The sequence below is a fragment of the Ruegeria sp. N4 genome (assembly GCF_056531425.1).
This window is the reverse complement of the sequence record NZ_JBQFLT010000015.1, coordinates 57,672-109,785: the sequence shown is the minus strand read 5'-3', so window position 1 is coordinate 109,785 and position 52,114 is coordinate 57,672. Positions and strand designations below refer to the sequence as shown.

The window sequence follows — 52,114 nt, the reverse complement described above, 5'->3', positions numbered from 1 at the left end:
CTGCTGTGACCGGCAGGCCGGTCCCATCATCCCGATCCGCCCGCATCCTGTGTCGGGCCGGTCAAGGGGCAAGCGCCGCGCGGTGCGCGTCGTCTCCATGTCAAAAAACCCGGTTCCTCCCACGCGCAAGCGCGCGGTTCCCTCCCATTTTTTCGCCACTCCGACCCCGTGACAGTCCCGCCCCGGGCCACAGGCAGGGCTTCGCCCTCCTGTTCTGCCAGCCGATAGATGTGGTCCATCTATCAGCTAACAGATCAGAAGGCCGCGCCCATTGGCGGAAAGCTGGGAAACACCGGCAACCGCATCGCCACGAAAGAAAGGAAGTAAGTCTATGGGTTACAATCGTTATATGAGCGGAATGTCCTGCGGTGGTCTGGTCACAGGGGAAGCCTTGACCGACGATCAACTGCGCTCCGCCGTGCCCTCGATCTTCGCAACCGAAGCCCACGAAAGCCGGTCTGACCGCTTTGTTGTGGTGCCGACAATCGACGTTCTGACCGGACTGCGTAAGGAAGGGTTTGACCCATTCTTTGCTCAGCAGGCCAACACCCGCATTGAAGGCAAAGCCGAGTTCACCAAACACATGCTGCGCTTGCGCCACCGCTCAATCACAAATGCCGAAGGCGAAGCCTTTGAAATCATCTTGGTCAACGCCAATGATGGAACCAGCAGCTATCAGATGGTGCCGGGTTTCTTTCGGTTTGTCTGCGCTAATGGCCTGATGGTTGGCGACAGCTTTAACGAGGTGAAGGTGCGCCATTCTGGTGACGCCATTCATGAGGTGATCGAAGGCGCATACACTGTTTTGGAAGATGCGCCCCATGTGGCCGAGCAGGTTGAAACCTTCAAAGGTATCTCTCTGGACGACGCCGAGCGCAAGGTGTTCGCGGAAGTGGTGCATGAACTGCGCTTTCCCGAGGCTCACAAGGAAGATGGAAAGCCCGCGCCGGTTCAGGCTGACGCTCTGTTGAGAACCCGCCGCAATGCCGACCGCCTGACCGATCTTTGGACCGTTGGCAATGTTCTGCAGGAGAACGTCATCAAGGGCGGGCTGCATGGTCGCGTCAAGGATGGCAATGGCCGCACACGCCGACAGCGCACCCGTGGCGTCAAAGGCATCGACCAGAACAAAGCTCTGAACCGGGCAGTCTGGTCTCTCACTGAAAAGATGGCAGAGCTGAAGGGCGTAAGCCTCGCAGCCTGAAGAACAGCGCGCGGCTCGATCCGGGCCGCGCATACCCCCTGACTCGGAGCAGAGACCATGCAAAATGAAATCGTCAACACACCCGCACACGAGCGTTTCAACAACTTGCCGAAAGGCGACAAGCTGGACCAATTCGAATGGTTCGAAATCATGCCGTGCCGAAATGATGAAAGCGAAGGGTGCGCCGTCCAGTGCGAAGCCGGAGAGGTCGAGTTTTGGAGCATTTACGGCCGGAAGAACGAAGGCACCAAAGACGCGCCGGAGTTTCTGGCGATGGCAGTCCATGACGCATGGGATGCCAAGGCGATTGTAAAAATCGCACGCCAGATTGCCACGGAAACCGGCAAGGGCTTCTTGGCTGGTGACGTCGCCTATGGGCAGTTTCCCCGCCAGAGCGGTCAGCTCGTGCCAGTGACCGAATTCATTGAGATTGCCGAGGCTCTGACATTCGCCATCCACGAAGCCAACGAAAGCGAGATTCCTGACGAAGACCAGCGCGTAGATGATTTTGACAATCATCCGCTGGCCGCGTTGCGCGAGGCGTTTGTCGATTATTCCGACTATTCGGGATCTGATCAGCTCGACCCTTACCAGCCCGAAGCCACCACCCACTGAAACATTGCAAAGCCGGGAGGCCGCTAAAGCGGCCCCCGCCATTTGCCCGATGGAGAGCAGAAATGCAGCAGCTTGATTTGATACCGATGGCCCCAAACGAGAAAGGAACACCAGGCGCAAACTGGTGGGCCGGTGCCTGGGAATGCCGGAACTACGACGGGTTTTTTCAAACCCGTGAGCAGGGCCGGGGACCGTGGAAATTCGTGATCTACGGGTTTGGCGATGACGATGTTTCCGTCTACGGCGTCAACCCGTTTGGTGGGCTTGTCCACCAGAGCGTGCCCATCGACGGGCAGGATCGCATCACCATTCTTGGCCGCAAATACGGCCGGGACAACTGGCAGCACTAAGCCGGGCGAAGCCCGAAAACTGAAATCGAGAGGACAGGCAAATGTATGCCCATTGTTTCCGTTCTGGACACATCGAGCTTTCCGCACATCCCGACATCGAGGGCGGGATTTGTATCGGGGAAGGAACAGAGGACGAGCTGGCCCGCAAACTGGATGGACGCGCCCGCATGTCATGGAATGACACGTGGTTGATCCCCGGAGTTCCGGAGGCCGAAACCGGGGATGCGGCCTTAGACGCCACCATTCGGTTCAAGACCCGGATGGACGAACCTTTGCCCGAGGCCGGATAGGTGCGCCACCAGCTCACCTTGCCGGGGCTCGATCAGCCGCGCCGCGAGCAGCGCGTTTTGATGCACGCGGCTGATGTGGGTCAAGCCCCCGATATGATGCCCGGTTGGCGAACTGCCAAGGGTGGGCACTTCATATGCGGTCAGTGTGGTCATGACGCCGGATGGAGTTTTGACATGACCGATACTGAAATTCGGCGGGGCATTCCGTGCCCGGTCTGCAACCACGAAAAGGAGGATTCCGATGCTTGAGAAATGTGTTCATCACACCATCGACATTGCTGTTGCCGGTGCCCTTCTGGTGGCAGCAGTTGCAGCGTTTTGCTGGCACGTGGAACAGCGCGCCACTATCGAGGTTTGGAAGTCTGACCGTGCCGCCCGACTGACCGTCGCGCGAGACTGACCCCGCCCTTTCAGCGCGTCCAGTTCTTGCTATCATCGACCATCCGGGCGAGGTCCGGATAGCCCGCGCCGCATCGGTTGTGCAGGGCCAGCCCGTCCTTTTCACGGTCGCATGTTTTGGCGATGATCTTCAGTGCCGAGGGCAGCGGCGTGTCAGCACCGACCAGCTCAATGAACCGCTTTTTCGGGTACTGCCCGTACCGCCCGCAGGTCTTGCAGTTGATCCGGACCAGCTCAAACGGATAATCCCAAGCCTTCACAACGTACAACCCTCGGTAGTGCTGTTGTCACGCGGTCTGAAAAACTTCAACCTTTCCATTCTCAGCATCTATCCCACGGGACCGCTCAGAGCCAGCGTTAAGGCCGCGCGCTCGGTCCCCGCTCGCGCCACCCAGCGCGAAGCCGCGCGACTGCCACTGTGCTAAGATCCCGACCGAGAGACCCTAACCTGACATGCGACGGTCGGTCAGCTCGTCGGGTCGCGCGGCTGAAGTTCAGCCAACTCGTCGGCACCCGCCGCCAAAGCGTCGGGAAGTTGAGCGCGCCCAGGCGCGCGGAAAATGCAGATCGCATTTAACGTGCCGGAAAGTGACGGGCGCTGTTCGGGCAGCCCACGCGTTGCGTGATTGCCCTGCGCCAGTCCACCGGCACCCACGCCTGTTTAAGGAAAAGGGGCGGAACCCTTTTCCCGGCGTGGAAATTTACTCCTAGAGCAAAGTTACTCCGATCACGATTTGAGAAAATACGAATTTCTAAAATCCCATCGGTTTACTCTTGGAGATTATGACAGGATAAGGTAGTTGTGTTACAAATCACAAATACAACCTGAGGTATAGATTGAGCAAGCCAGCCGACACCACTGTCTTTTCTGTTCGATTGCCGTCAGATGCCTTGGAGCTTTTGGAGGGGGCCGTGACTGCGCTCGGAGCCAAGAGCCGCAACCAAATCATCCAACGACTGATCTATCGTCTGATCGGGTATCTCGATCCTGACCCCGCTGTTGTGGGTCTCTGGCAGAAGCACTTGCGGCAGGTTCAGGGTGGATACACCAACCTCAATCAACTGGCGAAATCGGCCAAGCGCGGCACGGTGATCTGGACGGATGACGACCGGCGCGATGTCGAAAATCTCCATCGTGCGATCATCCAGCACCGGCAAGACCTGAAAGCGCTGATCACAGCGGCCCGCCGAAATCGAGAACCGGAGGCCGCCATTCGCCGGATCTTGCGCGACGATGATTGGACATCTGAAGTATGAATGTCGCGGCTCGCAATCTGACAGCAGGGGATTTCCTGGAGCTTGCCTTCCGGGAAGCGCAGAAGGGTATCGATCGATCCAAGCAGATCAGCCTGCAGCTGCAGACCGCCAAGCGCATGAAGTTCATGATCTCGCGGGCCTCATCCATCAAGGCGCGGCTGGGTGCTGTGGTCGGAAAGCCCGAGGCGGTTGTGAAACACGTCCGCAAAGGTGGGGTGAACAACGCCCATGAGCTGCGCCGCCAGATCAGTTACCTGACCGTCCGGGCAGAGGGTGTTTTGGACATCCGGGACAATGGCGTGACCCCGCTTGATGCGGATCAGGTCAGGGATTTGATCGAGACCTGGGCGGAGGATTTCAACGGGAAAACCAACTACGGTTACACCCGTCACATGATCGTTTCTTTTCCCGAAGGCACCTATCCGGACGCCGCGCATGAGGCGGGCTTGGAGTTCGCGGACCGTCTGTTTGGAAGCAGAGATTTTGGCGATACCTGGGACTACCTGACAGTGTTCCACAACGACACCGATAACCCCCATGTCCACATCGTTGTGAACAACCGAGGCGTCGAGCATGGGCAGTGGCTCGCTATGGGCATGAGCAGCGAGATGAACATCGACGTTCAGCGCGCCATCCAGGTTGAGGTTGCCGAAGGATACGGCATTGAGCTGACCGCGACGACCCGCCTTGAGCGCGGTTTGCGGCAGGAAGTGGAGACAGACACGTGGAAAGTTCAGGCCGGACTGTCACTTGTTGAAAGCACCCCGGAAGTCGAAGTTACGGCCCGTGACAGGGCTGCGGATGTGATGACTTTATCCATCGCAAGAATGTCCGATCTGTTTGATGAGCGCGCCAACGCCATCAGCGAAAGGATCGAAGAGTTTGCCATCAAGCTCATTGAAGGAGAAGAACCTATGGTATCGAGAATGGAACATCTACTGGATCAGGCCCATCATTTTGATGATTACGGTGAGCCGGGAGGCCCCGAATACAAGTCGCCTGAGCTGATGCACGAGCTGCGTCAGCACATCGCATTAGGCGGCGATGAGGAAACAATCAGCCCCGATCTGAAGGCCCGTGTAATCCAGCATATTGACGATCACCAGCATATCGCGGAGAGCGGTGGAACCCTCTCGGCGATGGCTGATATTGTCGATCATAAAGTCTATCAATCCTCCGAAGACTACTCGCCGCCAGCAGTTCGCTATGACGCCTACATGCGCGATACGCTGGGCGAGGATGCCAGTGACAATTGGTCGAAGAAGTCCGCCGACATCCTGCAGTCCATCGAGAAAATGGAAGGACTGGCGCGTGAGGTTGAAGATCCCCATCTGCGCGTCTCAATGGATATTCAGATAGGTGAGCTGAAAGGCGACGTTGCGAATATGCGGCCCAACGATCCTGACCTGCAAGCCTTCATCATGGAGGACAGGCGTTATTCAACGCTGATGGACACCGCTGAGATGGATACCTTGGATTATCCGCAAGCCGAGCAATGGGTCGAGATCCGCAAGGAAGTCACTGACACGGCCAGCAGCTACGGCCTAGACGGCGAGGCGTTTGTTGCCCGTTTTGGCAACCATCACAACGTCACATTGGGAACGACTATGGAATGGCGTAGCGACGATATTTCGACCGCAGCGGCCCACTTCCAGGCTCAAGGTTTGCCGGACAGCCAGGACCGCGCCGAGGCCGTTGTTGATGAGCTGCACCAAATAGCCTCTACCAAGATCATCGCAATTTCTGAGGAACTTTCGGACGTTCACGCCCATGCAACGCACCCGCTCTTGCAAGGGCGCGGCGACGATACCGGTCATAGCTTGGAGGACGATGACGGACACAGCTTATAAGGATTACACCCGGTCTGCCTGATGAGCGCGCCAACGCCATCTGCAGGACCATCACAGAGTTATCCATCAACTCGAAAAGGAAAAACTATGGTTTCGCGTACAGACTATCTTTTGAACGAAGTCGAACACTTCGCACCCTATTCCAAATTTGATCAATCCGCCCCGCGTGAAGATCGTGTTTCTGAGCAGATTGACATCATCACGAAAGAGCAACGGAGTCTGGGGTATGACAATGCCGCCATCGGTGGGCGACTGGCTGACATCGAGGACCAGGCTAACCGCCGTGTTGACGAACACACCGCCCAAGCTGATCTGGTCGAAGAACTGAAGATCGAACTGGAAGCCGCCGAGAGGTCAGGGGAACCAGTTAATCAGGGCGACATGCAGGCTTTGGTTTCCCGTCATATGACCGACGCTCAGGAATATGACCTGTATCACCCCTACTATTCGTCGCTCGCGGATCTGAGTGGTGACAAGGATTTTCAGGGTTCGGATGACTACCAGTCGCCCGGTGATCGCTATGTTCAGTATATGCAATCCGCTCTGGGGCAGGCCGGTTTCGAGAATTATGAAGAACAAACCAAAGACATCGTGAAGTCTATCGAGAACATGGAGGCTCTTGCCCGAGAGGTCGAAGATCCGCACTTGCGCGCCAAAATGGACGTCCAGATCGGAGAGCTGAAGGGCGATGTTGCTGAACTGCGCCCATACGACACCGACCTACAGGCGTACACTGTTGCTGATGACAGTTACACCACATCCATGAATGCAGCCGAGTTGGACAACCTGGACCCGACAGAAGCCGAAAAATGGCTGGCTGTGCGTGATGACATTGTGGCAACCGCCAACAGCTTCGGACTCGATGGAAACAAGTTCCTGGCCCGCTACAACGATCATGACAGCGTTTCAGTCGGCACAACGGCGACTTGGAAAGACGCGGATGTTTCCACCGCTGCTGCCCACTTCAACAGCCAAGGCGTTCCGGACAGCTACGAGCGCGCCGAGGCCGTTGTCGGTGAGCTGCACCAGGTTTCGTCCAGCAAGATTGCCGCCGTGTTGCAAGAGATTGCCCATACCCGCGAACAGGCCACCCACATCCATGAAGATGAGGGGCACAGCTTGTAGGGGCTACGCAGAAGGTACTTTTGATGCAGCAGGACCAGTTTCAGGCTTGGTGCAAAACAGGGCGGTATGGAAGTTGCCGAACGGGATGTGTTGAAAACCGACCCTTCGCGGCACCTTGCCTGAACTGGTAAGACGCGGACAAAAGGTAAATTCGCTGCGTTCGCACCAATGGCCGCTTGTTTTCTCTTCGCTGACGTCAGAACATTCCGTGCGCGAGTGGAGCTTTAAAGCCAGGTGTGGCGTAATTTGCAGCGGTCGCGCCATCAATGTTCATCTGGATAGCGCGACCTTTGATATCTAACAATTGCCCCTCGATCTGCGGTGCGAGACTGGAACAGGCCATAGCTTCAACCGCATAATATTTTCCAGTGTCTTGGAATAGATGCCGCTGACCCGACTGCTACAGATAGACCCGGTCCTCAGAGGTTTCATCGTCTTAGCTTTCCGATTTGACACCAGTGTATTCGGGCAGATAGCGCGGGGGCATTGGTCCTTTGTTCCGGCCGCCCTGCTGCATCTGTTCCCAGCCATGAGACAAGATGCCGACCGAGCGGGAGAGACAGAAAAAACCGCGTGAAAGCGGCGGTGGAAAACCCAGCTCGCAAAAGATAACCGCCGTGGCCCCATCGATATTCATTGCGATCTCAGTACCGCGCTTGCGTCCGATTTCCGCCTGAACGGCCTCACCGATGTCGGCAAACCGCCCATCCACCGTGCCAGACTTTGCGGCCTCGCGTACGAGTGCCATCAACCTTGGTGCACGGGGATCGACGGGCTTGTGGAAACGGTGTCCAAAGCCCGAGACAATCTTGCCATGTTCCTCGCGCCAAGCGGCGATACCGTCGCGGACGGCAGTTTCCTGTTCAGCGCCGTCATCGATCCGTTTGGCGACGTCAAAATAAAGTTCGGCGCATTGTTCACCTGCGCCGCCATGCACATCACCCAGCATGTTGACCCCGGTGGCAATGACGTTGTTAAGCCCCAGCCCACAGGTCGCGGCCATACGAGCGGCGGCAATCGAAGGCGCTTGCGGACCATGATCCACGCCTGCCACCAGCGCACATTCAAAAAGCGCCGCCTGTTCTGGCGTTGGCATATCGCCCCGCACCATGAGCCAGATCATCTGAGCAAAGCTGACAGACCCAATAAGATTCTGGATCGGGTGGCCGCGAAAGGCGATCCGCCCAGGAGCCATGTCGATAATTGCAGTGCGCCACCAATGGCGCATGTCATCGGCATCTTTGGGTTCCGAGGGGGCCGTCATATCGCGCCTTCCTTTGCCAGTTTTTCTATGTCTTCTGGTGAAAGTCCCAACTCACCCCAGATTTCAGTGTTGTGCTGCCCCAATGTGGGCGGGGGCGCATCGACAGTGGGTGCGCTGCCGTCCAGTTTGATCCCGGTCGTGGCCACCTCTATGTCTCTTCCGACGCCGGGGACGTTTTCAAACTGACTGAGGAATCCACGGTCTGCAACTTGCGGCATTTCCAGTACTTCCGGTACTGTCAAAACCGCACCTGACGGTACGCCGATACTATTGAGCTCCTTGGCCCAGTCGCGCGGTGGGCGGGTCTTTAGCACCGCCTCAAGCTCTGCTTTCAAGGCCAGTCTGTTGCGTTTGCGATCCTCACGCGTGGCATATTCAGGGCGTTCGCGCAGCGCGCCCAATCCCAGATGGTCCGTCAGAAGCTCCCATTGCTGGTCCTTGTTTGCGGCGATGTTGATTAACCCGCCCTCGGCCTCAAACGCACCAGAAGGCGCCGAAGTGGGATTCTCATTGCCGTTGGCGGTCGGAATGACTCCCGCGATAAGATAGTTCGACACCACCCAACCCATTGTCGCCAGCACCGATTCCAGCATCGACACATCAATGAACGTTCCGCGCGGATTGGCGTTTAGGGCAGAAGAAATCGCGAAGGCTGCGGTGATACCGCCCACGGTGTCTGCCACCGGATATCCAACCCGCAATGGCGCGCTTTTGTCATTCCCGGTAATCGACATTACACCCGAAGTGCCCTGGATGATCTGATCATAGGCCGGGCGGCGAATCCATGGGCCCTCCTGGCCAAAGCCGGAGATGGCACAGTAAATCAGCGTCGGATTGACCTCCTTTAGCGTCTCGTAGCCCACGCCGAGGCGCGTCATAACGCCGGGCCGGAAGTTTTCCACCACCACATCTGCCGTTTCGACGAGTTTCAGAAAAATCTCTCGACCCCATGCGTTCTTCAGATTGACCGTGACCGATTTCTTACCCGCGTTCTGGGCCAGAAAGGACACACCCATGTTGGCCTTGTTCAGCTCTGGGTCAGCCCCCAGTTGGCGGGCGAGATCGCCCCGTCCGACGGCCTCGACCTTGATGACTTCGGCCCCCAAATGCGCCAGATGGTGACAGCAGAACGGACCGGCCAGCACATTGGTCAGATCAAGGACACGAATGCCTTTAAGCGGTGACTGTGCCATTTATCCTCGACCCTCATGTACAACCTTGGCTGCGGTGAAAAACTCGCGGCAATAGCTGCCTTTTTCCGGCGCGCCAAAGGATGATCCTTTTCGACCCGTAAACGGGGCGTGGAAATCCATGCCTGCAGTGGGCAGATTGACCTGGATCATACCTGCCTCAGCGTGCTGCGAGAAATGGTCGATCTTGGCCGTATCCCGAGTGACGATGCCCGCAGACAATCCGAATTCGCAGTCGTTGGCGGTGGCAAGGGCGGCATCATAATCTGGAACACGTAACACAGCGGCGATGGGCCCAAATATCTCGTCACGCGCGACGGCTGCCTGTGGTGACACATCGGTAAACAGGGCCGGAGCAAGGTAATGTCCGGGAGTATTCAATCTGACATCGCTGCCTCCTGCAGCAAGCGTTGCGCCGTTCGCCACGGCTCCCTCGATGTAGCTTTTGTCGATGGCCAGCTGCGCCTCACTTGCCACCGGGCCGATTTGCGTATCCGGCGCACGCGCATCACCGATCCTGAGATCATTCATCGCCGCGCAAAGACGATCCACAAATGCGTCGTGTATCCCTTCTGTGACGATCAGGCGGGATGAGGCCGTGCATCGTTGGCCGGTTGAGAAAAAGCTGCCCAGTAATGCGCAGTGAACCGCCAGATCCAGATCCGCATCATCCAGCACAATCAATGGGTTCTTGCCCCCCATTTCAAGCTGCATTTTGGCCCCGCGGGCGAACAGCGCAGCCCCCATATTGCGACCGACAGGTGTCGAGCCGGTGAACGTGACCCCAGAGACTTTGGGATGTGTAACGATCGCCTGCCCAACCTCACGGCCTTTGCCCATCACAAGGTTGAACACACCCTCGGGCAGGCCCGCACGGGAAATGATGTCGGACAGCATCCATGCCGATCCGGGCACCAGTTCGGCAGGTTTGAACACAACCGTGTTGCCATAGGCCAGGGCGGGCGCAATTTTCCATGCCGGGATCGCCAGCGGGAAATTCCAGGGCGTGATCACGCCTACGACGCCAATCGGTTCGCGCAGAACTTTAAGAGACACACCTTCGCGCAAAGATTGATAAGTATCGCCCGTTGCACGATATGCTTCGGCCGCGAAGTATTTGAACAGATGCCCGGCGCGATGCGCTTCGGCCTTGGCCTCGGGCAGGGTTTTGCCCTCTTCACGGGCCAACATGTCGCCCAACTCGTCTACACGGGCAAGGATTTCCGACCCGATCCGGTCCAATGCATCGAACCGGACCAGTGGCGATGTCGCGCGCCATTTCGGAAAGGCGGCAGCGGCGGCCTCGATCGCATCGGCAGTCTGCGCGGCACTGGCCTGCGCATAATCACCAATCGTGTCGTTCAGGTCAGACGGGTTGATGTTTGGAACAGCACCACTGCCAGCGGCCCATGATCCGGCGATATAGTTGGGAAATGGGTCTGAAGTCATAGCACTTCCTCAAGGACTGGACGCCACCCGATATCTTCATGCCGGTGGTCCACAGTGTTCACGTAAAAATAGGTCGGGCCATGATAGCCCCGGCAGACCCGCCCGTCTGCACGGCTGGCGACGGGTTCGGCCGTCCAGCTGACCGCCCCAAACCAGTTCCACACACGGTTATGTGGCGAGGTCAGATGATCCGGGCCAAGCGGGGCTGCACTGTCGGCCGGATTCGGTCGAGGCGCGTTTGACGCGCCGCCGCCACCCACCAACGCATCCCATTCATTGGGCCGGGTTGCCCCCTGATAGGGGTCATCACAGGGCGTATCACCGCCGGTCAGCAACCGGCAGCGAAACGGTCTGCCATCAATCGACACGGCCTTTCCAAAGACAAACCCTGCATCATCCAGATCCTGCCAGCTGATGCGGCTCATAAGCATCCGGTCGGCGACCATCAGCCGAGATCTCACGTCCTGAAACACATGCCAGTTCAGGCGTTTTGTCGGGTCCTTGGGGCTGTCCGTGAGCGCCCAGTTGTCCCAATCCGGGTCACGTTCAAATTCCGGGAGGTTACCGGGTTGAAGACCCTCGTAAGGGCAAAGCGCTGCAAGATCCGTGATCCAAGGCCGGGTTGCCGGGGCAAGGATTTCTCCTGCATGTGATAGCCCGCCCATTTGACGGGTTCCGATATACTCCATCATTGCTCCGCCACCGGCCCAGTCACAGGTCGCGTGCGGAAGCGGCGCAGAATCCGGAACAGCATTTCCGCCGACAGGAATTCGGTGCGCTGTGAGGGATCAAGCGGTGGTGAGACCTCGACAATGTCCAACCCGCCCAAGGGGGCCTCGGCCAGTCCATCCAGCAGATCGTAGTATTGTCGCGGTGTAATGCCGCTGTGCACGATGGAGCCTGTGCCGGGAAGGTAGCCGGCGTCCATAGCGTCGATGTCGATTGAAAGATAGAGCTCGTCGCAGCCCTGCATGGCATGTGCAAGCGCCTGACGCACCACCTCGGCCGCGCCGAGTTTTTGCACCTCGCCAGATGAAAACACCCGTCCGCCCTGCTCTTCGATAAGTGCAAGATCGCCGCCATCGACCCAGCCCGTGATGCCGATCCAGACCATATTGGAGACATCGATGTTGGGCAGTTCGGAAATCCGGCGCGCGTTGGTTGCATGGTTGTGGCTGCCCCACGCCCCCAGCCGGTCGGAGAAATCGAGATGACCATCGATCTGGATATATCCGAAGCGCGCGTTTGGCGAACGTTTGGTCAGCCCACGGGAATAGCCCAGACAGGCCGGGAAGCTGTTATAGTGATCACCGCCCAGTGCCAGTGGGATCGCCCCGGCAACGGTCAGCGTTTCGATCATTGCGGCGATGGCTTCGGTTGTTGCGTCAACGTCCTGCGCTGTGATCTCTGCGTCGCCGCAATCGATCAGCCAATCGGTTGCAGGCACGGTACGGCGGCTTGTATCGGGATCAAAGCTGGCTCCCTGCGGACGCAAAGATTGCAGAAGACTTGTCGCCCTGCGCAATGCTTCGGGGCCGAACCTTGTGCCAAGGCGGCTGGAATGTGTCCAGTCGCTCGGCATGCCGACCACGCCGATCTTATCGGGACCGACCTCGTCCACGTCGCGCAAATGCCCATCAAACAGCCGATATCCCGGTTGTGACAGAGGCGGGTGAAATGTGGTATTCGTTGCAGTCATGTCAGTACATTTTCCTTGGGAATTGGGCGCACCGGTCGGTCAATCCCAAAACCGAGGCGCGCATAGATGAATGCCAGAAGAGCCGTGACCATCAGTCGTTGGCCAACCTTCACCACACCCATTCCGGGCCTGCTCGGGTTCAGACCGGTCAACATGATGGCACTGACCTCGTGCTGTCCCAGGGCGCTGAGCCATTGCACCACTGTATCAAGGTCGCAGCCTCCCAAACGGGGCCGATCACAAAGCGCGCTGAGCGATGTTTCAAACACGGACAGATCAAACTGCACACACAGCGGCTTTGATACATCCCGCCACCTGGAAAACGCGGCAAGCTGCGCGGCAGTGTTTTGGCTGCAGGTCGTGCCACCCCCGTTTGGCAGGGGCGATACATGAAAGTCGCGCGCATCATCTGGCGTACCGCCAAGCTGCACAGTCTGACACTCAGGCAGCGCGCTCTGCACTGTCTTGGACAGGCGATCTGACCCACCCAATATTATGGCGCAGGCACCATTGCGGCTGACATGACGCGTTGCCGCCTTCAATGCCGCATGGATCGCGTCCTCGGACCCGCGCGCGATATCTCCGAGGTCACATAACCGCTCGTGTAGTCCGTCGGTGCTGATGTCTTGACGTGCATCGATATCTACGGGGTGACTGAATTGCGGGTTTGCGTGCCAACCGAAATAGACCGAGGTCTCGCGCAAGGCACGCGGCGCCAGGGATTGCCCAGCATGCGCTGCGCTTGTGTCTTCAAACGGGACACCCAGTACCGCCAGATCGCCGGACCTGACATCACCGATTGCTTTGGTCTGCGCACGCATGAATGACAGATGCCCTGCCATGCGTGGCAATGGAGCCGACCTTAAAGGCATCAGCCTACTCCTCTCTCAAGGCGCTCAGTCACCGCTTGCAAGATCGACAGTGCCGCGAGGGTTTCAGTTCTGCCACGATTGTCCAATTCCGGGGCAAGCCCGAAAACGGCTGCAGCGATGATTTTGCCGGCGGTGGCGTCGATTCGCGCGATCATCTGTTCCGGCGACAGCCCGGTCAGGCAACGTGGTTTCGATACCCAGTTGGCCGCAAGCTGTTGTAAATCCACAGATAGGATGACCGGTTGAGTATGGGGCAGATCGCCCGCATTTTCCCCTGCGACCGGAATGACAGGAACATCCGTACCCGTGGCATTTTTTGCAGCGCTGCCAAGTGCCTTCAAACCGCTGGAATCACCGCCAACCAGCACCATGCGCGCACCGGTTTCCAGAACCGCCTCGCATTGTGCAATGACTGCGGAAAAGTGCTTGTTCGGCTCAAGCGGAAATACGTTCACATCCCCCAGATCAATCGCGTTTTCCGGGGGCTTTCCGGGACGGGAGGCATATCGCAACTGCCGTGCGAGGTAGCGTTGCCCTGCCGCTGGTCGATCGAGATTGTCACAAAAGTACCCTGCCATCGCAACCTGCCCGGGCACGAGATCTTCCAGATCGCCAACAGATGCGCCCAGAAAACTTGGGATTGTGTCGAACCGTATGTGCGCCGCTTCACCCATCGTGCAACGCCGCGTTTAGGGTTTCGATGGCCGCCAGTTCCGAAATACCCCGGGTATCGAGCGCAGGCGCAAGGCCAGTGATCGCAATCGCCTGCCAGCTACAGGACATTGAGCCGATAACGGACACCAGCGTTTCGGGCTTCATACCGCCGGGGTTAAGGCCGACGCACCCTGCTGCATGCCCCAGATCAATGACCGATATGTCAATCCAGAGAACAGCGCGCTCGGGAATGTCATAAAAGTCGCCGCGCCCTTCATCCAGCTGCCGGGCGGTACACCAGGCCATCGAGCGCTGGTCGATCTGATCCCATACATCGGCAGGCTGCTCGCCGTTCAAACCCACCCAGATCGTGTTTGCAGGCCGCGCCGCAACATCACCCCGGGCGAGCGGCATGGCCGCGACAACCGGCAGGTCAGGCAGGGCCCCCAGCACTGCCGAGGCAACTTCTGATGCGCCACCCAGAACAACTGGCACAACGCCGTGATCCACCATCTGCGTCACAAGCTGCATCAAAGTGACGGACCAATCGCCCGACAGGTTCAGATTTCCAATATCCCGGCCATTTACAGGCAGACCGGTCCCAAGCTGTTGTGACATCCTGCGCAGCGCATCCGGTGCCAGTGAGGCCCCGATACGCGGCCCGCTATCGACTTCGCTTGGAACACCCAAAACCCCGACATTGCCCGCCTCACATTGCGAAAACTCGCCAAAGGGCAGACCGGCATATCCGGTCATTATCCATCGTTTTTGTGCATTATTCATCGTCAGATACCTTCACGAAATGCGATTTCAAATTGCGCCCGAACTCGCTACACATGGGCGCGGAACTGCGTCGAAAGGTCTGCCTATGCCCAACAAACCCCAAGCCCCGGACACAAATGGTGGTGTCGAAGCGGTTGAACGTGCATTGCGTGTTCTGGACAGCTTTGAGCCCGGCGATGCGGGTCTTTCTCTGAAAGAGGTCGCGGACCGCAGTGGTGTCAACAAAGCGACAATCCTGCGTTTGAGCGTCTCGCTGGAAAAGTTTGGCCATATTACGCGAGACGCCGAAGGCCTGTTTCACCTCGGGCCGTCTTTGTGGCGTCTTGGGTCCGTATTTCGTCAGAACCTGCGCATGGGGCCTATTGTGCGCCCGGTGCTGGCGGAACTGGTGAATGCCACGGGGGAAAGCGCGTCGTTTTACGTGCAACGCGGCAATTCCGGTGTCTGCCTCTACCGGGTCAACTCGCCTAGGCTGGCGCGCGATCACATTCAGGAAGGTGAAATCATTCCGCTGAACATGGGCTCGTCGGGCCGGGTGCTGGATGCCTATTCTATCGGGCAGGGCAAACAGGCCGCCAGAATCCGAGAGGCCGGATATTATCTCAGTCTCGGTGAACGTGATCCGGACGTCGCTGGTTTGTCGGTCCCGGTTCTTGGGTCCGAAGGCGAGCTGCTGGGTGCGGTCAGCCTGTCGGGTTTGCGGGTTCGCTTCGACGAAGCCGCCGTCGAGGGCTATCGCACTATGGTGCTTGATGCCGCCCGCCAGATCCGGACCGAGATCGGTGAAAGATAACGAGTCCATCATTTATCAACATTCTTGCTGCGGCCAATCAACTGCACGCCGATGAGCGCCGAGACTGACACGATAATTAGACAGGTAGAGATCGCTGCAATGGTCGGATCAAGCTGGTCACGCAGCGAATTGAACATGCGGCGGGTAATCGTGGCATTTTCCCCGCCCGAGACCAGCATCGAAATCACCACTTCATCCAGTGACGTGATGAAGGCGAGGAAGGCACCGGTCTGTATCGAAAATTTGACTTGCGGAACCGTCACCGTCCACAGGGCATATGCCCGCGATGCCCCGAGGCTACGCGCTGCCAGTTCCTGATCAAAATCATAGTTCTGCAAGCCTGACATCACGGTCACGATCACAAACGGCAATGCCAGCGCGGTATGGGCGATCACAATCCCGGCAAGCGTGTAGTTGAGCCCCAGCTTGGCATAAAGGCTGAACACGCCGACAGCGATCAAGATCACCGGTACGACAATGGGCATGATCACGAGGATCTGTGCCGAGTTTCTGATCCGCGGAGTGCAACAATGCAGGCCATAGGCACAAAGTGAACCCAAAGGTGTCGCAATCGCCGTAGTCAATGCCGCTGCTATCAACGAGGTCTTTGTGGCGCTCATCCATTCCGGCGAGGTGAAATAGGCCTCGTACCAGCGAAACGAAAACGACGTGGGTGGGAACTCCAGAAACGAGGCCCCCGAAAACGACATCGGGATCACGATAAGCGTGGGCAGGATCAGAAAGAACAGCACTGCAATGCCAACCACCGTCAGCCACAGCCCGTCAATTTTGCGTTGTCCGACTTGTTCCATTATTCCGATCCTTAGCGCATGAAGAGTTTGTCGAGGCCGAAGACCCGGTTCATCAACCAGATCATCGCCAGTGCAAGCAGCAGCAGGACAACGCCCAAGGCGGATGCGGCTCCCCAATTGGAATAGACCGTGATGGTGCTTTCGATCCGTTGCGCCAACATCTGAACACGGCCACCGCCCAGCAAAGCAGGTGTGACGAAGAACCCTAGCGACAGGATGAAAACCAGCACGATGCCGGCAAAAAGGCCCGGCAGCGACATCGGAAAAAACACTCGCCAGAATGCCCCGCGCGGGCTGGAACCAAGCCCCACAGCCGCCCGAACCAAGTCGGTATCAATGTTGCGCATGGTGGCGTAAAGCGGCAGAACCAGAAACGGCAGCATGATATGTACCATGCCAATGATTGACCCCGTGAGGTTGTGCGCCAGCTGCAGCGGTTCATCAATTATGCCCATCGACATCAGCGACGAATTGATGATGCCATTGCGCTGCAACAGCACCAGCCAGGCGTAGGTTCGCACCAGAACCGACGTCCAGAACGGGACCAGCACGAAAACCATCAGAATTGCAGCTGTTCTGTCCGGCAGCCGAGTCAGCCAGTAGCACAGCGGATACCCAAGCAGCACACAAATCACCGTCACGGCGATGCTTATCTGAAAGGTGACAACAAAGGTCCGTCGATACAGTGCGCTTTTGAAAATGCGTTCGTAGTTCTCCAAGCTCAACTCGCCGGCCGCATTGTAAAACGACAGCGAAGACAGCCAGAAAATTGGCAGAAACACGACGATCAGAATTGCTAGAACCGCGGGCAGCGAAAGGCCAAAAAATGTCAGGCGCTCACGGCGCTCTTCGGATTTGAGCGTGCTTGCGTTCTGAAGCGTCTGAGCTGTCCCATAAGACTCGGCGACGCTCATGATACATGCTCCGGTACGATGATTGTATCTTCGGGATGCAGGGCAAGGCCGATGCGCTCTCCCTTGGAGGGCAGACCCGTTTGGCCGGCGCGATTGGCAGGGACGCGTACATTGATCTGGCCCGCGCTGTCGTGCTGTACGATGACCAGAACGCTGTCGCCCTGATAAATGATGTCGCTCACCCGGCCAGACAAATCATTAGCAGTTTCAGGCACAGCGCCCGCGGTGACCTCCAACAACTCGGGGCGGATCACCAGGCGATGACCTCCACTGCCCTCGGCAATTGGTAAGCCGGACTTCAACACGCGCCCGCCAAGTTGTGCCGCGTTATTGGCCACGTTCACCGGCGCCGAAATGGATTCACCGATGAAATCCGCCACAAAGAAACTGTGAGGCTGGCGATACAGCCGCTCAGGTGTCTCAACCTGCTCGATCCGCCCATGGTTTACCACCGCGATCCTGTCTGACATCGTCAGTGCTTCGCGCTGATCATGGGTTACATAGACAACGGTCGCATCCAATTTTTCATGGAGCGCTTTCAGTTCAATCTGCATATGTTCGCGCAACTTCTTGTCGAGCGCGGACAGGGGTTCATCCATGAGGATGATCTGCGGCTCGAAAACCATGGCGCGGGCAAGAGCCACACGCTGCCGCTGGCCGCCCGACAATTGAGTGATACGTCGATCTCCATAGCCACCAAGCTGCACGGTATCCAGCGCACGCTCTGCGCGGGTCTTCTGTTCGCTTTTAGAAACCCCGCGGATCTTCAGCGGATAGGCCACGTTTTCAGCCACGGTCATGAATGGGAACAACGCATAGCTTTGGAAAACCATGCCGAGGCCGCGCTTATGGGGCGGCGTCGCAATCATTTCCTGACCGCCAAATCGGAGCGATCCGCCATCTGGACGTACAAAACCGGCCAGTGCCATCAAAAGCGTCGTTTTGCCCGAGCCTGATGGCCCAAGCAGTGTCAGGAATTCACCTGCAGCAATGTTCAGCGATACGTCATCGAGCGCTTTGACCGAACCGTAGGCCTTGCATAGGTTGGAAATGTCGATGGGAAGGGATTGGGCAGCAGGTGACATAGGGGCTCCTAACCTGACGAAAAAGGCGCAGCACGAGATGCACTGCGCCAAATTTGATTATTGCTGGATCAGCGTGTCGAACTCTTCGGTCAACTCACCCAGCTGGCCAATGTAGAAGTTCGGGTCGACCAGAAGCTGCTTGCCGTAGTTGTCGGGATGCGTGTTGACCTTGACCGCCATCTCTTCCGAGATAATGCTGGTATCGAATGCACCCGTATTGACCGGGCCCAGCGGCATTGTCACGGCCAGCCGCGCCTGCGCTTCGGCGCTCAGCAGCTCATTGATCAGGCGCATCGCATTTTCGACGTTCGGCGCGCCTTTGGGCACCAGCAAGCAATCAACATCCATCGTGCCACCATCGAATGCATAAGCAACGTCAATGCCCGATGCGATAACACTCTCCACGCGGTTATGGCCCATGTGGATCACGTCCACTTCTCCATCACGCAGCAATTGTGCGGATTGTGATCCGCCACGATACCAAACGGTGACCTCGGGTGCGATCTCTCCCAGTTTGGCCCAGGCGCGCGCGATGCCCTCGTCCGTAGCCAGAACGTCGTAAACTTCTGCCATAGGCACGCCATCGGCCATAAGGGCTGCCTCAAGGTTGTAGTTCACCTTGCCGTGCATGCCGCGCTTGCCGGGGAAGTTTTCCAGATCCCAGAACTCTGCCCAGTTGGACGGACCATTGTCGCCAAAGGCATCCTTGCGATAGGCAATCACCTTGGTGAAGTTGATGAAGCCGATGTAGTTTTCGTGGATCAGCTCCTCCGGGATACCCGTCGTGTCGACAATCGAATAATCAATCGGCTCAAGAGCACCTTCACGGCTGAGCGTCTCGCACGAGGGCAAGTCCTGCTCGGTCACATCCCAGGCGACGGCACCTGCTGTGATCTGTGCGCGCACGTCCTGGATGCCGTTTGTCGTATCTTCCTTGACCGTGACATTCAATGCGCTGGCTGCGGGATCCAGCATGGCGGAACGCAAGGCATCCTGAAAGGAGCCTCCCCATGATGCAAACACCACTTCGCCTTCGGCGAAGGCAGGTGCCGCCATTACCAAGCCGCCAGCCACAATACTGGCTGCAAGCGACAGTCTTCTCTGTTCTTTCTTCATGTCAGGCTCTCCCTAAAGTTTTGGTTGGTTACATGATCGGATTTTCTCTTCCTGGATATCGCGGCCTACTGGCATTAGGTCTCCAACCCAGTCCGCAATCAGGCGTGGCTGTTCGAGCATCAAGAAATGGCCGGTATCGGGCACCAGCTTGATCGTCGCTTTGGGAATCCGAGCGCGAAAGGCATCCAGCCAAAGCGACGAAGGGTAGGCCGCCACTGGTCGGCGCACTTCGTGCTCATCCAGCGAAGTCGACTGCAATATCGTAACCGGGCAGGTGAGGTGGTCGATGGCTGAACCAAAATGATCGCGATCCCATGCAGCCATCGCATGATAGTACGCGAGCAAAACCTCGGTTGGATATTGCGCAGCGCGGGTCACAAGATCGTGCTTTTGATCCTGGTCGAGATTATCTAGCATCATCGTCGCGAATGTAGCTTCCGCCCATTCTTGCTGCCCAAGCTGCCCAAGCTGTTCCTTCAGGCGCGCAACCGCTTCATCGGGATCTTCAGGCACGTTGCTGCCATCCAGCAAAAGAAGACTAGAGACGCGCGCTTGCCAATTCGCAGCCAGTTCGATTGCAATCCGCGCACCCATGCTATGCCCAACCAGAGCAAAGCGATCAAAACCCAGATCATTTGCATGGGCTATCACATGAGCCGCGCAATCCCTCAGGCTGACTGCCCCTTCCAAGGGCACGGCACCAGGGCTTCCAGGCAGCTTGGCAAGACCATTGTTTACACCATCTGGAAGGAGCGATGCGACGCCACTCCAGTCCTGCCATCCGCACGCCCAGCCATGAACGAAAAGGACGTTCATAGATGCTGCCGGATTGGGTACAGGACTGGAGCACATCGATTTCGCTCTATTGCTGAATCAGCGCGTCAAATCGCTCTTGCAGTTCCGCGAAGTTTTCGACGTAGAAGCTCGCGTCAATGACCACCTGGGTCTCCATGTTGTCAGGGGAGGCATTGTTTTTGGCTGCAAGTTCGGGCGGGATCAGCCCGGTTTCGAATGCCCCGGAATTCGCCGGGCCGTAGGAAATGGCCACTGCCATGCGGGCTTGGGATTCGGCCGACAGCATCTCGTTGAGAACAAGCATAGCGTTTTCGCGATTTGGCGCGCCTTTGGGCACCAACAAGCAATCAGCATCGGTCGTAGCCTGGTTCCAAGTATAGCCAACCGTTACTGCATCTGCATTGAGCGCTTCTGCGCGGCCGTTGCCAATATGAATGAAGTCGATTTCGCCATCAGCCATCAACTGCGCCGCTTGCGAGCCGCCCCTGTACCAGACCGTGATATCGGGAGCGATCTCCTCAAGCTTGGCAAAGGCCCGATCAACCCCGCCTTCACTACGCAGGACGGAATTTACCTCCGCCGGGTCGACACCATCCGCCATTAGAGCCGCTTCCAGTGCATGGGACACCGAGTTAAACATCGCACGCGTGCCGGGATAGGCTTCGGTGTTCCAGAAATCTGCCCAGGACTGTGGACCGTTTTCGCCAAATTTCTCAGCTTGCCAACCGATTACAAGCGAATAGGTCAACAGGCCTACCCATTCGCTGTCCACGAGACTGGTAGGTATGCCATCGGTCGAGACCACGCCATAGTCAATGGATTCCAGCGACCCTTCTTGCTTCAAACGAGCACAGTCGGACAATGCTTGTTCCGTGATGTCCCAGGCTACCGCGCCCGCTGTGATCTGCGCGCGCACATCCTGGATGCCGTTTGTCGTATCTTCCTTGATGGTTAGTCCCAGTTTTTTTGCGGCTGGGTCCAGCATGGAGTCCCGAAGTGCATCTTGAAATGATCCGCCCCAGGACGAAAACACCACTTCGCCTTCGGCAAAGGCAGACGTGGCCATGGCCAGACTACCGGCTACAAGGCCCGCAGTGAGCGTCAATTTCCGGTTATCTTTCATCATGTCGGGCTCCTCCCCTAATGCTGGTTGGCTTGCGGGTCCTCGACATGAGCGCGCCCGTCTTTCACCACCTCAACGTTTCATTCAGCAAAACCACATTTCATTTCTACTAGTTGTGATGCTGGAGCCAGTCAAGAATTCTTTTGACCCCGCCGGTTTCAACCTCCCGTTTTCGGAGCGTCAGAGTCGGGTGAAAAGTCGGGTTACGCCCTTATACTCTGTGTCCATCTCGCTTTGATCTTGCGCAATTTGGTATCGAGTGCGAACTTTTCCGTCCCCAGTTTCATAGCCACCGAGTGACGCATCTTTCGGGATCAGGCCGAACGCAATCTCTCACTCGCATACCGTTGGTCAGCAAATCTGAATGGCAGCTTCACACCATCTACGCCCCTTGATCCTGGCCGCAGCGTTGATCAATTTGGGCTCTCTCCTGCCGTTCTCTGCATATTGAAGTAAGGTCCGGTTCGGCCGCGTCCTGTTACCCCCGTCAAGTGAAGGCGCTACTTTCAGCCCGTTTGGCTTTCATTTTCTCCATCGCCATATCTTTCGCTGACCGACTTTTCCGCTTTGCGACCGTGCGCTGCGCATCAAATGCCGCCTGAAGTTCCTGGTCTTTTTCAGAAACCTCTTTCACCGGGGCAGGGGCCGGTTTCGCATCAGCCACTGCCTTTGCCGTATCCTTGGCCTGCTCTTCAGCAAGATCCAGGTGTGTCCCTTTGATCTTTGGCGTGTCGCCACCAAGGAACTGCATGAAATAAGGATCTTCGAAATATCGAATCTTGTTCGCAATCACGGGCATCTTGCCTTCGCGGATCAGCACAACCTCGTTTTCCGGCAGACGACCAACGTGCTCTGGCCGGAGCAGCCGAATGCCTTCTTCACGCTCTGATATGCTGCCCATTTCCATCTTGCCGAGTGCTCGAGACTTCGACTTGCTTATGACCGTTTTGTCCCCGATGGACCTGGACACATGTTCGCGTACTTCGGAATCCTCTGAGGCGGCAAACATCTGGGTTCCAGCGTTTGCCAGCATCGCCCGCACACCCTCGTGCCCATAAATGTCCTGTAGGCGCGACAGTGTTTGCGAAATCACCACGAGCCTGCCCCCGAACGATCGCATGGTGTCATAGGCTTCAACAACGCGCTCAAGATGGCCGAGGCGTTGGAACTCATCGAGCAGCATCAAAACCTTGAACGGCTCATCTTCGCCCGGCTCAACAGTTTCGATGGTGTTCACCAGATCGAGGAAGAACAGGCGAATGAGCGTCCGGAACTCTTTGACCTTTTTCCCTGGCACGGAAAAGTAGATCGAGCTGGGGCGCCGACGCAGATCTTCAAAGTTGATGTCATTGCCCTGCGTGGCTCTTGCTACCGACGGGTTGCGCCAGAGCTGCAGGCCGGAGTTCAACATAACCGAAATCGTTGACCGCAGGATTTTGGATTCTTCGGCTGCAAGATTCAGAAACTCATCTGCAGCTCGCGCATATCCAACTTCTTCAGCCATTTTCTCATAGTCCTTTTGCTTGGTCGTTTTGACCAGGCGCAGGACTTCGGAAATGTATGGCCGCTTTCTTTTGATCGCCAGCATCGCCATTGCGCAGAACATGCCTTCAACACCACCCATAAAGCCCTGCGCGGACGAGCTGGGCGTGTCGAACATCTGAGTTGCAACCTGAATCACTTCTTCCCATCGCCGGTCCAGATTGTCGGCACGTGCTGCGCGGCGCAGAGGGTTGTAGCTGTGGCTTTTGTCGGGGTTCTCGGGGTCGAACATAAAAACCTCATCGCCCATTGCTGCCCGACGCGCGCCGGTTGTCTGGAAAATCTCGCCCTTGATGTCCAGGACGACGCAAGACCCATTGAAACGCAGGACATTCGGGATCACAAAGCCGCTGGTTTTGCCCGAACCAGACGGGGCAATGAACATCGCGTGCGGCTTTTGGACACCGGGGCCGGGCTTATAGTAGATCGCGTTTTTGTCCTTTGGCTCACCAAATTTGGCAAACACGATTTCACTATCCAATTTGTCTTTGAGCTTCAGAACCGACGCATAGCCTTCCTGGACGAGCTGAGGGGCCTTTGCAAAGGTCGCATCACCGTATTTCGTTGAGGGACCACGCAGCGCAGCCGCCACAAATGCAAAGGTCAAAACACCCACTGCGACCACCGCCACCAGACCCATGATCTGCTGCGTCTCTGCAGGCTGTGCCATGAACTTCTCTGGGATCGCCCAGATGTCCAGCCCGCGAAAGCCTCTGGTGTTGATGTATTCGAGAGCCAGCCCGACCACCAACACCGCGCAAGCCGAGGTAGCGATAAAGCCCATAGTACCGGCTATCGCGACCTTCTTGCCTTTGGGTAGATCCTGAAACTCAGCCATCGGTCAGCTCGCGTTTGAAGAAGCACACGATGCCAAACTCGGCAGGTACGACGCCGACCATTTCCCAACCGTCTTGCCCGAGCTTCGCAAACTTCTCGCCTGCATTTTCCTCTACCCGCATCAAGACATTACGATACTCAAATTTTTTCATTCTATTTCTCCTTCAGATAAGTTGATCAGCGGTCATCAGGGGTGGGAAGATCACTCCGTTGACCTTCCGTTCGTCACCGATTTTCTTCATGTGAACGATCATGTGAATGGTGGCCCGGATGTCATCGACCACTTCTGACTTTTGAACGGTCGGAGATCCGCGACGCACCATCTTGCTCATACGTCCAATGGCATCTACTGGTGAGTTGGCGTGCATGGTACAAACAGAACCATCGTGGCCGGTGTTCACCAGTTCCAGGAACATATTTGCGTCGTCGCCCCGAATTTCACCGCAGACGAGGCGGTCAGGCCGTAACCTCAGCGCCGATTCCAGCAGCTTTGTTGGTGATCGAGGGCCATCTTCTTCGGAACGGTCAGCAAGTAGATCGACAGAATTGGGTTGCTCGATGTCCAGCTCGGCCACTTCTTCAATCGTCACGATCCGTTCGCCAGGATCGACGCGCTTCAGCATTGCATTGAGAACAGTGGTTTTGCCAGACGAGGTGCCCCCGGCAATGATCACGTTCCATTTGCTTAGCATCGCAAGGTCGGCCAGCTCGTCAAAGTTCATTGTTCCGGCAGCGAGAGCAGCCCGAGCCTTTTCAAGCGCGCTGTGATCATTGTTTTCTGCCAACGCCGCCTCTTTGCTGGCGAAGCTGAACGCGCCCAGATCGACGGTTTTCACGCGGAGCAGGCGGATCGCCACGGACCCCACGCCGGTTGTTGCTGGCGGAATCACAACCTGCACCCGCGCTTTACCCTGCTGTGTCGGCACGTTGGCCGTCGCAATCGGCTTCTTTTCTCCGAATGTCACATCGCTGAATCCGGCCACGCAGCGCCCGATGTTTTCCACATCATCTCTGTTCAGAGTAATGTCTGTCCTGGTCATGTGTGTTGTGCCCATTTCTTCGACCCAGACCGATCCGTCAGGATTCACAGAAATTTCGCTCAGGCTTTCATCGTGCAACAGATGCTCGATCTTGCCTGTATAGTATTCCAGAAGGCTATTGCCGTTCCGCCCGCTCATGTTCTTGTCCTTGGTAGAGCACTTTTTTGAACACTGGAGGTTGCCTTCGCTGCATCTCGGCTTTGCCTCGAACACGAAGGCATCCACATAAGATTCATTGCTTCCAAAAAGTGCTGAATTTGCTTCAAAAAAGGCCGCTACCGCACTCGATCATGCTGGCAGCGGCCGGAAAGACTGCTGAGGCGGTCGGCTCATTGGCTCGCGCTCAGAAGCTATCGAACACAACGTCGCGCTGCAGGATGGCGTTGATGCGACTGCCCTGATCGACAAAGACTGTCGGAGTAATGCGCAGGTATTCATCAAGCGCCGCTGCCGTAGCGTTCTGCAGGTTAGACCCCACTTGCGTTGCCAGATCAGTGCGAACCGAGTTGTTGCTATCGTTGTCAGAGACCAGTGCCACCGGCGCAATGCCGATGATGGACAACAGCGCTGCAGTTCCGAACCGTTTCCCAAAGTGTGTGTTCACCCTGCCGGTCGCACCAGTCCGGCCTTGACCGTCCGTACCAGCCGATCCGACCTGAGTTGACAGGCCGTCAGGCGTGATGACACGGCTCCAAACGATCATGATGCGCGTTTGCGCCAATGTCGTGTCCGCTCGATACTCGCCAAAGAGCTTCGATCCGCGCGGCAGAAGCAAACGCGTGCCGTCCATCGAGTAGACGCCACGTGTAATCGTCGCCACGACACTGCCGGGCAACTCCGAGCTGACCGCGCCACCGAACACAGCCGACAAAACCGTGCCTTGCGTCAGGGTGCGCGACGGATCGTCAATGATCGAGGCCCCGACGATGGGGGGATATTCTTCGACCAGATTGTTTTGCCATGTCGTGTTTTGGTTTTCCTGATAGCCGCGTTGATCTTCAGGCAGGCGGGTGTCGTCTGGCTGGACTTGAACCGGCTGCGGCGCTGCAGGGAAGGGTTGGAAAATGACCGGCTGCGATCCACCATTGATCGGCTGGTAGTTTTGACCGGGTGCGTCCTGTGCCATCGCGCTTGAGGCCAACGTGACCAGGGCGAGGGTGAGTGCTGTTCTGTTCATCGTCAGCTCCATCAGTTTCTGCCGTATGGGTTTTCATCGAACACAATGCCGTCCGACTGGTTCTGCCGCTGGCGCATCTTCTTCAGTTCTTCGAGTCTGCGCCGCTCGTCATCGGTCAGACCTTGCGCCTGAAGGTGGCTTACGCTGGCAAGTGCCCGGGCCTCCGCATCTGCGATGGCCTGGGCAAGTTCCGTCTGGAACTTCTTCTCTCGCTCATCATATCTGACCTGAAGGCGTTCATTGGTCAGGTTCAGCGTTGCGATTTCACCGTCTTTTTCGGACAGCGAAACTTTGGCGTCCGTCAGCTCGTCTTGCAGATCGGAAATCCGACCGTTCTGTTGCTCGATAGTTTTCAAGGCTTGTTTCAGCCCTTCGGAATCGACCTGCGGCACTGTTGCCGGTGTTGCCACCTCAATTTCCTCGGGCAAAGCCTCTGGTTCCGGCTCATCGGCCTCTGGTCCCCGTGCGGTCAAAAGCCCGTATCGCTCGCCACCACCTTGTTGCAAAGCGTCAACGCGGACACCCGTGTTCGTGCTTTTGTTTTCATGGCCCATGACAAACCATACAAAGCCCAGGAACACCGCTCCTGCGATCGCAACGGTTATCAGCTTCTTTGGGTCGAACTTCTTCCGGACACGTTGCGACGGCTGTTCAGCCGCCGCCCGTGCCGCAATTGTCTGATTGCGATCCATTACTTGCTGCCCCCCGGTTTAACTGTCTGTGAAGTAACGGGCCTGCCCGTTGCACTCGCCTGCTGAAACGCGTCGCCATCGTTTCGTACACAGATCGAAGTGTCTTCGATGCGCAGTGTCCAAAGGTCGGAAAGGCCCTGCACCTGGATAATGCCGCGCTCTTTGACTGTGGTGTTCACCATCAGCTCGCGGCCATCAGGCAGGACACGGAAAATCCCCGGCAACTCCGCATCCTGCGGGATTTGCATATAGGTGTGAACGCCATCATCCCACACGGCGGTGGGCGCAAAGTCCGCTTTGCCCGAGCGCGAATAGTTCTGGTTCACAAACCGGCCAGTTGGCTTCGGCTCGCTCCGAGCGACTGTGCCGCGACGCGTTGTGGTCCCGCCGCTGTTGTTTTTGTTGTAGAACGTGACCCGAAATGGAACACGTTTGCGTTCGGCGGCGCTCTCGGCCGGAACCAGATAGAAGTTGTATGTCCCGCGATTGGTCAGGACGGTCAGGTTTGAATCCGAGTTCAGGATTTCTGGCTTGAACGCAATAACGCGACCTTCCTGCAGGCGGGTGATCTGAAAACTCTCAGTGTCGCCCGCGCCAATGCTGCGGACGGTCTCGCCCTGCGGAAAGTGAACATAGGTAATCAGGCGTTCACCTACAGTGATGCGGTACACCTGGTTCTCGACGTAATGGAAATGCGTGATGCGATGATCCGCATTCTTTCCGTCTGGCGTCGGTGTGATTTCAGCGAGCAGAGGCGTAGAGAATGCCAAAACTGCTGCGGCGGTGGCGGTGAGTGTTTTGAAAGAACGCTGCATCAGACCTTCCCTATGGCGTCTACGCGGTAGTTGGTGACGACGAAGCCGAACGGATTTTCCAGAAGCTCATCCATCGACGTCACGATTTTTTCCTCAAACCCGTAGGTCACAGTGACCACGTAGCGGGCTGAGGCCGTTGCTTGGTTTGGCACGATCAGGGACTTGCGGATCTCGACCTGCACCGTCTCATCGTTGACCGGCGAGACGCCCAGAATTTCGGTCTGCACCTTTGTCTTGGGCGTATAGATTTCGTCAGGATGGTTGTCGTTCGAACCGTCCCACAGTTCGCGGTAGGACGTTTCGGCCAGCTCATCAGAACGACGCAGCACCGATTTCAGGCGCTCGTTGTTGTCCTGGACATCATAGGTTTCCCGGTCGCGCACATAATTTGCGACTTCACGGAAGGCCATCGCCTCAGAAGGTTCCAGTTCTTCGACTTTTTCAGTCAGCAGGACCGGCAGTTTCGTGTCCGGATCAATGGAGAATGGCACCGCGCGGATTTCCTTCAGGGGAAGGAGCATCGCCCAGCCAATCATAGAGGCCACGCCCATTGCCATGCCGACCATGCCGAATACCTGCCATTTGAAGGCATCGCGGCGTGCGCCCAGAAAGAGTTCTTTTTCGTGATCTGTCACGTGTGACATTTGCTCTGTACCTCGATTTATGAAGATTTATTGGCGCGAGCTTGTCGAATGCTCTGCCGGTAACGGTCAGCGGCGTAGCTCTGACGAGCTGCCCCATCCTGATTTCGGGCTCTGTGCGCTATGTCCCGACGCGCTTGCATTGCGCGAGACGCGCTGTCACGAACGCCAGTCCCGTCACGTGCTGCGGAAGCCATAGCAGCGGCAGTTTTCCCACCGGCTACTGCACCCCTTGCGCCGTCGCTTGCAGTGCCCAATGCACTTCTTGCGGCTGCTGCAGCACCAGTTGCCACGGCAAGACCCGAGGATGCCGAAACGATTGCACCCGACATCCCGCCCGCGAGCGACGGGATCTGCGTGAGCATCACGATTGAAACAATGCAGATCGCCAAAAACCGGCCACTGGCCTCCATATTGTTCACATCCTCAACAGCGGTCAGTTCGGAGCTGAAAAGGGCCTGAATAAGAGAAACGATGCCTGTCAGAACGACGATGACCATGATCAGGCCAACAGTCGTTTTCGCCCAGGCTGCGAAGATATTGGCTGTTGCCGAGCTGAGCAGCGTTGCGATGAAAACAGGCGCTAGACCCAGCAGGACCGCTAGACCGCCTTTTGCGATCAGCGCCATGCCGGTGCCAAAAGCAACGATGACAGCCCCAACAACCCAGAGAATAGCCCCGGTGATGCTCAGACCCCAGGTTGCGTTTTCAATAGCCTGCTGGCCCATCAAGAAACACTGAAGCGCAATGTCATCGAGTGCTTCCCAGACATTTGTTGTGCCGGTCAGTTCTCCGGCAATCGTGTCTGGGAGGCTCGAAATGCCCTGATAAATGGGTTGAAAGAAGCTCCAGCTAGAAGCCATACCAATGATGATCGTCGCCCGAATGATCCAGCCGACATAGCCACCAAACCCGATTTCTCGGATTTGAAGCACACCGTTGATCAGCATTGCCACGAAGATCAGCGCGGCTATTGCCCAGAGGGCGGATGCTAGATCCGCCGCCAGGCTGTTGTATGCTTGCTGCGAGAAGTTATTTAGCGCAGCCTCAATCGAGCTGACGAAATCTTGGATCACGGCCCACAAGCCTCCTCAATTGCAGGGCGCAGAGCTTCCAGACGGGTCCGTTGCTCTTTTTTCAGCGCGGCAAGATTGTCGGACGGTTGGGTCCAAAACTCGTCTTGGTCAGCTCCGACCTTTTGGGCGGCGTCCTCACGGCTTAAACCGCCCAGCGGACATTCGGTGCTGAAGGTCTCGCCAGATTTGCGCAGAATGCATTGCTCGATGGTGGCCTCGTGCGCAGCGATGACCTGTTCATTCAGGATCACCACCGACCAGTTGGTCACAAGAGGCTGCTTGTCTGCGGATTGGCCCGCTTCGGCCATGCGCGCTTGATCGTTTTTGACGAATTGACGACCGTACTCACGCGCACCCGAGTACCCAAGGCACTTACGATATTCACCGAACGGCATATCGACCTTGGGTGATGGGCGCAGCTTCACCTGTGCCGATGCAGCCCCCGACATAACGGCGGCGGCTGCAATGGTCAGGATGAGAGTTGAGCGGAGTTTCATTGTGAGGTTCCTCGTACATAGTTGCTGAGTGTCGAAAGATCGGCAGCGGTTGCAGCCAGATCCGTGCCCGACGCCAGAGCATTAGCCGAGGTTGCGCGTAAGATTTCAATTTCAACCTGAAGGAGTTTAAGGAGAACCGCCGTGTTGTAGTCGATTGCATCCTTCAGATCTTCTTGCTGACCGATTTCACCGCGCAGCTTTTCTGCATCTTCGGAGAGCTGACCGGCCATGTCATAGCCATTCTCACCCAAGGCCGATGCCATCAAGCCAGCGCCACCTCGCTCCGAGAGAATGCGCCGGGCTGGCACGTCTGACGTACTGAATTCTTTAAGGATTCCATTGTTCAGCCCCAGGCTGATTGATCGGCGTTCCATCGCGAGTCCGGCGACGCCTGGAAGATCGCCAATCGTATCTTCGGTCGCGTTCAAGGCGTATCCAAGCGTGTCAGCTGCCGTTGCCAGTTTCAGAAAGCTGCGGCTGTTGAACTGGTCCAGATCCGTCAGACCACTGATGGTTTTGAGGGAGTTTTCGAGCAGTGCCCTCTGCTGCTCGAGCTTCTCATATTGTTGCATCAGCTGTTCGTATTGGCGGACCATTTCCGCGACTTCGCGGGCCGAATTGGCTGCGTCCTGTGCAATGGCCGTGGCGTCGATGGTCGGAACACCTTGGGCTGCCGTCATAACTGGCAGGGCGGCCAGAACCGAAACAGCAATGGTTGTGCGGAATTTCTTTGAAATATCCATCAGACAAACTCCAAGTTTTCAGGGGAGGTCATGCGCTCAAAGTCACAGGCGCATTTGCTGCGATAGCCCGAATAGGTGCTGGTGCAGGCCGAGACAGCGGCCAGAACTACAAGGGTGATGACAAGGCGGGCTTTCATGTGATTTCCTTCCAGAAGTTGGGGTTTTTTCGCCAGTCAGGATCAGGGAACGATTTTCCGTCTGATCCGCTCAGAACACGAAGAAGCGGGCCGAGCGCGCCGACATCGACATCGAGCCAAACACTCTCATCACCTTTCTTCATGAGCATTACGCGGTCGCCAAAATGCGCCCTCAGCGCGCCCAGCTCTGAATCGTTCAAGCCGATTGCCCGGTAGTCTGCTTCATTGCCGGATCGAGAGGGGAACAAGAGTTGCGTGCTGGTGTTTTCCAGGATCGACTTACTTGCCGCTGACGACAGGAGGTGATCGGGGATCTGCGTCATCATCATCATCATGACGTTCAGCTTCCGATACGTGGTGTAGGCATTTATGAGGATGCCAGCGCCATAAGGGTTGCCAGCAATTACCCATGCTTCATCAATCACAAAGACAGTGGGTATCTTGGTGGCGCAGCGGCGTTCAATCTGGCGCATGACGTAGCTGATCCATGCCAGCCGCACCAATTCGTCATCCAGAACCTCAGAAATATCGAACACAAGATGACGGTCGCCAGCAGCAAACGGATCTGAGCCACCCTCGCCAAACATCCAGGACAAGCGGCCTTCGCCCGCCCATTCACTTGCACGCTTGTACAGGTTCTTGTCATCGTCAAAGGCTCTGAACCGTTCCACCAGTGAATCGAAGTTCTGAAGCGCAGGCGGCAAAGTGGCATTGGCTTGGCAAGCCCTTGTGATTTCATCCTTCTGATCGGTGGTCAGTGGTTCGTCATAGCTCAACAGGGCAATGACCCAATTGGCGAGCCAGCTTTGCCCAGCCTCATCCGTCTCGGTCTGAAAAGGGTTCATGCCGGTTGGCTCACCAACTCGGACGCGGATGTACTGCGCACCGAGCGCCCGCATTGGAGCCTCCATTGCCCGGTCTTTGTCAAAAGCGATGATCCGCGCGCCCTGTGCAACCGCCATTGTTGCCAGCAGCATCGCGATCACAGTTTTACCCGAGCCGTTCGGTCCAAGAACGATCGTATGCCCGGAGGGCAGGTTTTCAGGGTCGTTACTGGTCTTGGGAAGGTGCAGCGAAACATCGTAGCTGTCCCCGTGTGTCGTCGGGAAAGTCGCCAATGGCCCCGGCCAAGGTAGCTTTTCCGCATCCAACCCTTTGGGGCGCATGTGGAACGCAACCATATCCGCAAAGTTCTGGTCCGTGATCAGTTCTTCACGGGCGCGGAACGCGAAATTGCCGGGGTGCTGTGCGAAGTACACGGCACGGGCCGACATCGCTTCGCGCTTCACCGTGCCACCCGAAATCTGGATTTCACCGATGATGTGTTTTTCGGCGGTTTTCAGATCTTCCTCGTTCCCAAACACGCAGATCGACAGGTGGTGCTTGCCGAGTGACATGGTGCCGGAGGCAATGCCGTCCGCCAGAATGGACAAATCCTCTTCAAGCGACTTTGCCTTGTCGCCTGCCGAGCGCATTTGTCCCGACTTGCGGCGTTCCATTTCCTGCGCCTGGGCGCGGCTGATCGGCAGGAAGGATTGCGAAATCACGACATCAACCGGCAGGTCTAGCCCGTCGAAAATGCCGGGGAACGAAGCCATCGGGTAATTCTTCAGGGAATAGACACGGATGGAGCGTTCCTGATCGTCGCCCGTGACCAGTTTGCCGCGCTTGCCCTGAAACAGCACATCCTCTTGCGGCATGTTGAAGGCGATGGGTTCTGCAATGTTCGTGTGAATGATCGGCTGATACCGACCGTTCAACAGCATTCCATAATAGCCGAGCCAACGCCCCTCGCTGAGCTTCAGCCGGCGCACCCGGCTTTCGCCCAGCGTGCCCGCCAGTGTTGTGAACACACCGTCGAGCTGTTCGATCATTTCGCGGCGCTCCTCGTCTATCGTTCCAGACGACATGCCGAACATCTGTTTTGCCCGCTCATCCTGCCGCTTTTGCAGAATGGCGCTGATGATGATCTTGCGTTCTTTCAACTCTGCATCGACGGACGCTGAGCGCATGGCCTGCGCCACTGCACCGGCAAAGCCGGTTGGATCTGTGATGACATGACCCGTCTCAGCCGGGACGGTCAGTCGATGAACATAAAAAGCCACCTCATTAGGTGTTGTGCGCAACACACGCTCAAACCGTTCGGCCAGGAACTCGAACTCGTTTTCGTCCAGCGTGTTTGCGTTGATTCCGGTGATTTCTGCAGCGGCGATAAGGCCACCGTTGCGTGTGGAAATGACCTCATCGTCCACGACATAGCCATACGGCAACATCTGAAAGAGGCTCATTTCATCCTTGCGCCAGCTCGGCTCGATCAACGAGCGGGCAAGGGTCCACAAATCCTGTGCAGCAGGCTTAGGCACTATAGTAATCTCCCCCATGATGCTGGCGGTTTTTGGTGCGCGGAGTTTTGGAAAGGGTTACGGAAAGGACGCGGAAGAAAGCCGGTTCCCATTCGTAAAAGAGGCGAAGCCCGGTATAGAAAACAAAACCCGCAATGATTGCTGGTGCTATCCCGAACATGAAGAACGAAAGCATGGTCATCCCGAGGATCACCAGCAGATAGATCACGGGTAAGCCGCCCCATTCTGCGGGGCGGCTCAGGCCGCGAAAGACCGTATTGCGGCGCGGCATCAATCAGCCTCCGATGAATGTATCAGCGAGGCCGATAACAGCGCCGACGACGATAGCGATTACCGGGCCTTTCAGCGAACCCCAGCCGAACACGTAGGCGAGACAGCCCCAGATGAAGCCGACAGCGGCAAGGCTGACGCCAACGACCTTCGAGTCGGCCAGCGTTTCGTTGATGAAATCGCCAATGGCATCTTGCAGCCAGCCAGCGGAGGCGGGCGCTGCTGTGATGATGAACGCAGTGATCGCGAAAAACGCCATCTGCTGGTAGAAGTGGGTTCTTTTCATAGGTCTTTACTCACTTTGCTTAGGATGATCCGCACGTAGTTGCGGGTTTCGGTGAAGGGGGGGACGCCGCCATATTCGACGACGCGGTGAGGCCCGGCGTTGTAGGCGGCAAGCGCCAGCTTCCAGGTTCCGAACTCGCGGTACTGCGCCGCCAAATAGCGGGCACCACCGTCGAGATTTTCTGCAGGGTTCTTTGGATTCACGCCCAGGTCTTTTGCCGTTCCGGGCATGAGCTGTGCGAAGCCATAGGCACCCTTGGGCGACAGAGCATCAGCGCGATACCGGCTTTCCTGCCAGACCAGTGCCATGAACAACTCGGCCGGAATGTCATGCCGTTCCGCCGCTGCGTGGATTTCTTTGACGATGCGCTCCTGTGACCAGCCGCCCGAGGATTTGCGAGGCCGCGGTGCCTTGCCCGCAATCTCGATCTTTTCCTGTGGCTTGGCCTTCGGCGCTTCCGGTTTTTCGTCAAGCGTGTACTCACGCATCTTGATTGGGCGAACGACGCCGTTGACGATTTCTGCCCGCGCACCGTTGAGAAACACGCTGCCATCCGGTTCATACTCGATGACCTGGGCGCTTGCGCCGGTCGCCACAAATGCCGTGGAGACGAGCAGAAGGGGCCGCATTGCTGCGATCATTCGGATTTCTCCTTTGCTTGAGTTGGCGAGGAATTGGAGGGGTTCTGTTCGTCGCCGGTCGCGGCCACGTACTCATCAGTCCAGGACGGCGGAATGCTGACAGCATCCACCAACCAGCCTGCGAGACTTGCGTATTCTTCGCCACCAAGGGCCGAAGTCTTGCGAGCGATAGAGCGCGACAGAAACGAAGCTGCTACGCCGTGCTGCAGCAACAGCGAAATCAGAACGCACAGATCATGCAGATGGTATTCGAGGTCGCTGCCAGAGCGAAAACCACCGCTATAGAACACTTCACGGGGTTTGATTGGCGACGCCGGATCATACCCGATGGTGACAAAGGCAGTGTGCCCTTGCGGAGTTTCAACGCGGCGTGTTTCAGCCAGCCGACGATCAGGAAGAACTTTGCGCGCAGGCTTGTTCATGACAAAGCTCCCTGCGCATCAAGTTCCGCTTGTCGGATTTGCATTGCGAAATCCACGTCAAGGCGCAGCTCATCGACCACTTCAAGCGGCATAACGATGTCCAGCCAGACACCTTCGCGGATCAGGTGAACGTGATAGGTGGCGTTTGGGTAAACGAACCAAAGGGCTTCATGCCGGTTCAGAACGTCGCGCGCTGTGTCGGCGTCGATTGTGCCTGACAGGTCGCAACCGAATTTCAGGGTTGCGTATGAGCTGGCATAGTCCGCTCGGCTGCTGCTTTGGATGAGCGCAGCGGCCTTTTCCGGTGAAGCGAAGCGGAACAGCTCTTTCGGACCCAACGCCTTGTTAACGTCCGCGTGCAGCTTCAAGGCTTTGTAGAGCCGATTTGCACGGACATACCCAAGATCATTGAGGACATGGAACATTTCGAGCGCGATCCCGAAAGCCGTGGCGCGGGCATCGCTTTCCAGCCAGTATTCGCGCATTGCGCGCTTGATGGTTGGCCGTTCTCCGGCAAGGTGGCGGATTACGGTGAGAATGTCCTTACGGGCTTGCTCGAAGCTCTGGGCGGCAGGCACCCAGCGCCGATCAATCTTGCTTTCGATAGTGTCGAAGGCCACTGTGATCACCTTTCCGCCTTTCAAAAATAGGTCAGTAGTTTTTACATAATTACTATTATGGGGTTCGGTTTCGGATCATCTGAGCAGCAGGAAATTGGATGCCGGAACACAGCACTGAGCCCTTCGCTAGCTTCGTAGAAAGCCAGCGTTCAGCTCGGATCAATCAGCCGGAAGGTCTGACTGAAATGTCGGGATGTCCCGCTCGCCTCAATCGCCAGACAGCGCTAAGCGGTCGGAGGCGCAGATATGTTGTCCAGGGTCCGCACCCATTGACTCTGGCGCGGTGCTGTCCGATCTAGGATCGGCATCTAGGACTACTGTTTTTACCATAGTACAGTTCTCTCTTGATGTTGGAGGAATGCCCGGATGGATTTGGGGCGTTTCTTGTCCTGTCGATTGTTGGCGCAATCGACAGGACTGCTTATTTCTCAGTGGTTTTGTTCTGTTGTCATTAAATCGTTGTTTGATCCTTTCCTTCAGCCGCACCAGGACCGGCGTTTGCCGCCGGAGTATGGGCGCGCGAGACCCTCGGAAATCAGGATGGACCCGACCTCCTGCCCAGCGACACGCCCAACCGCTAGGAAGCGGTCATGGGCGTCCAGATCTGGTTGGATGACCAGCTCTATCTGGTCCGCCGACTGGATGAGCTCTGTCAGCCTTGCTTTCGCTTCTAATCCCAGAGTCTTTTCCGCAAGGCACTGCGGCCGGTAGGTCTCAGGCGCATCAAACCCAACAAGCCGATACCGGTCGTCACCATGGTCGATTGTGTCACCGTCAACGGCGATCACCTCAGATGCGCTCAGTGTCTCTGTTCGCTTGGTTGGTTCAATCCAAACTGCAGCAATGAACAAAGGCGCGAGCGCAGTGCTGAGAAACAAGAGCCGTTTCATGCGCCCTGTCCCAGTATTTTGAGAAGCCGGGTTCTCGAACGTGACCGATCAGGTTTTAGATTTCGCGTCCAGAGCTTGCGCCGCTTCAAGACCCGCCGGCGTGATTGACTCGATCGTGTAGTCAGATTTGACGCAGAGAATGCGCCCGTCGCCAAATTCCTGGTGATGCTTAAAAAGGCCCGGCCAAAGATCGAACTCCCTGGGCTCAGCACCCGCTCGAGAGATCTTCGACTTGCACAAGGCTCCGACATAGTTCGGAGAGCTATAAATGCAGTGGTACTTAGGTCGTCCAAGGGAAGCGAGTCCGATAAATTCGTAGCGGCATGTAAATGGAACCTGATCTTCTTTCAGGCCCCGGACCATCTCGATGGTTACCACAGTGTATTGTCTCTTGTTGTCCGCCATGACGACCCCCTATGGGCCGTCTTCTACATCCAAAAGTTGTGGACTAAAACACAATCTACGTCAATATAAGAAAACACGCCAATATACTATATTAGATTGTCAGGGGCATATTGGCCGAGTATTGCTTAGGCGATTCACATGCAGGAGAGACCATCTTGAAACACTCAAAATCCGGAAATCGAACTCGCGCGAAGGCCCTTGCAGTTGCACTCGCTGCACTGCCAGCCACGCAGGCTCGTGCCTATCCAATTGACTGCGCCATATTCCTTTGCCTCGCCGGAGGTTGGCCAAATTCGCCTGATTGCGTCGCTGCCAAGGCGGAGTTCATTCGGCGCGTCACACCCTATCCGGTCGAACCTCCGCTCCAACTCTGGCGCTGTCCGATGAACGCGTCAGAAAGCTCCTCAGGCGTGAGTCCTATGGAAAGGTTGGGCGCCATCAAACGCAACAGTGCCAGTCCTATTCCAGAGCTTCCATCTGACGAAACCGCTGAGACCTTAGTGGTAGATGCAGCGATCTCGATGGAAGCGATCCCGTCACTTCACAACCAATACGGTGACGGTCTTCAAGCCACGCCAATCAGCGTCGATCTTTCCTCTTCCGATTTCGACGTTGTGAGGTCCATCAGGGTTTGGGATGTGCGCCACTACAGCTATCGCCGTCGTTCGCGAGAGGGCGACTGCGAGCGTTCGCTTGATCTGGTCGTTGGCAGCTATGACGACAACGTAAGCTTTCAATGGTCCGAGCGCGCTCCTGCCCCAATCCCTCCTTGGCTGCCACTGGGCAATCGCTGTGAACCTCCCAGCTATTTCCGTGGCGTTGGTGTCGAGTGGAACGACATATTCGGGTTCAGCGAATACGAGCTCATCCGATACTGACGTTGTTTTCACAGTGGATGAATGCGTTGCCCCTCAGAAGCCAGTGAACGCGCCAGCCACATTGGCAACCAGGCCTTCTTGGCCAGAGGAACATCCTTATCCCAAAACAAAAAACCCCCGCAAGGCGGGGCCTCAGCGGGGATCTTCCTAAGTCACTTTTGATCACCTGATTTATAGGAAAATCCAAAACTACTGACAAGGATAGACGCATCTGTGCGAACGGTTTTTCTGTGTTTATTCGCTGAGGTTCAACCTGCCTTGCTTCCCCAATGAGAAGCAGACCATGAGACCGTTGAACCATTCCGAACACCCTGCCCCGCGAAGCCGCGATATCGACACTGACCATTGCCAAAGGAAGCCAAAACAATGAGCTTGCGGCAGATCGCATCTACCCGCCACCACGAAAACATACGCTTCCACAACGGTCTTCCCGAGGGCTGGAACCGTGACAGGTTTCGGCAACTCTGTGTGAGCTATGCGCAAATCAGGGGCGCATCGGCCCAGTGTATTCGCACATTGGAGATCATCATCGACATGATCTCGCCCTGCGCGTTTCGAGACCCGTCCCAGGAACCCTTTTGCTACGCGCGCCAGGAAACACTGATTGCCGGACGTGGCGTGACAGATCGAACAATCCATAATCACGAACGTGAGCTAGAAGCCATTGGATTGATTGACCGCAGGCTGGGGGCAAATGGGGGGCGCTGTAAGCGCAAAGGGCTTGGCCTCTTCCTGACCCCTGCCCTGAACCTCATTCCAGAGATGCTCGAAGCGGACGTGCAAAGCAAGTCTGAGAAGAAAGAGCATGACGAGCTGCGCGGGGATCGATCACGGCTTTACCGATATGTGAAACATAGTCTGGCTGTGCTTCTCTTACTCCCCTGCCCTCCTGAAAGCCTGGAAGACATGATGGAGGAGCTTCAATCCTGGCCGCGCGCTGACAAGCTAAAATACCTGTCATTGGATGCCCTCAGATCACATGTTCAGGCGGCTCATGACCTTTGGAAACGGATCGAAGATCATGTCGCAAAACACGCTGGAATTTCGGGTGAACCCGAAGCCTGTTTCGGGTGCCATATACAAGACCAAATTGAAGATAAGATTCTGTCCTGTAACGCCGATGGCGAAATGACAATGTCCTCGGCTGAAGCCTCGGAACCAAATTGTTTTGGCTCCGGGCCTGATGGCCCTGTGCATTGCTTAGAAAGCAATCATCCGACGGATCCGATATCACACAAGCCCCAAAATCTGCCTCGGGTGAACAATCGCATCCTGTATGAACTGGCCTCACCCGAGCTGCGCATGCATATCGATATCGCCAGTGGCGGAGATCAAAATTCCAGCCCGTCGCTCTACGCCATTGAGACCGGCGTTTGGTCGCGATTGTCGGAGATAGGCGCCAATGCCTCGGCTTGGCATACTGCGATTGACCGATTGACCGTGATGGGTGCAATCCTTGCCGGGTTGATCACAGACGCGAGGCTGAACGATCCACGGTTGCCGCCAGTGGTTAATCCGGGCGCATACCTGCGCGGTATGGTGCACGCAGATGAGCGCGGGGAGTTGAACCTGATTTCCAGTTTCATGGGTTTGTTGGCCCGAAGGGCGCGGGAGGATGAGGATGGACTTCACTAGGACACGAGATCGTTGTTCAAACCCTGCCCGTTGGTATGTTGCCAGCCTCGCAAATTCATGCGCCTCATCGGCAAGATTTTGCTCTGTTTCCGCCTCCAGAACAGAACTGTATACAAATCTATGATTGGCTACGGGAATTCCCGAGTGGTTTGTTCAGCTTTAGGTTGCTACTTGGTCGCGAAGGCGACGCGGAACAGGAAGATTATCAATGAAAATCGCGGATATTGGCAATTCTGAACTGGACTTCAGGCAAACTGGGGAGGCGCGCCTTCAGGAGATTTGCCAAAGGTTTGGGTTTGAAAACGCCTCCTACGCCCATATCGACAAACATCATAATGTTGTCCACGGCTGCACCACGTTCTCAGCCGAATGGGTCCGGCACTACGTCGAAAACGACCTAGTTTTGGTCGATCCCCTCATTCGGTTTGGCGCCGCAATGATTGCTCCAATTGACTGGGCTGTATTTGACGACCAGCGTGAACACGCACCGCTGTTTGACGCCGCCAGAAAGTTTGGTGTGGGTCAGCACGGACTATCCATTCCGGTTATCAATCCGTTTGGGGAGCGTGGCGTCTTTACGGTTACCTCCAACCTGCCCCGTTCCGACTGGGACGCCTTGGTCGGGAGCATGCTCCCTGCCCTGCGCCATGAAGCACAGGTTCTGCACCTGCTTGCCCTAGATGTCATTGAAACCGTTTTCAACTTTCCCTCGGATTCCCTGTCCGGCGATGAGCTGGATGTGTTGAAGATGCTTGCGTCGGGTTTGATTCCGTCTGCCATTGCCAGGCAGACAGGGCATTCTTCGCGAATGGTAGAGGCACTGACTGCTTCGATCACCACCAAGCTTAAAAGCCGGACGATTGAACAGGCAGTGGCGCGGGCAGTCAGTACTGGATTTCTTAAGTGGAGCGATTTCTTTGCCGACCCTGTGGCCGAACTGGTCAATATGGAAAGTCAGCGACTATGCGGTGGGATCGTCCGTTGGGGTGGCAGGTCTCACGAGTTTATCGCTTTTGAAGACGGCAGACTGGTTCGGAACGCTGATAGCTTTCAGCCGGTCCAGATCACGGATCTCGTGAGAGAGTTTAACTTGAGTGCAAACGAGGTGGTCGAGGAACTTGCGTGTAACCGTGATCAAAGATTGCGGATTAGGTATCTCTGAATTCGGCAAAAACGCACTGCTTTGTCTTTGAAAAGACCGCAGGCGCAAGTTTCAAATAATTTCACTTACAGATCATATTCTGATCCTAATCTATTTCATGTTATTCATGCATTTGACTTGGCTCATGTCATTGTGCCGTTAATTTCTGGACGCAGACACTTGGCCCGATATTGTATCCTTAAATTTCGGATATCTACTGGCTAGCCGCGGCTTATCTCGAGGGTGCGATCCGCACATCGGAGCAACTTCGCACGGCCCGCATTCACACCGAGTTGTTCGTTTGCTATTTTCGCCGCCGCCAGAAAATCGGGTTTCGTTGTGTTGTCGGATTTTCGTGCTGGCAACACGGTCTTCTAAATTGTGCGATCATCTTTTGCCGGGGCTGGCTAATTGAATGAAAGGTGAACGAGTCAATCAAAACGCTAACGCCTGACAAAACAATATCCTTGCTCTGGCTCAATTTGGCGTCAGTAGTTTCATTCCGCTAGGCGCTAATCTGTTGATGGAGCTTGTTATCACGCCGCTCCGCCAGAGCTTGACGCACGATTTGTACAGATGACGACAAAAACAATCCTGCCATAATCGTCGCAACGATGAGGTCAGGCCATCCTGTGGCTGTGCCCCATACGCCGAGAGCGGCGAACATCACTGCTACGTTCCCGATGGCGTCATTGCGAGAACAAAGCCAGACGGAGCGGACATTCGCGTCTCCATCTTTGTACCTGACGAGCAGAAGAACACTGGCAAGGTTTGTAAGCAGTGCAAGGAACCCCACCACCCCCATGATTTCAGCCTCCGGAACTCCGACGTAGAACACCCGATATACGGTCGACCCGAACACCCATGAACCCATCAGAAAAAGACTGAGGCCTTTGGCTAGGGCAGCATTGGTGCGCGCGCGAATTGAGGCGCCAATGACAGCCAGAGAGATACCGTAGGTCAGGGCATCTCCCAAAAAGTCGAGTGCGTCGGCCTGTAGTGCCTGAGATTTCGCATAGTGCCCTGCGGTCATCTCGACCACGAACATCGTAGCATTAAGGGCAATAACGATCCACAATCGCCTTTTGTAATCATCTGAAACACCGTCAAACTTGGCGTCGTGTCCGCAACATCCTGACATAGGGAGGCCTCTTTGAATCTGTCTTTAGCATAGTGTAGTGTCTCTAGTGACTAGAGGTTCAAGGGGTAATTTGATGTTTTCGATTGGCGACCTGTCCAAGCGCACAAAGGTCAAGATTCCAACTATTCGTTACTATGAGGAAATGGGGTTACTCAGTGCGCCAGAACGTACCGAAGGCAATCAGCGACGGTATGATGCGGCGGGAATGGAACGCCTTAGTTTCATTAAGCACGCGCGTGATCTTGGCTTCTCGCTGGAGGCGATATCTGAACTTATCGAATTGCAAGACCACCCAGATCGCTCGTGCCGAGCCGCAACAAAAATAGCAGTTTCTCAGCTTGCCAATGTCCGGGCCAAGATCAAACGGCTTAGGGCACTTGAAAAAGAGCTGGGTCGGATTTCCAAAGGCTGTGACGGTGACGGAGTGTCAGAAGACTGCTACGTACTGGCTTCCTTGGCTGATCACCAGCTTTGCAATCACGAACACTAACGCGAGAGCAGCATTTGGCACAGACATGGCGAATTGGTGCTGTGTCCGCTTCTTGCCAGTTAATGACCCAAGTAACGAATGGACACTGATCTTTACGTTTTCGCCGCTGAACAGCGGCATCAATCTGTTGACCAGTTCGTCAAGTGAGAGGCGACGCGCCAGGTTGGCGAGTTCGGTCTCACTTTCCGAGCTGATCAGTACCAGGATCAAGAGGTTGCCGAGGTTGTCTGCAAAGCTTGGCGCTTTCACCGTTTCGATTGCTTGCGTTATGCGTGGAACAATGGGCAAGCAAGTGTCGCTTCTAACAGAAGGTTGAAGGTAGTCGAGCTTTCTCCCACTGCGCGCCTTCGTCTTTGAGAAATTGATCCCGTATTTAGATAGAGAGCTAAGAGATCGTGGAATTTACCACAAATTCCTATGAGGGTCATAAATCGTAGCTGGAGTGCGCTATTTCCAATAGCAAAAATTACATAAAATAATGAGTTAACTAATGAGTAGATCATAGCACGGGCGCAGTGTATTCGCGACTCGGCATTGAGTAACGGCGTAGGATTGAGCGCTGGAGGCACGCGAAAATCCCTGTTCGAAAGATAGCACGTGTGTTGAAATGCTCGAAAGCAACTAATGTCTACCCAACGGTTTAGCCGCTAAAAACCTGAACCCAACGGTCAGGGTGTAGTGGGTCCTGTATTCTTAGGAATAGATACCTGGTTTCCTTCCACGTTTTGATCCTGTTGGTAACATTGTCCAGAACCAAGTCGCCTTCACTCGAGCGATAGACAAGAACAGCATGGCCATTGCGATTGGTGTCCAAGACAGTCGCAATTAGTAGCTTCGTAGGATCCAAACCATTCTGCACAAGTTCAAACTTCTTTTGCAAAGCGAAGTCTTCGCAATCTCCTGACCCTTGTGTCGGCAGTGTCCAGTACTCTTTTGTCCCATATTGGCTTTGATCCGAAACGGCACGAATCCTTCGATTGACGCGCGTGTTGATCGTTTTAACGATCTGATTTTCTTGTGCCACGGACAGACCAGAACTACGAGCGCTCGCGCACGCCCACGTATAATCTTTGCATAGTGTTTTGGCACCCGATGGCGCTTCAATCTTTCTATCAAGACCGATCGAGGGAAGCTCAGAGGCTTGCGACGTAGCGGCAGACACAAAAAAGCTGCATGTAAAACAGACCATTGGAAGATAACCCAGCAGGTTTTTCGATAACACTCCCAGAAATAAAGTGGGATTTGTCATATCTGCCTTCTCCATGCTCGTTCCTCTAAGGTATCCAAACTTTCCGGACCAATGTACTTTATTCCAAGCCTTCATGTGCTTTGTTGCATTGCAACAGCTTCTTAGCCTCTAGGGGTAAAGCGGCAAAAATTTGCAGATTATTTGGTATTTCTTCCTTAGTTGACAGCATTAGAGCATCCGCGCCATCACCAGTCCGGCATAGCTAACAGAGCGAATTAGAGGGAAAGCTGATCGCAATTCTCTGAAACAACAAAATACAACAGAGATCGGCCATCATCGCTTAAGGTTACGAAATACTGGGACAATGAAGCCGCTCCTCCACAAACTGAGATAGGCAGTTTCGGTTTTTCCGGGCGCTGCAATTAATGGCGGCTAATGACATGTTTTGACGACAGGCTCGTTGAGCAACGCCGTTAGCAGGGGGCATGCAACTGCTCCTTCAGTACAGGTTTGCACAAGTTCTACCAATGCTTGCTCCATCCGTTGGAGAGCTGCGATTTTTGACCTAACGTTGTCGAGGTGTCTTGTTGCGACGCCTTCGACGTTGCGACAAGCTTGCTCAGGCGCTTTGGACAAATCGCGAAGTGCGCATGCATCCTGAATGGCAAAGCCAAGATCGCGGCAGCGTTTGATGAATCTGAGCTCGGATATTTCCCGTTCCGTGTAAGCACGTCGCCCCGAGGCGGTTCGACCGGCCTTCTCGACTATGCCTTCCCTTTCGTAGTAGCGGATCGTCTCGACCGACAGGCCGGACAATCTCGCCGCTTCGCCAATCGCAATCATGTGATGACCATTCCCTTGAACCTGTAGCCACTACAGGTTGCATGTTGTCGGTCGTGATGTCGAGTTTCACAAATCGCATGAAGCAAAAATCGAGGAAGCCGAACCGGCTTCCGCTCAAGATCGTCAAAGTCGGAGAAAGCTGAGTATGAGCAAGTTTGTAGGGGCGAGTTTTCTTGGATCGTTTACCGCATTTGGCGTTGCGACCTGCTGCATCTTGCCGATGGCCTTGATTTTACTTGGCTTGGGAGGGAGCTGGCTGGCCGTATTTGGCAAGATCGCCGCCGCGAGTTATTACGTGCTCGGCGGTTCGACGGCCCTGCTGTTTCTCTCTGGCATCGTCGCGTACCGCCATGGTTCACTCGACCGCCTCAAATGGTGGCTGACAGGCAGTTTTGCGTTGACGACTATCGCTTGGGTTATCGTACTCCACGAAACCCGAATAAATGATTTCCTGATAACCTTAATGTGACGCCATGAGTGAAGAACGCCCGAACCTTGTCAGCACGATCATCTGCCCGGAATGTGGACATTCAAGACCTGAAACGATGCCAACAGATGCGTGCCAGTGGTTCTACGAATGCACATCTTGCGGAAAAGTCCTGAAGCCACTTCCCGGCGATTGCTGCGTCTACTGTTCCTACGGATCGGCCCCATGCCCGCCAATTCAGGCGGGCGACAAATGCTGCGGTTGATACGGCGACCGTGATGTCGGTTTTGTCCGCAAAGCCGGTCATCAGGCTTTGCGGACGCTGGTATTTTTTCACCGTAGGCTGGAACTTGCCCGATAGGACAAGGCGGGCGTAAAGTCACGGATCAATTGGTTTGCCGTGAAGAATGTCACGTAAACCGGGCAGAAGAAGCGTGCGCCGTGTTTTTCAGGATCTCGCCAGCGCTACCGGTGCTTCATGCCGCCGGGTAGCTGGCGAACACCTCTGTGGTTCCATCCTTGCGGATCAGGAAGACGTCAAAAGCTTCGCGTTCGCTTTCCGGTCCCATGCCAGGTGAGCCGAAAGGCATTCCCGGAACCGACAGTCCGACAGCATCCGGGCGTTCGCCCAGCAGGCGCCGAATGTCAGCGGGTGGGACGTGTCCTTCGATCATGTAGCCTTCCACGCGGCCCGTGTGGCATGACATCATGCCCTCCGGAATCCCATTGGCGGTTTTGTAAGCGTTCAAGGCCTCCCAAGCACTGTTTTCCACGCCTACTTCAAAGCCTTCCGCCTGCATGATTTTGATCCACGATCCGCAGCACCCACAATTCGGATCCTTCAGGACATGGATTGAGGGGCTTGTTTTGGCGAACGCGGGAAGCGCCGCGCTGCTCGCAAGGGCCGCGGCTCCTTGCATCAAGCGGCGGCGGCTCAGGTTATTCATTGTCATGTTCCCTCTTGGGTAAGCTTGTCTTAAACCGATATATAATCGCACTGGTATGATTAATAGTGGACCGCAATAATAGGGCCACCGTGTCCGCCACCCTTCGATACTCATCAGATATGGCTTTTTGGGCTGCACAGGGATTTTTCACAATGATCTAGCTCAAACTCAGCTCGGAAACGGAATCCTTGATCTCATCCTTTTCATCACCTGCCACTCTGGGTCCGGCCTTGCGATAGCCAGACTCGCGAGCAACACCACCACACTCCGTTCAAGGCCCGAATTGCGCCTATTTCCCACAGCTGCGTTCGATGGCGCCTGTGGTCGAACAGTTTTGAATTTCAGCACACCATCATCCAATTTTGACCCGCGTGTCGGTGACAAATTCGTGTTGGGGCAGATCGAGGTTGCTAGGCGTGCGGCTTTTTTTAGAAAATCAGACACATTGTTCCTCCTGTGCGTCCGAACGGATCTATCCCCTGCAAGTGCCCAACTTCACCGCGCAAAGCCAAAGAAAGCGATCCAGCCGATCTTGAGTGCCGACATGATGATGGACCACAAACCCACCGAACGGTTCCCGACCGATTGACCGCATAGGTAAAACCGATCAGCGATATCGAACCTGATTTCTAGTTGCCTACGCCCTCGTGTGTCATATGCTTGTGCGCGCTCAAATCTTCGCCCCCCTCAGGCGCAGCGCATTCAACACCACTGAAATCGAAGAAGCACTCATAGCGAAGGCCGCGAACATTGGGCTGATCAGGATGCCGAAAAGCGGGAACAGAAGGCCTGCCGCCACTGGAACGCCTAAGGCGTTGTAGATCAGGGCAAAGAATAGATTCTGCCGGATATTGCGCATGGTCGCGCGAGCCAGCCTTCGGGCGCGCACGATGCCATCGAGGCTACCGTTGACCAGCGTGAAGCCTGCACTTTCGATTGCCACATCGGCGCCGGTCCCCATTGCGATGCCTACATCGGCCTGCGCTAATGCGGGTGCGTCGTTCACCCCGTCACCGGCCATGGCGACCTTTGCGCCTTTCTCCTGCAGTTCGCGAATTATGCGGGCCTTGTCCTCTGGTAGAACGTCGGCACGGATCTCGTCGATACCCAGACGTTCGGCCACCGCCTTTGCCGTACGTTCGTTGTCGCCGGTCGCCATGATGATCCTGAAGCCGAGCTCGTGCAGCGCCTTGAGTGCGGATGGTGTGGTTTCTTTGACCGGGTCGGCGACGCTGACCAACCCCGCCACTGAGCCATCAAGCATCACGAACATTACCGTTGCGCCGTCATCCCGACGCGCATTGGCCTTGGCCGTCAGTTCGGCCGCCTCGAGTCCGAGATCGGTGACCAGTTTCAGGTTGCCGAGCGCGACGGGGCGGCCATCCACCGTGCCTTTCACGCCTTTACGAGTCACCGCCTCGAAGTCACTGGCGTCGGACAGGGCCACGCCACGTTCCTCGGCTCCTGTGACAATTGCCTCAGCTAACGGGTGCTCCGAGCCCTTCTCCAGCGTTGCGGCCAGCCGCAGCACCTCGACTTCGTCATGGCCAGGTTCGGGTAATACAGCCACAAGCTTCGGCTTGCCCATGGTCAGGGTGCCGGTTTTGTCGACGATCAAAGTATCGATCTTCTCGAACCGCTCCAGCGCTTCGGCATTTTTGATCAACACTCCGGCCTGCGCCCCGCGCCCCGTGGCCGTCATGATCGACATCGGAGTGGCCAGGCCAAGCGCGCACGGGCAAGCTATGATCAGTACCGACACCGCTGCGATCAAGGCGTAGGAGAGCGCCGGAGCCGGTCCCCAAATTGCCCATGCAATAAAGGCCAACGCAGCCATACCTATGACCGCCGGTACAAACCAGCCCGCCACTTTGTCAGCGTATTTCTGAATTGGTGCGCGCGAGCGTTGCGCGTTGGCCACCATTTCGACAATCTGGGACAGCATTGTGTCAGAGCCCACTCGGGTTGCTTCGATCACAAGGCTACCGGTGCCGTTGATTGTCGCCCCTGTGACCGGCTCTCCCTGTACCTTCTCAACCGGAACCGGCTCGCCAGAGATCATGCTTTCATCAACAGATGAGCGTCCTTCGAGCACTACTCCGTCTACTGGCACCTTGTCGCCGGGGCGTACACGAAGGCGGTCGCCTACCTGTACTTCTTCAAGCGGGATTTCCTCCTCACTACTGTCAGGGCGGATAATACGGGCGGTCTTTGCGGCCATGTCCAGCAAAGCGCGGATCGCCTTCCCGGTGCCTTCGCGGGCCCGCAACTCCATCACCTGACCGAGAAGAACAAGTGTAATTATGACTGCGGCCGCTTCGAAATAGACCCCAACATGGCCTTGTGAATCTCGAAAACCGTCCGGGAATATGTGGGGCATCAATACGGCGACAACGCTGAAAAGCCACGCGGCCGAAACCCCCATGGCAATCAACGAGAACATGTTCAGATGCATGGTGCGAAACGAATTCCAACCCCGTTCCAGAAATGGCCAACCGCACCAAAGAACGACCGGAGTGCCAAGTATAAGTTCAATCCATAGCGTTGTACGCTCACCAAAAACCGCTCGCACGCCAGACAGCCCAACGTAGGGGCCCATCGTGAAAACCAAAAGCGGCAGCGTCAGAACCGCACCTACCCATAGGCGCCGGGTGAAATCCACCAGTTCCGGGTTCGGCCCCTCGTCCACCATCGCCGCGCTTTCCAGCTCCAACCCCATGCCGCAGAGTGGGCAGGACCCGGGATGGGTTTGCCGCACCTGCGGATGCATCGGGCAGGTATATACGGGTCCGTCATAGCCTGTCGGAACGATGTCATATTCACCGTTGTCGTCCGTCGCGCCATGATGCGCGGAATGGTGGTGATGCGCATGCGCATCCACCTCGCCTTCGGGCACAAGGTGCATCCCGCATTTGGGACAGTCGCCGGGCCCAGATTGACGCACCTCAGAATGCATGGGGCAGACGTAAGCGACCTCGGTCGGGCCGTTCGCGTGGATTCCGATCTCATGGTCTTTTGTCATGTCTTGATCCCTCATTTGAGCCTAAATGCCGAACTGATGGTCTAAATCATCCTCTTAGAACGGTCGGAAAGCGCTGAATCCAAGGAGTTTTCAATCACCCATCAGGAAGCAAAAAACATGTTAATCAAACTATGCACCGACTCATTTGAGCGGACCTACAGATCGTAGGAAAACGATCCTATTTTTGGCAGGCTCCCACTATACTTGTTCTTAGTTCGAAGCGTCATGGGTGTATGAGTGCACCGTCCGTGCACTCAATTTTCCCGGAGTTTGCTGCCGTAGAAGTTGTCTTAATTCTTCATAATCGCGCCGATCGCATACATACCATTATCACTTTTGACCAACATCAGTGTGACTTCGTCACCGGCGCTAATCTCACCCATCATCTGGGCATTCTCAAGAAGCTGCAAATCCATCGTCATCGCCGGCCACCCGATCTCGGGGATCGGATCATGGCTGACGTTAGCGGTTTCGTCGCCAATTGAGTTCACCAAAGCTTTTGCGTGAACCGCCCCTTCCATCTGTTCGGAAGACATGGGCATGTTGGAATGGTCCATGCCCTGGTTCGTTTGCGCGATGCTGGTTGTCGTAGACACGGCCAATAAGGCCACAATAGCAGTCAAAGTTCTCATCAGATGCTCCTGTTTCAAGGTTGTGGGTATTATTCTGCCGGAAGCGCAGGGGGCACTTCCTGAATCGTGTGGGAGATCTCTCGGTTCACGCGACTGAGCGCGAGCCGTTTCCAAATCACGAATATTGCGGGAATGACAAAAAGCGTAAGAAGGGTCGCTGTCACCATGCCCCCAATCATCGGCGCAGCGATCCGCTGCATGATTTCAGAGCCTGTACCGGTGCCGTACATGATGGGTATCAGTGCTGCAAAGATCGTGGCTACGGTCATTACCTTTGGCCGAACCCGAAGAACGGCTCCTTCGAACACCGCGTCTTCGATATCGTCACGTGTCAGCTTTCGCTGTTCCGATTGCGCCAGCCCTCGACGTTTCTCCCAAGCAAGATTGAGGTACAACAACATGACAATCGCTGTTTCCACGGCAACTCCCGCCAGCGCGATGAAGCCTACGAGCACAGCAATTGAGATATCGAAGTTTAGATACCAAAGGAACCAAACCCCACCGGCCAATGCGACCGGGAGCGCCGCAAGAATTATCCCGACCTCAATCACCCGATTGAACGCCAGGAAAAGCATGAGCGTGATAATTAACAGGGTTGCAGGGGCAACGATCGTCAGCCTGTCCTGCATTCTCTCTATGTACTCATACTGCCCCGACCAAGTTAGCGAATAACCTGGAGGCAGGTCGACCTTTTCTGCAACCACCTCTTGTGCTTCGGCCACATAGCCGCCCAGGTCGCGCCCCGCGATGTCGATGAACACGAACCCGGTTCGTCGAGCGTTCTCCGATCGTATCATTCCCGGCCCGTCAACTATTCGAATATCGGCGAGAGCGGACAGTGGCACATGAGCACCCGACGGTGTGACGACAGGAAGATTTTCGAGCCGTTCCGGGCTGTCTCGCCATGCTTGAGGATACCGTAGGTTTATCGGAAACCTCTCCAGCCCCTCCACAGATTCCGACACTTGCATACCGCCAATTGCGGTCTGAACTACGTCCTGAACTTCTCGAACACTCATCATGTATCGGGAGGCGGCATCTCGCTTGACGTCGATTTCGATGAAACGCCCGCCAACAGGTCGCTCTGCGTAGGCGGAAGCCGTTCCATCAATATCAGCGACCGCACGTTCTACTTCGATCCCGATATCTGTAATGACCTCCAAGTCGGTGCCGGATATTTTGACACCGACAGGTGTACGGATACCCGTTGCAAGCATGTCGATGCGGTTCTTAATAGGTTGGATCCAAACATTTGTGACGCCCGGAACCTGAACGATACGATCAAGCTCATTTCGGATTTTCTCCATTGTCATGCCCGGTCGCCATTCTTTTTCCGGCTTGAGTTGGATAGTTGTCTCCACCATTGTCAGTGGTGCCGGATCGGTTGCAGTCTCCGCACGCCCAACTTTACCGTGAACAGTTTCGACTTCAGGCACGGTCGCGATCAGGCGGTTGGTCTGCTGCAGCACCTCACGGGCTTTTCCCGTCGAGATCCCGGGGTAGAAGCTCGGCATGTAGAGAAAATCGCCTTCGTTTAACTCGGGCATGAATTCAGAGCCAATTCTCTGGTACGGGTACCACATGGACGTCACCAAAACGCCAGCCAAAAGTGTTGTTGCCCATGGCCAGGCAATTGCCGCGTCCAGAAATGGGCGGTACACGAACACGACCAAACGATTTAGCGGATTTTTTCGCTCAGGTAGAATACGCCCCCTTACAAAGTAACCCATTAAAACCGGGACCAGCGTTATCGAAAGGATGGCGGCTGCAGCCATGGCGTAGGTCTTGGTATAAGCGAGTGGCGAGAAGAGCCTACCTTCCTGATTTTCCAAAACGAAGACAGGCAGAAAACTAACCGTGATGATCGCCAGAGAATAAAACAGGGCTGGTCCCACCTCAGAAGCGCACTCTTGCACAATCCGCCATCTGTTCTCTGCTGTGAGCTTTTCCTTTTCCAACCGCCTGTGCATCGCCTCGATCATCACAATCGATGCGTCGACCATCGCACCAATAGCGATGGCTATGCCGCCGAGCGACATGATGTTTGCGTTTACTCCTTGCGCCTTCATCAGAATAAATGCGGCAAAGATGCCCAGCGGGAGCGACAGAAGAATCACGAGGGATGACCGCAGATGAAGTAGAAAAGCCGCGCACACAAGAACAACGACGATGAATTCCTGCGTCAGTTTCTTCTGGAGGTTATCGATAGCGCGCTCGATCACACCAGATCGGTCGTAGGTCGTTATGATTTCGACCCCTTCCGGCAGGTTTGAGCGCAACTCTTCTATGCGCGCTTCCACCGCTTTGATCGTCGCCAACGCGTTCCCACCCCATCGCAGGATGACCACTCCGCCAACCGCGTCTCCTTGCCCGTCGAGCTCTCCGACACCACGGCGCATTTCAGGCCCCAGGCGGATTTCAGCGACGTCTCCAAGCGTCAGAGCGGCGCCGCGCTCGTTGACCATCAATGGCGCGCTTGCAAGGTCTGACAATTCATCGATGTAGCCCGATGACCTGACCATGAATTCGGCTTCACCCATCTCAATGACGCTGCCGCCCGTCTCGCGGTTGGCCGCCTGAATAGCCGTCCTCAGTTGCGCAAGTGTTATGTCATAGGCACGTAGTTTGTTTGGGTCGACGACGACCTGGTACTGTTTGACCATTCCGCCGATGGTGGCGACTTCTGAGACGCCTTCCACGGCTTGTAATTCGTATTTCAGAAACCAATCCTGCAGAGTCCTGAGCTGAGCCAGATCATGATTTCCGGTTCTGTCAACCAGCGCATACTGATAAATCCACCCGACCCCAGTCGCATCTGGGCCAAGTTGTGGTGACACGCCTTCAGGCAAGCTGCCGGTAATCTGGCCCAAATATTCGAGCACACGCGACCGAGCCCAGTAGAGGTCCGTCCCGTCCTCAAAGACGACATATACAAAGCTGTCTCCAAAGAACGAGAACCCGCGAACGTCTTTTGCACCGGGTACGGCCAATAGGGCTGTCGCAAGTGGATATGTGATTTGGTTTTCGACAACTTGA

57 protein-coding genes and 1 pseudogene (1 of these 58 running past the window's edge) are annotated in these 52,114 nt (G+C 56.0%); 16 read left to right on the top strand and 42 right to left on the bottom strand.

Translation table 11 applies throughout. From position 1 onward, the window contains the following. The first annotated feature begins 331 nt into the window (after positions 1 to 331). From ACR0LW_RS19335 to ACR0LW_RS19315, 5 genes are all read left to right on the top strand, one after another. Positions 332 to 1,204, top strand: coding sequence for a DUF932 domain-containing protein (locus ACR0LW_RS19335; RefSeq protein ID WP_152459999.1), 873 nt, complete (start codon positions 332 to 334; stop codon positions 1,202 to 1,204). Between the two features lie 57 nt (positions 1,205 to 1,261). After that, on the top strand, positions 1,262 to 1,819 hold the full coding sequence (locus tag ACR0LW_RS19330) for a hypothetical protein (RefSeq protein WP_480522633.1): 558 nt from the start codon (positions 1,262 to 1,264) through the stop codon (positions 1,817 to 1,819). Between the two features lie 62 nt (positions 1,820 to 1,881). After that, a complete protein-coding gene (locus ACR0LW_RS19325) occupies positions 1,882 to 2,169 on the top strand; it encodes a hypothetical protein (protein ID WP_480522635.1) in 288 nt (95 codons plus the stop codon). A 41-nt stretch (positions 2,170 to 2,210) separates the two neighbouring features. After that, positions 2,211 to 2,459: a hypothetical protein gene (locus tag ACR0LW_RS19320; protein ID WP_480522637.1), complete on the top strand. Its 249-nt coding sequence runs from the start codon at positions 2,211 to 2,213 to the stop codon at positions 2,457 to 2,459. Between the two features lie 241 nt (positions 2,460 to 2,700). Next, positions 2,701 to 2,859, top strand: coding sequence for a hypothetical protein (locus tag ACR0LW_RS19315; protein ID WP_480522639.1), 159 nt, complete (start codon positions 2,701 to 2,703; stop codon positions 2,857 to 2,859). A gap of 10 nt (positions 2,860 to 2,869) precedes the next feature. Here the strand turns inward: ACR0LW_RS19315 and ACR0LW_RS19310 are convergent, their stop codons facing one another. After that, positions 2,870 to 3,118 (bottom strand): hypothetical protein, encoded by a 249-nt coding sequence (locus tag ACR0LW_RS19310; RefSeq protein ID WP_480522641.1) that lies wholly within the window; start codon positions 3,116 to 3,118, stop codon positions 2,870 to 2,872. 652 nt (positions 3,119 to 3,770) lie between these two features. On the opposite strand from ACR0LW_RS19310, the gene ACR0LW_RS19305 reads away from it, so the two are divergent. From ACR0LW_RS19305 to ACR0LW_RS19295, 3 genes are all read left to right on the top strand, one after another. Beyond that, on the top strand, positions 3,771 to 4,115 hold the full coding sequence (locus ACR0LW_RS19305) for a hypothetical protein (RefSeq protein ID WP_480883962.1): 345 nt from the start codon (positions 3,771 to 3,773) through the stop codon (positions 4,113 to 4,115). After that, positions 4,112 to 5,965, top strand: coding sequence for a relaxase/mobilization nuclease domain-containing protein (locus tag ACR0LW_RS19300; RefSeq protein ID WP_480522645.1), 1,854 nt, complete (start codon positions 4,112 to 4,114; stop codon positions 5,963 to 5,965). Before ACR0LW_RS19305 ends, ACR0LW_RS19300 begins: the two co-directional genes overlap by 4 nt. 87 nt (positions 5,966 to 6,052) lie before the next feature. Continuing rightward, positions 6,053 to 7,090, top strand: coding sequence for a hypothetical protein (locus ACR0LW_RS19295; RefSeq protein ID WP_480522646.1), 1,038 nt, complete (start codon positions 6,053 to 6,055; stop codon positions 7,088 to 7,090). 436 nt (positions 7,091 to 7,526) lie between these two features. On the opposite strand, the gene ACR0LW_RS19290 is transcribed toward ACR0LW_RS19295, so the two are convergent. From ACR0LW_RS19290 to ACR0LW_RS19255, 8 genes are read right to left on the bottom strand one after another with little or no spacing between them, the layout of a single operon-like run. Further along, positions 7,527 to 8,354 (bottom strand): citryl-CoA lyase, encoded by an 828-nt coding sequence (locus ACR0LW_RS19290; protein WP_170349211.1) that lies wholly within the window; start codon positions 8,352 to 8,354, stop codon positions 7,527 to 7,529. Then, positions 8,351 to 9,547 (bottom strand): CaiB/BaiF CoA transferase family protein, encoded by a 1,197-nt coding sequence (locus tag ACR0LW_RS19285; protein ID WP_170349210.1) that lies wholly within the window; start codon positions 9,545 to 9,547, stop codon positions 8,351 to 8,353. The genes ACR0LW_RS19290 and ACR0LW_RS19285 overlap by 4 nt, the downstream gene beginning before the upstream one ends. Beyond that, entirely contained in the window at positions 9,548 to 10,993 is a 1,446-nt protein-coding gene (locus ACR0LW_RS19280; RefSeq protein WP_170349209.1) for an aldehyde dehydrogenase family protein, read from the bottom strand. Then, positions 10,990 to 11,682, bottom strand: a complete 693-nt coding sequence (locus tag ACR0LW_RS19275) for a hypothetical protein (protein WP_480536976.1) — start codon at positions 11,680 to 11,682, stop codon at positions 10,990 to 10,992. Before ACR0LW_RS19275 ends, ACR0LW_RS19280 begins: the two co-directional genes overlap by 4 nt. Further along, positions 11,682 to 12,692 carry an agmatinase family protein gene (locus ACR0LW_RS19270; RefSeq protein WP_170349207.1) on the bottom strand — a complete coding sequence of 337 codons (1,011 nt, stop codon included), beginning with the start codon at positions 12,690 to 12,692 and terminating at the stop codon, positions 11,682 to 11,684. Before ACR0LW_RS19270 ends, ACR0LW_RS19275 begins: the two co-directional genes overlap by 1 nt. Continuing rightward, entirely contained in the window at positions 12,689 to 13,513 is an 825-nt protein-coding gene (locus ACR0LW_RS19265; protein ID WP_480883959.1) for an arginase family protein, read from the bottom strand. The genes ACR0LW_RS19270 and ACR0LW_RS19265 overlap by 4 nt, the downstream gene beginning before the upstream one ends. 50 nt (positions 13,514 to 13,563) lie before the next feature. Then, a complete protein-coding gene (locus ACR0LW_RS19260; RefSeq protein WP_170349205.1) occupies positions 13,564 to 14,238 on the bottom strand; it encodes an arginase family protein in 675 nt (224 codons plus the stop codon). Then, a complete protein-coding gene (locus ACR0LW_RS19255) occupies positions 14,231 to 14,974 on the bottom strand; it encodes an arginase family protein (protein WP_170349204.1) in 744 nt (247 codons plus the stop codon). The genes ACR0LW_RS19260 and ACR0LW_RS19255 overlap by 8 nt, the downstream gene beginning before the upstream one ends. Before the next feature lie 112 nt (positions 14,975 to 15,086). Between ACR0LW_RS19255 and ACR0LW_RS19250 the strand changes: the two genes are divergently transcribed. Next, complete coding sequence (locus ACR0LW_RS19250; protein WP_170349203.1) at positions 15,087 to 15,794, top strand: IclR family transcriptional regulator; 708 nt, start codon at positions 15,087 to 15,089, stop codon at positions 15,792 to 15,794. A gap of 8 nt (positions 15,795 to 15,802) precedes the next feature. On the opposite strand, the gene ACR0LW_RS19245 is transcribed toward ACR0LW_RS19250, so the two are convergent. The 25 genes from ACR0LW_RS19245 to ACR0LW_RS19125 form a co-directional block, all read right to left on the bottom strand. Then, on the bottom strand, positions 15,803 to 16,546 hold the full coding sequence (locus ACR0LW_RS19245) for an ABC transporter permease (protein WP_480883956.1): 744 nt from the start codon (positions 16,544 to 16,546) through the stop codon (positions 15,803 to 15,805). A 71-nt stretch (positions 16,547 to 16,617) separates the two neighbouring features. Then, positions 16,618 to 17,520: an ABC transporter permease gene (locus ACR0LW_RS19240; RefSeq protein WP_170349201.1), complete on the bottom strand. Its 903-nt coding sequence runs from the start codon at positions 17,518 to 17,520 to the stop codon at positions 16,618 to 16,620. Continuing rightward, entirely contained in the window at positions 17,517 to 18,605 is a 1,089-nt protein-coding gene (locus ACR0LW_RS19235; RefSeq protein WP_170349200.1) for an ABC transporter ATP-binding protein, read from the bottom strand. Before ACR0LW_RS19235 ends, ACR0LW_RS19240 begins: the two co-directional genes overlap by 4 nt. Positions 18,606 to 18,662: 57 nt before the next feature. Further along, positions 18,663 to 19,721 (bottom strand): ABC transporter substrate-binding protein, encoded by a 1,059-nt coding sequence (locus ACR0LW_RS19230; protein WP_170349199.1) that lies wholly within the window; start codon positions 19,719 to 19,721, stop codon positions 18,663 to 18,665. 12 nt (positions 19,722 to 19,733) lie between these two features. Then, the gene (locus ACR0LW_RS19225) at positions 19,734 to 20,537 is read right to left on the bottom strand and encodes an alpha/beta fold hydrolase (protein WP_170349198.1); all 804 of its coding nucleotides are present in this window, start codon (positions 20,535 to 20,537) and stop codon (positions 19,734 to 19,736) included. A 46-nt stretch (positions 20,538 to 20,583) separates the two neighbouring features. Continuing rightward, a complete protein-coding gene (locus ACR0LW_RS19220) occupies positions 20,584 to 21,642 on the bottom strand; it encodes an ABC transporter substrate-binding protein (RefSeq protein ID WP_170349197.1) in 1,059 nt (352 codons plus the stop codon). A gap of 484 nt (positions 21,643 to 22,126) precedes the next feature. Further along, positions 22,127 to 24,019 carry a type IV secretory system conjugative DNA transfer family protein gene (locus ACR0LW_RS19215; RefSeq protein WP_152460673.1) on the bottom strand — a complete coding sequence of 631 codons (1,893 nt, stop codon included), beginning with the start codon at positions 24,017 to 24,019 and terminating at the stop codon, positions 22,127 to 22,129. After that, positions 24,012 to 24,170 carry a DUF4177 domain-containing protein gene (locus ACR0LW_RS19210; RefSeq protein ID WP_152460674.1) on the bottom strand — a complete coding sequence of 53 codons (159 nt, stop codon included), beginning with the start codon at positions 24,168 to 24,170 and terminating at the stop codon, positions 24,012 to 24,014. Before ACR0LW_RS19210 ends, ACR0LW_RS19215 begins: the two co-directional genes overlap by 8 nt. Positions 24,171 to 24,182: 12 nt before the next feature. Next, positions 24,183 to 25,271, bottom strand: a complete 1,089-nt coding sequence (locus ACR0LW_RS19205; RefSeq protein WP_170624899.1) for an ATPase, T2SS/T4P/T4SS family — start codon at positions 25,269 to 25,271, stop codon at positions 24,183 to 24,185. A 130-nt stretch (positions 25,272 to 25,401) separates the two neighbouring features. Then, a complete protein-coding gene (locus ACR0LW_RS19200; RefSeq protein ID WP_170575215.1) occupies positions 25,402 to 26,235 on the bottom strand; it encodes a TraB/TrbI/VirB10 family type IV secretion system protein in 834 nt (277 codons plus the stop codon). An 11-nt stretch (positions 26,236 to 26,246) separates the two neighbouring features. Then, entirely contained in the window at positions 26,247 to 26,927 is a 681-nt protein-coding gene (locus ACR0LW_RS19195; RefSeq protein WP_152460677.1) for a hypothetical protein, read from the bottom strand. Continuing rightward, a complete protein-coding gene (locus ACR0LW_RS19190) occupies positions 26,927 to 27,742 on the bottom strand; it encodes a TrbG/VirB9 family P-type conjugative transfer protein (protein ID WP_152460678.1) in 816 nt (271 codons plus the stop codon). Before ACR0LW_RS19190 ends, ACR0LW_RS19195 begins: the two co-directional genes overlap by 1 nt. Further along, complete coding sequence (locus ACR0LW_RS19185; RefSeq protein WP_170624898.1) at positions 27,742 to 28,377, bottom strand: VirB8 family type IV secretion system protein; 636 nt, start codon at positions 28,375 to 28,377, stop codon at positions 27,742 to 27,744. Before ACR0LW_RS19185 ends, ACR0LW_RS19190 begins: the two co-directional genes overlap by 1 nt. 26 nt (positions 28,378 to 28,403) lie before the next feature. Beyond that, complete coding sequence (locus tag ACR0LW_RS19180) at positions 28,404 to 29,459, bottom strand: TrbL/VirB6 family protein (protein ID WP_152460680.1); 1,056 nt, start codon at positions 29,457 to 29,459, stop codon at positions 28,404 to 28,406. Then, positions 29,456 to 29,956, bottom strand: a complete 501-nt coding sequence (locus ACR0LW_RS19175; protein ID WP_152460681.1) for a hypothetical protein — start codon at positions 29,954 to 29,956, stop codon at positions 29,456 to 29,458. Before ACR0LW_RS19175 ends, ACR0LW_RS19180 begins: the two co-directional genes overlap by 4 nt. Further along, positions 29,953 to 30,699, bottom strand: a complete 747-nt coding sequence (locus tag ACR0LW_RS19170; RefSeq protein ID WP_152460682.1) for a type IV secretion system protein — start codon at positions 30,697 to 30,699, stop codon at positions 29,953 to 29,955. Before ACR0LW_RS19170 ends, ACR0LW_RS19175 begins: the two co-directional genes overlap by 4 nt. Then, complete coding sequence (locus tag ACR0LW_RS19165) at positions 30,699 to 30,836, bottom strand: hypothetical protein (RefSeq protein WP_170425207.1); 138 nt, start codon at positions 30,834 to 30,836, stop codon at positions 30,699 to 30,701. Before ACR0LW_RS19165 ends, ACR0LW_RS19170 begins: the two co-directional genes overlap by 1 nt. Beyond that, a complete protein-coding gene (locus tag ACR0LW_RS19160; RefSeq protein ID WP_480522654.1) occupies positions 30,833 to 33,199 on the bottom strand; it encodes a VirB4 family type IV secretion/conjugal transfer ATPase in 2,367 nt (788 codons plus the stop codon). The genes ACR0LW_RS19165 and ACR0LW_RS19160 overlap by 4 nt, the downstream gene beginning before the upstream one ends. Continuing rightward, on the bottom strand, positions 33,192 to 33,470 hold the full coding sequence (locus tag ACR0LW_RS19155; RefSeq protein ID WP_152460684.1) for a VirB3 family type IV secretion system protein: 279 nt from the start codon (positions 33,468 to 33,470) through the stop codon (positions 33,192 to 33,194). The genes ACR0LW_RS19160 and ACR0LW_RS19155 overlap by 8 nt, the downstream gene beginning before the upstream one ends. Before the next feature lie 3 nt (positions 33,471 to 33,473). Then, on the bottom strand, positions 33,474 to 33,755 hold the full coding sequence (locus tag ACR0LW_RS19150; protein ID WP_152460685.1) for an HAD family hydrolase: 282 nt from the start codon (positions 33,753 to 33,755) through the stop codon (positions 33,474 to 33,476). After that, positions 33,752 to 34,396, bottom strand: coding sequence for a lytic transglycosylase domain-containing protein (locus ACR0LW_RS19145; protein ID WP_480522656.1), 645 nt, complete (start codon positions 34,394 to 34,396; stop codon positions 33,752 to 33,754). The genes ACR0LW_RS19150 and ACR0LW_RS19145 overlap by 4 nt, the downstream gene beginning before the upstream one ends. After that, positions 34,393 to 34,818: a TSCPD domain-containing protein gene (locus ACR0LW_RS19140; RefSeq protein WP_152460687.1), complete on the bottom strand. Its 426-nt coding sequence runs from the start codon at positions 34,816 to 34,818 to the stop codon at positions 34,393 to 34,395. The genes ACR0LW_RS19145 and ACR0LW_RS19140 overlap by 4 nt, the downstream gene beginning before the upstream one ends. Then, positions 34,815 to 35,438: a hypothetical protein gene (locus tag ACR0LW_RS19135; RefSeq protein WP_480883948.1), complete on the bottom strand. Its 624-nt coding sequence runs from the start codon at positions 35,436 to 35,438 to the stop codon at positions 34,815 to 34,817. Before ACR0LW_RS19135 ends, ACR0LW_RS19140 begins: the two co-directional genes overlap by 4 nt. A gap of 476 nt (positions 35,439 to 35,914) precedes the next feature. Further along, positions 35,915 to 36,328, bottom strand: a complete 414-nt coding sequence (locus ACR0LW_RS19130; protein ID WP_170474371.1) for a thermonuclease family protein — start codon at positions 36,326 to 36,328, stop codon at positions 35,915 to 35,917. A 48-nt stretch (positions 36,329 to 36,376) separates the two neighbouring features. Continuing rightward, a complete protein-coding gene (locus ACR0LW_RS19125) occupies positions 36,377 to 36,733 on the bottom strand; it encodes a hypothetical protein (protein ID WP_170474374.1) in 357 nt (118 codons plus the stop codon). A gap of 383 nt (positions 36,734 to 37,116) precedes the next feature. Here ACR0LW_RS19125 and ACR0LW_RS19120 point away from each other — a divergent pair, with 383 nt between their 5' ends. The 3 genes from ACR0LW_RS19120 (at position 37,117) to ACR0LW_RS19110 (ending at position 40,408) form a co-directional block, all read left to right on the top strand. Then, positions 37,117 to 37,611, top strand: a complete 495-nt coding sequence (locus ACR0LW_RS19120) for a hypothetical protein (protein ID WP_480883946.1) — start codon at positions 37,117 to 37,119, stop codon at positions 37,609 to 37,611. Positions 37,612 to 37,977: 366 nt separating this feature from the next. Further along, positions 37,978 to 39,246 (top strand): helix-turn-helix domain-containing protein, encoded by a 1,269-nt coding sequence (locus ACR0LW_RS19115; protein WP_170474380.1) that lies wholly within the window; start codon positions 37,978 to 37,980, stop codon positions 39,244 to 39,246. A 208-nt stretch (positions 39,247 to 39,454) separates the two neighbouring features. Continuing rightward, positions 39,455 to 40,408, top strand: a complete 954-nt coding sequence (locus ACR0LW_RS19110) for an autoinducer binding domain-containing protein (protein WP_170474383.1) — start codon at positions 39,455 to 39,457, stop codon at positions 40,406 to 40,408. Between the two features lie 484 nt (positions 40,409 to 40,892). On the opposite strand, the gene ACR0LW_RS19105 is transcribed toward ACR0LW_RS19110, so the two are convergent. Beyond that, positions 40,893 to 41,528, bottom strand: a complete 636-nt coding sequence (locus ACR0LW_RS19105) for a cation diffusion facilitator family transporter (protein WP_170474386.1) — start codon at positions 41,526 to 41,528, stop codon at positions 40,893 to 40,895. A 73-nt stretch (positions 41,529 to 41,601) separates the two neighbouring features. On the opposite strand from ACR0LW_RS19105, the gene ACR0LW_RS19100 reads away from it, so the two are divergent. Next, positions 41,602 to 42,018: a MerR family transcriptional regulator gene (locus ACR0LW_RS19100; RefSeq protein ID WP_170474389.1), complete on the top strand. Its 417-nt coding sequence runs from the start codon at positions 41,602 to 41,604 to the stop codon at positions 42,016 to 42,018. On the opposite strand, the gene ACR0LW_RS19095 is transcribed toward ACR0LW_RS19100, so the two are convergent. Beyond that, positions 41,956 to 42,306: a hypothetical protein gene (locus ACR0LW_RS19095; protein WP_170474391.1), complete on the bottom strand. Its 351-nt coding sequence runs from the start codon at positions 42,304 to 42,306 to the stop codon at positions 41,956 to 41,958. The genes ACR0LW_RS19100 and ACR0LW_RS19095 overlap by 63 nt on opposite strands. 227 nt (positions 42,307 to 42,533) lie before the next feature. On the opposite strand from ACR0LW_RS19095, the pseudogene ACR0LW_RS19090 reads away from it, so the two are divergent. After that, positions 42,534 to 42,641: pseudogene (locus tag ACR0LW_RS19090) on the top strand (helix-turn-helix domain-containing protein); the annotation flags it as partial. Between the two features lie 17 nt (positions 42,642 to 42,658). Here ACR0LW_RS19090 and ACR0LW_RS19085 read toward each other — a convergent pair. After that, a complete protein-coding gene (locus tag ACR0LW_RS19085; protein ID WP_480522662.1) occupies positions 42,659 to 43,282 on the bottom strand; it encodes a transglutaminase-like cysteine peptidase in 624 nt (207 codons plus the stop codon). Positions 43,283 to 43,639: 357 nt separating this feature from the next. Then, a complete protein-coding gene (locus tag ACR0LW_RS19080) occupies positions 43,640 to 44,050 on the bottom strand; it encodes a MerR family transcriptional regulator (protein ID WP_170474394.1) in 411 nt (136 codons plus the stop codon). 145 nt (positions 44,051 to 44,195) lie between these two features. On the opposite strand from ACR0LW_RS19080, the gene ACR0LW_RS19075 reads away from it, so the two are divergent. After that, positions 44,196 to 44,519: a hypothetical protein gene (locus ACR0LW_RS19075; RefSeq protein ID WP_170474397.1), complete on the top strand. Its 324-nt coding sequence runs from the start codon at positions 44,196 to 44,198 to the stop codon at positions 44,517 to 44,519. A gap of 4 nt (positions 44,520 to 44,523) precedes the next feature. Continuing rightward, positions 44,524 to 44,742 carry a GDCCVxC domain-containing (seleno)protein gene (locus ACR0LW_RS19070; RefSeq protein ID WP_247748072.1) on the top strand — a complete coding sequence of 73 codons (219 nt, stop codon included), beginning with the start codon at positions 44,524 to 44,526 and terminating at the stop codon, positions 44,740 to 44,742. A gap of 211 nt (positions 44,743 to 44,953) precedes the next feature. Here ACR0LW_RS19070 and ACR0LW_RS19065 read toward each other — a convergent pair whose 3' ends face one another. The 4 genes from ACR0LW_RS19065 to ACR0LW_RS19050 form a co-directional block, all read right to left on the bottom strand. Next, positions 44,954 to 45,430 (bottom strand): DUF411 domain-containing protein, encoded by a 477-nt coding sequence (locus ACR0LW_RS19065; protein WP_170474399.1) that lies wholly within the window; start codon positions 45,428 to 45,430, stop codon positions 44,954 to 44,956. A gap of 664 nt (positions 45,431 to 46,094) precedes the next feature. Beyond that, entirely contained in the window at positions 46,095 to 48,380 is a 2,286-nt protein-coding gene (locus ACR0LW_RS19060) for a copper-transporting P-type ATPase (RefSeq protein WP_480522667.1), read from the bottom strand. A 356-nt stretch (positions 48,381 to 48,736) separates the two neighbouring features. Further along, the gene (locus ACR0LW_RS19055; protein WP_170474402.1) at positions 48,737 to 49,078 is read right to left on the bottom strand and encodes a copper-binding protein; all 342 of its coding nucleotides are present in this window, start codon (positions 49,076 to 49,078) and stop codon (positions 48,737 to 48,739) included. 29 nt (positions 49,079 to 49,107) lie between these two features. Beyond that, positions 49,108 to 52,114 carry the 3' portion of an efflux RND transporter permease subunit gene (locus ACR0LW_RS19050; protein ID WP_170474405.1) on the bottom strand. It continues 173 nt past the right edge of the window, so only the last 3,007 of its 3,180 coding nucleotides appear in the window; its start codon lies off the right edge, out of view — the gene reads right to left on this strand; the stop codon is at positions 49,108 to 49,110.

Coding starts and splice junctions, on each gene's coding strand:
- ACR0LW_RS19335 (WP_152459999.1), top strand. CDS start 332: ATGGGTTACAATCGTTATATGAGCGGAATGTCCTGCGGTGGTCTGGTC.
- ACR0LW_RS19330 (WP_480522633.1), top strand. CDS start 1,262: ATGCAAAATGAAATCGTCAACACACCCGCACACGAGCGTTTCAACAAC.
- ACR0LW_RS19325 (WP_480522635.1), top strand. CDS start 1,882: ATGCAGCAGCTTGATTTGATACCGATGGCCCCAAACGAGAAAGGAACA.
- ACR0LW_RS19320 (WP_480522637.1), top strand. CDS start 2,211: ATGTATGCCCATTGTTTCCGTTCTGGACACATCGAGCTTTCCGCACAT.
- ACR0LW_RS19315 (WP_480522639.1), top strand. CDS start 2,701: ATGCTTGAGAAATGTGTTCATCACACCATCGACATTGCTGTTGCCGGT.
- ACR0LW_RS19300 (WP_480522645.1), top strand. CDS start 4,112: ATGAATGTCGCGGCTCGCAATCTGACAGCAGGGGATTTCCTGGAGCTT.
- ACR0LW_RS19295 (WP_480522646.1), top strand. CDS start 6,053: ATGGTTTCGCGTACAGACTATCTTTTGAACGAAGTCGAACACTTCGCA.
- ACR0LW_RS19290 (WP_170349211.1), bottom strand. CDS start 8,354: ATGACGGCCCCCTCGGAACCCAAAGATGCCGATGACATGCGCCATTGG.
- ACR0LW_RS19285 (WP_170349210.1), bottom strand. CDS start 9,547: ATGGCACAGTCACCGCTTAAAGGCATTCGTGTCCTTGATCTGACCAAT.
- ACR0LW_RS19280 (WP_170349209.1), bottom strand. CDS start 10,993: ATGACTTCAGACCCATTTCCCAACTATATCGCCGGATCATGGGCCGCT.
- ACR0LW_RS19275 (WP_480536976.1), bottom strand. CDS start 11,682: ATGGAGTATATCGGAACCCGTCAAATGGGCGGGCTATCACATGCAGGA.
- ACR0LW_RS19270 (WP_170349207.1), bottom strand. CDS start 12,692: ATGACTGCAACGAATACCACATTTCACCCGCCTCTGTCACAACCGGGA.
- ACR0LW_RS19265 (WP_480883959.1), bottom strand. CDS start 13,513: ATGCGTGCGCAGACCAAAGCAATCGGTGATGTCAGGTCCGGCGATCTG.
- ACR0LW_RS19260 (WP_170349205.1), bottom strand. CDS start 14,238: ATGGGTGAAGCGGCGCACATACGGTTCGACACAATCCCAAGTTTTCTG.
- ACR0LW_RS19255 (WP_170349204.1), bottom strand. CDS start 14,974: ATGACCGGATATGCCGGTCTGCCCTTTGGCGAGTTTTCGCAATGTGAG.
- ACR0LW_RS19250 (WP_170349203.1), top strand. CDS start 15,087: ATGCCCAACAAACCCCAAGCCCCGGACACAAATGGTGGTGTCGAAGCG.
- ACR0LW_RS19240 (WP_170349201.1), bottom strand. CDS start 17,520: ATGAGCGTCGCCGAGTCTTATGGGACAGCTCAGACGCTTCAGAACGCA.
- ACR0LW_RS19235 (WP_170349200.1), bottom strand. CDS start 18,605: ATGTCACCTGCTGCCCAATCCCTTCCCATCGACATTTCCAACCTATGC.
- ACR0LW_RS19230 (WP_170349199.1), bottom strand. CDS start 19,721: ATGAAGAAAGAACAGAGAAGACTGTCGCTTGCAGCCAGTATTGTGGCT.
- ACR0LW_RS19225 (WP_170349198.1), bottom strand. CDS start 20,537: ATGAACGTCCTTTTCGTTCATGGCTGGGCGTGCGGATGGCAGGACTGG.
- ACR0LW_RS19220 (WP_170349197.1), bottom strand. CDS start 21,642: ATGATGAAAGATAACCGGAAATTGACGCTCACTGCGGGCCTTGTAGCC.
- ACR0LW_RS19215 (WP_152460673.1), bottom strand. CDS start 24,019: ATGGCTGAGTTTCAGGATCTACCCAAAGGCAAGAAGGTCGCGATAGCC.
- ACR0LW_RS19210 (WP_152460674.1), bottom strand. CDS start 24,170: ATGAAAAAATTTGAGTATCGTAATGTCTTGATGCGGGTAGAGGAAAAT.
- ACR0LW_RS19200 (WP_170575215.1), bottom strand. CDS start 26,235: ATGAACAGAACAGCACTCACCCTCGCCCTGGTCACGTTGGCCTCAAGC.
- ACR0LW_RS19195 (WP_152460677.1), bottom strand. CDS start 26,927: ATGGATCGCAATCAGACAATTGCGGCACGGGCGGCGGCTGAACAGCCG.
- ACR0LW_RS19190 (WP_152460678.1), bottom strand. CDS start 27,742: ATGCAGCGTTCTTTCAAAACACTCACCGCCACCGCCGCAGCAGTTTTG.
- ACR0LW_RS19175 (WP_152460681.1), bottom strand. CDS start 29,956: ATGAAACTCCGCTCAACTCTCATCCTGACCATTGCAGCCGCCGCCGTT.
- ACR0LW_RS19170 (WP_152460682.1), bottom strand. CDS start 30,699: ATGGATATTTCAAAGAAATTCCGCACAACCATTGCTGTTTCGGTTCTG.
- ACR0LW_RS19165 (WP_170425207.1), bottom strand. CDS start 30,836: ATGAAAGCCCGCCTTGTCATCACCCTTGTAGTTCTGGCCGCTGTCTCG.
- ACR0LW_RS19155 (WP_152460684.1), bottom strand. CDS start 33,470: ATGCCGCGCCGCAATACGGTCTTTCGCGGCCTGAGCCGCCCCGCAGAA.
- ACR0LW_RS19150 (WP_152460685.1), bottom strand. CDS start 33,755: ATGAAAAGAACCCACTTCTACCAGCAGATGGCGTTTTTCGCGATCACT.
- ACR0LW_RS19145 (WP_480522656.1), bottom strand. CDS start 34,396: ATGATCGCAGCAATGCGGCCCCTTCTGCTCGTCTCCACGGCATTTGTG.
- ACR0LW_RS19140 (WP_152460687.1), bottom strand. CDS start 34,818: ATGAACAAGCCTGCGCGCAAAGTTCTTCCTGATCGTCGGCTGGCTGAA.
- ACR0LW_RS19130 (WP_170474371.1), bottom strand. CDS start 36,328: ATGAAACGGCTCTTGTTTCTCAGCACTGCGCTCGCGCCTTTGTTCATT.
- ACR0LW_RS19125 (WP_170474374.1), bottom strand. CDS start 36,733: ATGGCGGACAACAAGAGACAATACACTGTGGTAACCATCGAGATGGTC.
- ACR0LW_RS19120 (WP_480883946.1), top strand. CDS start 37,117: ATGAACGCGTCAGAAAGCTCCTCAGGCGTGAGTCCTATGGAAAGGTTG.
- ACR0LW_RS19115 (WP_170474380.1), top strand. CDS start 37,978: ATGAGCTTGCGGCAGATCGCATCTACCCGCCACCACGAAAACATACGC.
- ACR0LW_RS19110 (WP_170474383.1), top strand. CDS start 39,455: ATGAAAATCGCGGATATTGGCAATTCTGAACTGGACTTCAGGCAAACT.
- ACR0LW_RS19105 (WP_170474386.1), bottom strand. CDS start 41,528: ATGTCAGGATGTTGCGGACACGACGCCAAGTTTGACGGTGTTTCAGAT.
- ACR0LW_RS19100 (WP_170474389.1), top strand. CDS start 41,602: ATGTTTTCGATTGGCGACCTGTCCAAGCGCACAAAGGTCAAGATTCCA.
- ACR0LW_RS19085 (WP_480522662.1), bottom strand. CDS start 43,282: ATGGAGAAGGCAGATATGACAAATCCCACTTTATTTCTGGGAGTGTTA.
- ACR0LW_RS19080 (WP_170474394.1), bottom strand. CDS start 44,050: ATGATTGCGATTGGCGAAGCGGCGAGATTGTCCGGCCTGTCGGTCGAG.
- ACR0LW_RS19075 (WP_170474397.1), top strand. CDS start 44,196: ATGAGCAAGTTTGTAGGGGCGAGTTTTCTTGGATCGTTTACCGCATTT.
- ACR0LW_RS19070 (WP_247748072.1), top strand. CDS start 44,524: ATGAGTGAAGAACGCCCGAACCTTGTCAGCACGATCATCTGCCCGGAA.
- ACR0LW_RS19065 (WP_170474399.1), bottom strand. CDS start 45,430: ATGACAATGAATAACCTGAGCCGCCGCCGCTTGATGCAAGGAGCCGCG.
- ACR0LW_RS19060 (WP_480522667.1), bottom strand. CDS start 48,380: ATGCATTCTGAGGTGCGTCAATCTGGGCCCGGCGACTGTCCCAAATGC.
- ACR0LW_RS19055 (WP_170474402.1), bottom strand. CDS start 49,078: ATGAGAACTTTGACTGCTATTGTGGCCTTATTGGCCGTGTCTACGACA.